Genomic DNA, 57,671 nt, shown 5'->3' with positions numbered 1-57,671 from the left:
TTGCTAGAAACACCGGACGGAGTTGCTGTAAACACTAAGTCTAATTCTTTGGCCATGTTCTTAGGGTTTATATCTTGCAGTGTATATACAGTATTAGAAAGGTGAGGATAAACTTCTGCTAGTTCCATCCCATCCTGAGAGGATGAATAAACTGCATAAACATGAAAATGCGGGTGATTCGCTAACAAACGAATCAGTTCTACTCCTCCATACCCTGTTGCTCCAACAATTCCTACCTTGTATTCTTTCATTTTAAAACTCCTTTTTCCACGTATCTATTTGAATTATTTATCATTATAATACCGTATAAAAATAAAATCAAATGAATATTTAAAAAAACCAACACTTTATTCTATATTTTTAAACATTTTTATTTATTCATAAGTTTTTATTTTTATAACTATCTTTCTATTTTTGTTTAGAAATTGTTCACAGATAGTTTTGGAAAACACTGGTTGTTTTTGTGTATAATAAGAGTATCGATAAAAATCATCCGTATGACATTTCTTCATACGGCTAGTGGACGTACAGGATATACAGACTGTTCTAACTTAATAGATTAATAAGTAACAGTCGCAAAAATTTTGAGTAAAAGGTGATAACATGATGAACATCACAACGGATTCTTTTTCAAATGAGCTGCAGCAATTTTTTATGGACTTTGATCATAAAATTTCGTTTAAAAAAGGTGACTTTCTCTTTCAAGAAGGTTCACCTTCAACTCATTTATTTTTTATTACTTCTGGAGCTGTACAAGTAAGTAAAGTGACGCCGGAAGGACGCGAACTGACGCTTCAGCTGGCAAGTTCAGGAGACTTAATCGGGGAAGTTATGCTGTTTTGCGGATCTACTCCCCATATGCTTCAAGCAAAAGCCATTGAACCTTGTACAGCGATCAGCATTCAAAAACGGGTGTTAGAAAACGAACTAGCACAATACCCTGCTCTTTCCATGGAGTACATGAAGTGGATGGGACTTCAAATTAAGCGAATGCAGACAAAGTTTAGAGACTTAATTCTAAATGGAAAAAAAGGAGCTCTCTATTCTACTCTGATTCGCATGTCCAATAGTTTTGGGATAATGAAGCCAAATGGTATTTTATTAAACGTAACGTTGACAAATCAAGAGATCGCTAATCTATGCGGGACATCCCGAGAAGTGGTCAATCGTATGCTCGCTGAGTTGCGAAAAAATGAAGTAATCTCAATGACAGATGGAAAAATTATCATTCATAAGCTCTCTTTTTTAAAGAAAGAAATAGACTGTGAAGACTGCCCTGTGGAATTGTGCAGAATTGAATAAGAAAAAAAGCCATCGTTGATGGCTTTTTTTCTTATTGAACACCTAATGCAATTTTAGCGTAGCGCGTCATGCGATCTTTATCCCATGGCGGGTTAAATGTGATATTCACTTCTACATTTTCTACTTCTTCAAGAGAAATTAATTGTTTTTTCACTTGTTCGCCAATCACACCCGCTAGCGGGCACCCAATAGAAGTTAACGTCATCGTCACGATAACCGTGTTGTTTTCTTCCATTTCCACCCCGTAAACTAAGCCTAAATTTACGATATCAACGCCAAGCTCTGGATCAATTACTTCTTCTAGTGATTCCATGATTTTATCTTCTAACTGTTTATCCATATTCATTCTCCTTTCTTTTACTTCCGTAATTATCTTCACGTATTAAATATACCCTTAAACAATTTATCGTAAGCAATCAATAACTATGTCTTACACCGTAACAAGACAACTTTTGCATGTCAATCGTTCTGCTTTGCTCATAAGGAAAAGTTGTGTAAAATATGGGAATACAAGCATGAATATTAGTAGAATTCAATATAATCGTATAACTACTTCAATTTAAAAGGAGCCCTATATGAGAAACGATCAACACTTAATCGCCTTAGATCTGGATGGAACATTGTTAACGAATGAAAAAACCATTTCACCTAAAACAAAACGGGTATTAGAAAAAGCCAAACAAGACGGACATATTGTAATGATTGCAACTGGAAGACCTTATCGTTCCAGTGCTATGTATTACAGCGAATTAGATTTATCCACGCCTATCGTAAACTTTAACGGAGCGCTTGTCCATCATCCCCTTCAGCCTGATTTTGGCACGCATCACGAACCTTTAAATCGCCGAACTGTTCATGACATTGTGACAGCTATGCAAGACTATCGCATCAACAATATCATGGCAGAAGTACAAGATGATGTGTATCTTCATTTTGAAGATCGAAAATTAATGGATGTACTCAGCCTAGGGGATCCTAAATTACAAACGGGTGATTTGCGTCATACGCTGCAGCACGATCCAACGTCTATTTTAATTCACGCAGATGAAGAACATGTACAAGATATACGCTCTCACCTTTCAGATGTTCATGCAGAAGTACTAGAACATAGACGCTGGGGAGCACCTTGGCATGTCGTTGAAATTGTAAAAAAAGGACTTAATAAAGCTGTAGGTCTTGAGCGCGTAGCTAATCATTATCAAATTCCTCGCGAACGAATTATTGCGTTTGGAGATGAAGACAATGATTTTGAAATGATTAAATTTGCAGGACACGGTATCGCCATGGAAAATGGTATTAGCGAATTAAAGCAGCTAGCGCGTGAAGTAACAAAATCTAATGAAAATGATGGTATTGCTTATTATTTGGAAAAAACGTTAAATTTATAACTTAGCTTTTTTTGAAAAGCAAGGTAAATTTTTATCGCTATCATTTTTTTTATTTAGCACACACTATAACCGACACTTCTTAAGGTGTCGGTTTTATTTATATTACGAGGAGGAATTTATGATGGGCAGAGGCAATCGATCAAAACGTTTTGTGAAACAAGGTGCAGACGCAGTTCAAAAACATGATGAACGAATTCCTTATCATATGACTATGGCGGAGGCAGAAGCATTTCAAGCTCACCAGCGCCAAACTCCTCATGGAGGACAGTAACTTATGAAAAATTCACTTTTTGGTCAAGTAAAAGATGCGATTCGAAACGCAGTATCCGGCCATTCAGAAGATCAGCTTCATCGTCAAAAGCATGGCAACGGTGAACTTGATATTTCAGAAGGCGTATTAAATAGTATTGCTTCTAACGCTTCTCCTGAGGAGCAAGAGCAGCTGAAGCAATTCCAAAACTCATTGCATCAAGCGTATGATACAGATGGAGAATCACATTCAAAAGAGAAAAGCGCAGACATTACGTCCGATACGCTGTCTCATATCGTTCAGAATGCTTCTTCCGAAGAGAAGGCACAGCTTGAACAGCTTCAAAGCACTTTAGAAGGCGGTCAGTCTCACGCTCACGGTGAAGCTCACACGTCCAGTGAAAGCGTGGCAGCTGATATATTGTCTCATGCACAGCAAAATGCTTCTCCTGAAGAAAAGAGCCAGCTTGAACAGCTTCAAAGCACTTTAGAAGGCGGTCAGTCTCACGCTCACGGTGAAGCTCACACGTCTAGTGAAAACGTGGCAGCTGATATGCTGTCTCATGCACAGCAAAGCGCTTCTCCTGAAGAACAAGCTCAGCTTCAACAGCTTCAGAATACATTGGGAGCTGCTGGTCAAAATCATCAAACGTCTCAGGCTCATACGTCTGCAGCTTCTGATGAAAACATTGCAGCTGATATGCTGTCTCATGCGCAGCAAAATGCTTCTCCTGAAGAACAAGCTCAGCTTCAAGAACTTTCTAATGACTTAAAAGGCACACATTAATAAAAAAGAGTCTAGGTAATGAATACCTGGACTCTTTTTAATCTTTGCGAAACAAACCAAAGATTCCCGTTGTTTGAACGATATTAGTAAATGCCTTAGGATCCACCTCTTTAATTACTCGTTCCAAGTCAAATAATTCATACCTAGTTAAAACAATCATTAGCATTTCTTTATCTTCGTTTGTGAAGCCTCCTTTAGCCGGTACCGCCGTAATCCCTCGCACGAGTTTGGCATGAATCGCCTTTCTTAGCTCCACTCCTTTTTTCGTTACGATCATTGCTGTGAGTTTGACATGACGCGTATGAATAACATCAATGACGCGAGTGGTCGTATAAAGCGTCACAAGCGTATAAAGTGACTTCTCAGCACCATATAAAAGACCTGCTAGCACAATAATAATTGCATTTAATATGAACATATAAGTGCCAATTGGTCGGTCTTTTACTCGGGACAAAATCAGGGCAATGATATCGAGCCCACCAGTTGAAGCTCCAAATTTTAACGTAATTCCTACCCCTACCGCTAAAATAACGCCTCCAAAAACTGCATTAAGGATGATGTCCTTAGAAAGTGCTTGAATAGGAATAATTCCAAGAAACAAAGTTGTTGCAGCAACGCTGATAAAACTGTAAACAGTAAATGACTTCCCCACTTTTTTCCACCCTAAAATAGTTACAGGAATATTTAACAACAACAGCAGCACTCCAGTGGAAATAGTAAAAGGAGTGTAATCTGTCACGATACTCGAAACAAGCTGTGCTACTCCCGTAAAGCCGCTCGAATATACATTAGCAGGTATCAAAAACAAGTTGAGCGCAAGCGCATTCAATAATGCTCCTACTAAGACGACTATCGCTTTTTTTGTTTCAAGCCACATATTCAAATGACCGACCTCCGCTTTTTAAAACTTCTTACTTCCTTATACCCATTTATAAAATGAATAAAGTCAGCATCTTTAAAATAGTTAGTACATATAGTATGTACGATTTGGCAGAATTAAAAAAACTTATTCAAAAATTGTATTTTCCTCCAAGTGCTTATACACTAATACTATGTCGTATATAACGCTTTTCAATGTTTATACATCAAACTCATTTCATATTTTATAAATGCAATTAGGAAGGTGACATTTATGTCAATTAAACTTTTAACCGATAGTGCAAGCGATTTGCCTTTATCCTTTTTTCAAGAAAATAACGTTGGCTTTTTACCGCTTCGCGTAAGCTTGGATAATCAAGAATTTTTAGATCTACAAACGATTGAACCAGCTTCTGTCTACGAAGCCATCCGTAAAGGCAAGATGCCGAAAACGTCTCAAGCGGCTCCAACTACTATGTATGAAGTCTTTGAGAACATAGCTAAATCAGGTGATTCGTGCATTTATTTAGCTTTTTCTTCGGAATTGTCCGGTACATATCAAACAGCAATGATGATTCGAGAAGAACTCCTAGAAAAGTATCCCGATTTCCAATTAGAAATAATCGATACGAAATGTGCATCTCTTGGCCAGGGAGTAGTTACTTATTATGCAGCACAATTATTACACCAAAACCTCTCGCTAGTAGAAATGACAGAAAAAATAAAGCAATACGCTCTGCATATGGAGCATATTTTTACGGTTGATGACTTGGATTTTCTTGCTCAAGGAGGCCGCGTGAGCAAAGCTTCTGCTTTTGTAGGAGGTCTGCTTAATATTAAGCCGCTGCTTCATGTGGAAGATGGAAAATTGATTCCAATCGAAAAAATCCGCGGCCGTAAAAAAGTATTTAAACGCATGCTTGACGTGATGGAAGAGCGAGGAAAAAATCTCTCTTCTCAAACCATTGGAATTAGCCATGGAGATGATTTAGAAACAGCTCTTCAGCTGAAAGAGATGATCCAAGAACGTTTTGGCACCAAACATTTTATTATTAATATTATTGGTGCAGCCATAGGTTCTCATTCTGGCCCAGGGACGATTGCAGTCTTCTTTTTGAACGAAACCATCGAATAATTTAAAGAGGTCAGGGCATTCTAAAGGTACGATCAAAAAGGGGTGTATCACAATGCCAAAAACGAGCGATAACGATAAAAAAGCAAAAGATAATAACGCAAAGCTTCACGAAAAGAATCTGCAAGCTAAGCACAACCGTGAGCTTGGAAAACATTCATTTTCTAAAAAAACTGATCACTTATAAAAAGAAGCCGCTGAATTTTCAGCGGCTTCTCCTTTTAGTTTTCTTCTTTTTTAAAATATGTCCATCCTTCTTCTTGATAAACTTTTCCTTCTTTCATCAGTTTACCAAGCGCACGTTTGAACGCAGCTTTACTCATATTAAAGCGCTCACGAATATCTTCTGGATAGCTTTTATCCCAAAATGGCATAACGCCACCGCGGCTTTCCATGTAATCGTATAGTACTTGTGCATCTTCATCCATGCTTTCTTGTTTGCGCGGAAGAAGCGATACGTTTAGCGTTCCATCTTCTTTTACATTAATGACGCGGCCAGTTACATGCGTACCAAGCTTCGGTTCTTTACGTCTTTCGCTTTCGTGAATAAATCCAACATATCCTTCATCTGTCATAATAAATGAACCTACGCGCAGGACGCGATAGATATATCCGCTCACTTCACGATTAAAAAGTTCAGGTGGAGCATCTAAAGCCATTGCTTTCATCACATCGTCTGTAGCAATTTTCCCGTACATCTTACCGCGCTTTGAAATCTTCATCGTACAGTAAACTTTGTTTCCAACTTCTGGCCACAGCTCTTCTAGCGCAGGTAAGTCTGTTGAACCAATTAACATATCTTTATTCATGCCGATATTTACAAACACGCCTAAACCCGGATTAACATCTACGACTTCAACCCACTCATAGACACCTTCTTCAACAAGGGGTAAGTGCATCGTTGCCGTTAAGCGATCATGCTGATCAAGGTATAGAAAAACTTCTACTTCTTCCCCTTCAGCAAGCTCTCTTGTTGTTTCATTTTTATGTAGCAAAATTTCTTCTTCGCCTTCTGCTAACATATAACCAATCGGCGTTTCCCGGTTTACTGTTAAATACGCTTTCATCCCAGCTTCTACATTCATCGTTCTATCCATCCTTTATATAAATTAGTAGTGATTGTTCCTTCACCACATACCTTCTCACTTTGCATCAAACAGCATTCTAAAGTTCAAATTAACTTAAATGCATACGTTTTGTTAAAAAGCTGCTTCTATAGCTTACAACAAAAAGCATAACTTGTATTGTATCAATTACCGGCTCTCTATTCAATATCAGTTGTATACAGTTTGTGTTTTATTTATAATAAAAGAACAAACTCTTTACATATGGAGGTTATTATGGCTAAAGATAGTTCATTTGACGTTGTGTCACAAGTTGATTTATCAGAGGTAACAAACGGCATTACCATGGCAACAAAAGAAATTAAAACCCGCTACGATTTTAAAGGCAGTAAAAGCGAAATCTCGCTTGAAAACGAAGAGCTTGTTCTTATTTCTGATGATGAATTTAAGCTTGAACAGTTAAAAGACGTGCTGATTTCTAAGCTCATCAAACGCGGCGTACCTACACGCAATATCTCCTACGGTAAAATTGAAAATGCTTCTGGAGGAACGGTTAGACAGCGCGCTAAGTTAATTCAAGGTATCGACAAAGACAACGCTAAAAAGCTAAATACAATTATTAAAAATACCGGTTTAAAAGTAAAAAGCCAAATTCAAGATGATCAGCTTCGCGTAAGCGGTAAAAATCGTGATGACCTGCAGCAAATTATTTCAGCTATTCGCAGCGCTGATTTACCTATTGACGTACAATTTATTAATTACCGCTAAAAATGGATGCCCCTGGCATTCATTTTTTCTTTCAAAGCCTTTTTTATCCGTTTAGGCTTATCCCTATGCATAGATACACTCTCTTAACAAATACTAGTATACGCTTACATACTCATATTAATTAAGGAGTGTATACTAATGAATCAAAATCAAAAACAAAACTTCCCTCCTCAGCATCAGCAAACTCAGCCAGGTATTGAGAAAGATATGCATCCAATCCCTACCTCTATCGCTCCAGACTATAAGGCAAGCGGAAAATTACAGAACAAAGTAGCCGTTATCACAGGAGGAGACAGCGGAATTGGGCGTTCTGTCGCTTACCATTATGCGAAAGAAGGTGCAAACGTTGTTGTAACCTATCTTAATGAACACGATGATGCAAATGAAACTAAAAAACAAGTTGAACGAATGGGAGCTTCTTGTTTGTTGCTTGCTGGTGACATAGGAGATGAACATTTTTGTCAAGAAGTCATCTCAAAGGCCATTCAGACTTTCGGAAAAATAGACATCTTAGTCAATAATGCAGCTGAACAGCACCCTCAAAAAAGTATTACGGATATCACGACTGAACAGCTTACCCGTACGTTTCAAACGAATATTTTTTCAATTTTCCATTTGACCAAAGCTGCATTGCCTCATTTAAAACAAGGAAGCGCTATTATTAATACAACGTCTGTGACAGCCTATCATGGGCATGACCAGCTGATTGACTACTCTTCAACCAAGGGTGCTATCGTGGCTTTCACACGTTCTTTGTCAGCTTCGCTCGCAACAAAAGGCATTCGTGTAAACGGCGTAGCTCCAGGACCCATCTGGACACCTCTTATTCCGTCTACGTTCGACGAACAGCAAGTTGCAACATTTGGGTCTAACACACCTATGAAACGAGCAGGACAGCCTTCTGAGCTCGGAGCGGCCTATGTATATTTGGCAAGCTCTGATTCTTCTTATATGTCCGGGCAAGTCCTTCACATTAATGGAGGATCCATTGTAAACGGATAACATTTCTCTTCGGTCATTCATTTATTTTTCTATGGAAACACTATCAGAATTCAGCTATTTTTGTTTAAATAGAGATATGAACACCGCTAAAGGAGAGTATTTGAATGACCGATACATTAAGCACTCTTAAACATATATATGAAACCATTTTAAATAAAGTCGATGCCGGTATCCATGCGGTCGATGAAACAGGAAAAACCATTATTTACAATGAAAAGATGACAAAGATGGAGCTGATGGATGAACAAGACGTTTTACATAAAAACTTGTTAGATGTGTTTATGTTCAAAGAAAATCAGCAAAGCACGCTTGTACAGGCGCTGCAAAAAGGAAAAGAAACGGTTAACGTCAAACAAACGTATTTCAACAATCAAGGACAAGAAATCACGACGATTAATAATACCTTCCCTATTTTAAAAAACGGTGTCATTCAAGGAGCGGTTGAAATTGCTCAAGACGTGACGAAACTAGAGCGTCTAATCCGGCAAAACATTAGGCAAAAAGGAAACACACGCTTTACGTTTGATAGCATCATCGGAAGCAGTCAAGCCGTTCACGATGTTATTGAAGACGCTAAGCGCGCCACTAGAACTCCTTCTTATGTCTTAATTATTGGAGAAACAGGCACGGGGAAAGAACTGTTTGCCCAAAGCATACATAATGGCAGCAGCCGCTCTTCCGCTCCTTTTATTTCACAAAACTGCGCTGCGCTACCGGATAATTTAATTGAAAGCCTTTTGTTCGGTACGAAACGCGGAGCTTTTACAGGTGCAATGGATAATCCTGGTCTTTTCGAACAAGCGCAAGGAGGCACATTACTGCTAGATGAAATCAACTCGTTGAATCCAAATCTGCAGGCTAAGCTTCTTCGAGTACTGCAAGAAAAAACCGTACGAAGAATTGGGGATACAGTAGACAAACCGGTGAACGTTCGAGTCATCGCGAACATGAATGAAGACCCAATCGATGCGATTGCAGAAAATCGATTACGTAAAGACTTATATTATCGACTTGGCGTCGTGACGCTTTTTATTCCTCCTCTTCGTGAACGAAAAGAAGATATTATTGAATTAACAAAGTTTTTCATCAAAAAATACAATGATTTGTTTCAGATGAATGTAAAAACCGTAGATCACCAAGTCATGTCTTCTTTTCTCTCTTATGACTGGCCAGGAAACGTACGGGAATTAGAACACATTATTGAAGGTGCAATGAACTTGGTGATGGATGAAGATGTTATTCACTATTCTCACCTTCCTTTTCAATACAGAACAAAGTTCCAGCTAAAGCAGCATGAACATTTTGAAGATAAAACAAGCGGTGAAGCACCCTCTTATCCAAGCGCTTTTCACCCTCCTCTTCCTTTAAAGGAACAGCTGTTAGCGTTCGAAGCAGAATGTATTAAACAAACGCTTGAACAACACAGCCACAACATCTCAAAAAGTGCTAAGATACTAGGGCTGACTAGACAAAGCTTGCAGTATCGTATGAAACGATTAGACATCCGCTCTAAATAAAAAAGAAGTGCACAGTGCACTTCTTTTTTATTTTGCTTTATAAACCGGTGAATCCGATTGTTTTTGATTAATATTTTTCTTGATTCCTACGTGATAATACACGTAGAGTACAATAATTAAAGGGACCCCGCAGTAAAGACCAATTCGTTGATCCGGAATAAAAATTAAGCTGATTAATACAAGTCCATACAAACAAAAACCTAGAATAGGAACGAACGGATAAAGGGGCGTTTTAAATTTCAATTCCTTTACATCTCCTCCTTCCGCTAAAAAACGACGGCGGAACATAAATTGAGAGGCACAAATGGACATCCAAACAATAATGGTCACCATTCCTGAAATCGAAATAAACCAAAGATATACGGTTTCAGCAGCCACGACGCTTGTAATCAGCGAGCATCCCGAAATAATCATCGTCACAATTAACGCGTTAATTGGAACACCTTTTGAAGATAATTTCTTTAAAGGTTTTGGCCCCATATTGCTGTTTGACAATGACCAAAGCATACGGGAAGCAGCGTAGACCCCAGAGTTCGCCACGGATAACACAGCTGTTAAAATGACAAAGTTCATGATATCCGCTGCATAGGGAATTCCAATTTGATCTAATACGGCAACAAACGGACTTTCAATAACTCCCGCTGTTTTGTATGGCAGAATAGAGACTAAAACAAACATAGCTAACACAAAGAAAAACAGCGTTCTCCAAATGACGTTTCGAATAGATCTCGGCAACGTTTTCTCAGGACTTTCACTTTCTCCTGCTGCAATGCCGACAAGCTCCGTTCCTTGAAACGAAAAGTTAACCGTTACTAAAGTCAATAAAACTGCCAGTATTCCATTTGGAAAAAGACCTGCGCCTTGGGTAAAATGTGAAAGAAACGGTGCGGGTTCTCCTCCTTTAAAATCAATAAAACCAAAAACAGCAGCTCCTCCAATTAAAATAAATAGAATAATAGCCGTAACTTTAATACTCGAAAACCAAAACTCAGTTTCAGCATAGCTTCGAGCAGAAAGAGCGTTAATTAAAAACGTAATGACGCCAAAAATCAAGCACCATGACCATATAGGTACATCAGGAAACCACCTCTGCATTAAAATTCCTGCTGACGTAAATTCAAGCCCTGTCGTATTTGCCCAGCTGAACCAGTACAGCCATCCAATCATAAAGCCTGTAGAAGGTCCTAAAAACCTTGTAGCGTATTCTTGAAAGGAACCTGAAACCGGCATTGCTACCGCTAGCTCTCCTAAACAAAGCATAACTAAGTACATGAGGAAGCCGCCTATTATATAAGCAAGAATGGCTCCTCCCGGCCCTGCCTGGCTAATAGTAAAACCCGAACCTAAAAATAGGCCTGTTCCAATCACGCCTCCTAACGCAATCATAAATAAATGTCTGCTTTTCATTGTTCTCTGTAATTGGTTTTGTTCTGTATGTCTATTCATCGGTACCTCCGTTCTTCATTTTCTTATATGTGGTTTGTACAAGCATGCTTACTTTTTAGCATCTGAACAGTTGTTTCTTGAATCAGCTTAGGAAGGACGCCGAACGAATAAGGCTTATACACTCGCTCTGTCCACTTATGTCCGTCTTTCCCATATACTCCTATATTGATGGACGGAATATTTAACTCTCGAATTTCACGGAAAGGAATCGCCCCTGCAATCCCCCACCCCGGAAAGTTACGTGTAAAAGCATCGATTTCCTCATCTGTCTCATGAAGAGATAAAAAGCTGCCATCCGCTAGGTAGGGAAAAAAATTTTTAAACTGAAACGTCTCTCCCGTCTGTTTTCCAACCTTCTCCACAGCCGCTTGTAAAGGATAAAGAAGCTGCTGATCTCTGCTTTCGTCTTTCTTCAAGTGATTATGAGGCAAATAAGGCGGTGCAAAAAAGACAATTACGCGCGGACTTTGATGCGGATCTAACTTTTGAAGTTCTTCAATTACTTTAAAGCACCTTGTTCTAAGTTCTAAATGCGCATACTGTTCGAAAGCTCGTTCAATACAAGCCTGAGCATTTATCCCTTTTTGATCCAATTCTTCCAGATAATCTTCCAAACTCACAACATCCACTTGCCAAGACAAGTTTCGCTTTGGTAAATTCGTTCTTCGCGCAAAAAGTTCGTAATAATCAGAAAGTTTTTTCTCTACTTTTTCACATGCTTCGATTGATAATCCAATTAATTGACTCATCACTTCTTTTGCCGTTCGTTCATAGATGAAATAGTTAAAATACAAATGACTGCTTACGGCGGTTTGCACATTATAAGCCTCTTTATTATCTCGTTGATACAGACAGGAAGGTGGCAGTACCAGCTCTCCTTCAATATTTTCAGCTAGATTAATATTGTTATGGATGCTTCCCGTAATCTCAGATGCAATCAAATTAGGATCTATACCAGCAAGCGTATCTCCTACGTGTACCTCCCTTCCGTAAATATAAAAACATGGAAGCAGTTTCCCAGCAGCTCCTGTATAAATATAGCGCGTGGAATCTCCATCGTAAAGAGGTGTAATAAAGTCGGTATTAATCGCTGCTACATATGAAAGATTTTTCTCTTTTTTCAAACGGTTCAGTTCAGAAACAGCAGAAATAATTCCAGCATGCTGACTTTCCTCATCTGGGTTGACCATAAAAAGGACGTTTCCTTCTAATTGATCTCGATGCTTAGTAAAATGCAGCACATTGGCTAAATGTACAGCAATTCCACTTTGCATATCAACGGCTCCTCTTCCAAACATCCATTCACCTGAACGAGCATCTCGCTGTACATCTTCATTAATGTTATGCATAGAGAAATAGTGCTGAAGTTCTTCTGGATCTAACGCTATGTCTTTTAATGGACCAAAATCTTCAATGCCAACCGTATCTAAGTGAGCGTGATAAATCATTGTTTGAGCATTTTTTTTGCTGCCTTGAATAAAAGCAAATACATTTTTTCTACCTAGCGTATCGCCATTAATTTTCTGTTCCCAAACGTGAAGGGGATTTTCTTTGAAATAAGGAAAACTTTGAAGCGTGTTTTTAATGAAATCAGCAATCTCTACTTCGCCGCTTGTCCCATTGATACTTTTGATTTTCACTAACGCTTTTGTTAAACATTCAACTTGCTCTTCTATGCTTAGCTGTGAGAGTTGGGTATACACTTCTATTCCTCCTGCCTATCAAATAAAAACGTTATTTAGCTGCATATGAACAAAAATAGTACGATATATACATATCGTACTATTTTTATTTATTTTAAACCGATTACTCAGCAAATACTTTTTCAATTCGTTCAATTGCCCAGTCCAACTCTTCTTTTGAAATCGTTAGGGGCGGAGCAAAACGAATAACCGTACTATGCGTTTCTTTACAAAGCAAACCTTGGTCTTTTAATTTTTCACAATAAGGACGAGCCTCTTCGTGTAATTCTACCCCGATGAACAGGCCTCGGCCGCGCACTTCTTTAATAACTGGATTGCTTAAGCTTTGGAGCTTCTGCTTGAAATAAGAACCTAATTCTAATGAACGCGCTGGAAGTTCTTCATCTTCAATTACTTCCAAAGCAGCTAATGATACGGCACAAGCAAGCGGGTTTCCTCCAAATGTTGAACCATGAGAGCCAGGGTTAAAGACACTTAAAATGTCTTCGTTAGCGACTACGCAAGAAATAGGGAAAACTCCTCCTCCAAGCGCTTTACCTAAAATCAGCATATCTGGTTCTACGTCTTCCCAATCACAAGCAAACATCTTGCCTGTACGCGCTAAGCCGACTTGGATTTCGTCAGCAATAAATAGCACATTGTTTTCTTTACATAAGTCAGCTGCAGCTTTTAAGAAGCCTTCTGGAGGTAAAACGATACCTGCTTCGCCTTGAATTGGCTCAATTAAAAATGCGGCCGTATTCGGTGTAATAGCAGCTTTTAACGCTTCTAAATCACCGTAAGGAATCGTTTGAAGTCCTGGAAGCATCGGTCCAAAACCACGTTGATATTCTGCTTCAGATGATAATGAAACAGCTGTCATTGTACGACCGTGGAAGTTGCCCACACATGCGATGATTTGTGCTTGATTTTCAGCAACACCTTTCACATCGTAAGCCCAGCGGCGTGCAGCTTTAATGGCTGTTTCAACCGCTTCTGCTCCCGTATTCATTGGAAGAGCCATATTTTTATTTGTTAATTTACAAATCTTTTCATACCATGGACCAAGCTGATCATTATGAAACGCTCGTGACGTTAACGTTACTTTATCAGCTTGACGTTTTAATGCTTCAATAATTTTCGGATGACGATGTCCTTGGTTAACAGCGGAATACGCGCTTAGCATATCCATATATTTATTATTTTCTGGATCGTGTACCCATACGCCTTCTGCTTTTTCAATTACAATCGGCAGCGGATGATAGTTATGTGCCCCAAACTTTTCTGTTTGCTCAATAATTTTCACCGTTTTTTGTGTTTCAGTTGTCATATTTATTCCTCCTTATTTTCCAATTAAAATGTTTCAGATGTTGTTTTTGCTTGCATGTGAAGAACTAGATAATCCGGTCCCCCTGCTTTTGAATCCGTTCCTGACATATTAAATCCGCCAAAAGGCTGGTATCCTACAATCGCTCCTGTACATCCTCTGTTAAAATACAGGTTTCCAACATGGAACTCTTCACGGGCGCGTTCAATATGCTCGCGGTTATTTGATAATAAAGCGCCTGTTAATGCATATTCTGTATTGTTTGCAATCTCCATCATATGATCAAAATCTCGCGCTTTAGAGAATGCTACTACCGGACCAAAAATTTCTTCTTGCATGAGACGAGCTTTTTCATCTACATCCGCAAAAATAGTTGGCTGAATAAAGTATCCAGTTGAATTGTCTGCTTCTCCTCCCGCAACGAGACGCCCTTCTTCTTTTCCAATTTCAATATACGATAATACTTTATTGTACGAAGCCTCGTGAATAACAGGTCCCATATAAGTCGAAACTTCTTCCGGGTTGCCAACAGTTAATGTTTTTGTTAGCGCAACTGCTTTTTCAAGCACTTCATCATATACATCTTGATGCACAACAGCACGAGAACCTGCGGAGCACTTTTGCCCTGCAAAACCAAATGCAGAATATACGATTGAAGAAGCTGCTAAATCAAGATCAGCATCTTTGTCTACAACCACCGTGTCTTTTCCGCCCATTTCAGCTATAACACGTTTTAGCCATTTTTGCCCCGGCTGTACTTTTGCTGCTCTTTCGTAAATGCGGCAACCCACTGCACGCGAGCCGGTAAATGAAACAAAGCGTGTTTTTGGATGTTCCACTAAGTAGTCACCAATTTCAGGTGTAGCACCAGGAATAAAGTTTAATACGCCTTTTGGTAATCCTGCTTCTTCCATTACTTCTACAAATTTCGCTGCTACTACAGGAGTGGCATCAGCTGGTTTTAATAAAATCGTATTTCCGGTTACAATAGCTGCTACTGCGGTTCCAGCCATAATAGCTAACGGGAAGTTAAATGGTGAAATAATAATACCTACGCCAAGCGGAATATAATTGTACTGATTATACTCACCGTCTCGGCTCTGTACTGGGGAACCGTCTTTTAATGTCAGGACTTGACGTGCATAGTACTCTAAAAAATCAATTGCTTCTGCTGTATCAGCATCTGCTTCGTTCCAAGGCTTTCCTGCTTCTTTTACAAGATAACTAGAAAATTCATGCTTTCTTCGACGAATGATGGCCGCTGCGCGGAAAAGAATATCTGCTCGGTGTTCTACTTTCCACTTTTTCCACGTTTCAAAAGCTTTTAGAGCTGACTGTATTGCTTGCTCTGCTAGATCTTTATTTACTGTAGATACATATCCAATTACTTCTTTTATGTTTGCTGGGTTAACAGACGTAATTTTCTCTTCGGTCTCCACTTTTTCACCGTTGATTACAAGTGGATACGTCTTGCCAAGCTGTGTATTCACATATGTTAATGCTTCTTGAAATACCTGTTTATTGTTTTCGTCCTTAAAATTTGTAAATGGTTCATGAGAATAAGAAACTACCATGATATATGCCTCCTAGTATGCAAATCTTTGTTTAATTTATAGTTATGCAAATAGCGTGCCAACTTTTAATAAAACTTTACAGCCTCTTTATCATCAAGGCTTTCACTACTAATATCATTCTTTCTTTTTGATAAAAGAAAAAATAATTGGCATATGTATATTTTTTTGGCGCTTAAAATGCCAATTTTTTTTGCGTAAAGAGGATGTTGAGACATACCTAAATCAATTCAATCTAAAAACGAAAAAATCCGAACGAGTTTGATTCTCCATCAAGAATCAAACTCGTTCGGATCTTCCTTCAACTACACTACTTTTGTCTCAGCCTCTTTCTATTTGTGTATTACGTTATCTTTTCGTCATTTGAATGGTTTTGCAGGACTGTCTTTTAATCATTTTGTGAGGAACGCGCACTTGTTCTGCAACAGCATATGGCGTTTCAATCTGCTTAATCAAGCAGCTTACAGCCTGATAACCAAGTTCAAAAATATTAATATCAATTGATGTAAGAGCTGGTCTAGCCATTTCAGCGATTAAGACATTATTAAAACTGACAATAGAGATGTCTTCAGGAACCGAAATTCCCATTTCATCCAATGTATTTAAAACGCCTAATGCCATTAAGTCATCTGCTACTACTAGAGCCGTTGGACGTTCTTTTAGAGATAAAAGTTCGCAAACAGCTTCTTTTCCTCCCTTCTGTAGAAATTCTTCATGAATCACATACTCATCCCGGTAAGGAATGTTTGCTTTTTGAATCGCTTTATCATAGCCTGTTAAACGGTCAATGGTAACGACTAATTCAAGACTTCCACCAATAAAAGCAATACGCTCATGACCAGATTCAATTAAATATTCCGTCGCTTCTTTTCCAGCTTTAAAATTGTCGTTATCAACAAACGTGATGCTTTCACTATGCTTAAACGGCTTTCCAATAACTACAAACGGAACGCTCTGTTCTTGCAAATAAGAAAGTACTTGATCATCAACTTTGGAGTACAGCAAAATTAATCCATCCACTCGTCTTCCCTGTACCATTTGAACAACTTCTGCAAAAATCTCTTCTTCCGTTTCTCCAGTGGACATATAAATCGCTCTTTTGTTTTCGTGAGCTCCGGTGCTGATTCCTCTTAGCACTTCTGGGAAGAATGGATTTTGAAACACCTTGTCTGCTGAGCTCGGCATCACTAGGCCGACTGCCTCTGTCGTTTGATTTGCTAGACTTCGCGCAATAATATTTGGGTGATAACCAAGTTCTTTCATAGCCGATCGCACGCGCTGTTTTGTTTTTTCACTAATTCTTGAGCTGTCTGCAATGACGCGAGATACCGTCGAAGGGGCTACATTTGCTAAATTTGCCACATCTTTTATTGTTACACCCATAATTCCACCTCTTAATTATGTTTTCTTCATTACTACTTATCCAATATAGTTTGACAACTACGACGCGCTGTCCTTTTTATGAGATTGAGAAATTTTCTTTTCTTTTCTTCTTTTTGACGATGCTTTGTACAAAAAGATGCCGAATCCCGTATAAACAGCGGCAACCGCTGCGATATATCCAATATTAACCCCTGAATTTTTCACTACTTTATATACATTTGTCGTCTCAGGCTCCAATGAAATGTTGTATACATCGTCAACTGGTCGTATAATTCCTTCCGTTATTAACCCTCTTAATTCATTTTCTTTTCCAACTTTTTTAAGCGGTACATTAATGGCCGACGTTTCCTTTGTATTATTAATCACAACAAACGTCGTTTCGTCCTTATACCTTCTCTTGTATACGGCCACACCTTTTTGCTCAGACACAAGGGTAAAGCTTCCTTTTCGAAGAGAAGGCGATTTTGCTCTAAGTTCAGCCAGTTTTTTTAAATGATCTATAATATCGGGATTAGCTAAAAAATTCATCATGCCATAATTTTCTGCTCCCTTTCCCCCATTCAGCGCAATTTCTGTTCCATAAAAAACGATCGGTACACTCGGCGAAGTATAAAGGTAGGAAAGCCCTTGCTTTGTTCGGGCTCCAGGATGGTTTTCACTCTTTAATGCTTTTGCTGTAAAACGTGTGCTATGAACATCATCTAAAAAATTGGCTAAAGGCAAATTACTTCCTTTTTCCCACTTGTCATACAACATTTTCTGCGGACGATTAGTACCGCTAAACGTAGCAGCAGTGGCTTCGGCTAGCGTTCTATCTACAAGCAAATCCATTCCTAATGAATCAGCCTGCTCACTTTTTTTTAATGAATGCCCGTTTATTTCTCCTATTAATAGAAAGGAAGGATCCATGCTTTTTAACGTCTGAGAAAAAGATGAAATAAATGCAGAAGGAGCTTGATCGATATCTTTAACGTAATATCCGTCAATATCTGTTTGTTTGCTCCACCAGGCAGCATTTTTAATAAGGTATTTCTGCACGGCGCTTTCTTTTAAGTTAAGGTGAGGCAATGCTTTAATTACTTCGTTATCCGTACCGGATTCATTACTTATCCATGTTTGTTTTCCTTTATCTGCTATCCAGGTATGATTGTTACTGATTGTCAAAGGAAATTCGACCATAATTTTTATATTGCGCTCATGTGCTTTCTTCACAAGATTTTGTAAGTCTTTTAACGTTCCAAAATGATCGTCTATTTTATAATGGTCGGTCACCGCATATCCATGATAGCCTGTCTCATCATTTTCCATAAAAGGAGTCAATAAAACAGCGGTAAATCCCATCTCTTGAATATAGTCTAACTTTTGTGCTACTCCCTGTAAATCGCCTCCATAATAGGCATCTGAGCGTTCATAGTTAACATTTCGATCATTCTGTTCACTTCCGTTATAAAAACGGTTAATCATCAATGAGTATATCACCTCATCACGTATATCTTTATGATCTTGCGCTGAGGCGCTGCTTCCAAAAAGCAATAATAGTATAAGTAGCATACTTGTCCTTTTCCATTTCATCTATTCCCCTCCTATAGACGAACTGTTTCAAACTCACTTTTGTTTCCATTATAACGTTAACGCTTACATTATTGTTAAATAAGTTGATAAAAACAAAAAAAGTGATTAAAAGTTTTTACTTTTAATCACTTTTTTCTATCTATATACTGCTATATCGTCTCATTTACGTTCGATATATGAGGTTTATCCGATACTTTACCCACTTTATTTAATCGATCAATCAATCCAACACCAAATTCAGGATGAAGATTGCCGTCTCCTGTCGCTACAAAACTTTCACGAAATTCGTATGCGGATGAACCGTGTTCAGCAAAATCTAAACCAGCAATTTCTTCTTCGCTTGATACTCGAATGGAAGAAAAACGCGTGAGAACAAATAAGAATAACCCAACCGTTCCAATTGTCCAGCCCATCACAGCTATAATTCCAAGAGCTTGAATACCTAATAGCTGTACGCCGCCACCATAAAATAAACCGTTAGCTGTATCAAACAGCCCCACTGCTAACGTCCCCCAAATACCGCAAATTCCATGAACAGTAATAGCGCCAACTGGATCGTCTAACTTCATTTTGCTATCGATAAAATGCACAGCTTCTACTAGAATAATTCCTGCAATCAGCCCAATGACGATCGCGCCCGGGATCGATACGTTTGCTGTTCCAGCTGTAATCCCTACAAGTCCAGCTAAGGCACCGTTTAATGTTAAGCTAGCATCAATACGTTTGTAGCGAAACTTTGTGTATAAAGCAGAAGACAGGACTCCGCATGACCCAGACATTAATGTTGTTGCAATGATTCCCGGGACAAGAGCAGGATCGGCTGCTAATGTACTTCCTCCATTAAATCCAAACCAGCCAAACCAGAGGATAAATACACCTAATGCGCCAAGCGGAATGTTATGCCCTTGAATAGCATTGACTTTTCCATCGCTTCCATACTTTCCAAGACGTGCTCCTAGAAAAGTAACTGCTACAGCCGCACCAAGAGCCCCGGTCAAATGAACAACTGTCGATCCTGCAAAATCTACGAAGCCTAGTTTGGACAACCACCCTCCTCCCCATACCCAGTGACCTACAACTGGATAAATCACAGCTACCATAGCAATCGTGAGCATCATATAGCTGGATAGTTTCATACGTTCCGCTACCGCTCCTGAAATAATCGTAGCGCACGTTGCTGCGAAAACAATTTGGAAGACGAAAAAGCTCATTTGATCGCTTTCTCCATTTAAAAAGAAACCGCTTGAACCGATAAATCCTCCTTTTGAATTTCCAAACATAAGGGCAAAACCAATCACAAAATACAATACGGAAGATACAGCTACCGTTAGCATATTTTTCATTAAGATATTAAGCGAATTTTTCGAACGAGTGAAGCCTGTTTCAACCATCGCAAACCCTGCGTGCATTAAAAACACAAGCACTGCCCCAAACATTACCCACATCATGTCAATTGATGCACTGACTGATTCGACAGTTGGATCAGCTGCATTAACGCGTGTTGCCGCCAACAAACTAATAAACAAAACCGCACTAATTTTCTTTTTCAACGCTTAACTCCCCCTCTATTAAAATAACACTCTCTTTTTATAAAATAGCCTCTACACCTGCTTCTCCTGTTCTAATTCGTACAGCATCCTCTACCGGATAGACAAAAACCTTTCCGTCGCCTATTTGGTTCGTAGAACAAATTGATTGAATGATCTTAATGACTTCATGAACTTGTTCTGCTTCTAAAATCATTTCTACCTTGACTTTAGGTACTAGTTTGATTTCAAAACTTTGTCCCCTGAACAGTCCCTGCTCTCCTTTTTGCTGACCGCAGCCTGCCACTTCTGAGACTGTTAATCCGTTTATTCCTACTTCCTCTAATTTTACGCGCAGTGCTTGAAATTTTTCTGGACGAATGATAGCTTCCACTTTTTTCATTGTAACCCCTCTTTCATGTTAGTTTTATTAACATTTAATGTTATGTATATTATCATATAGGTAATTTTCTGAATATTCAAGTTAATATGTGATAAAAATGAGACTTTTTTCTTATTTACATAATAGTTAACGCTTTCATATCTTTTCAAAAAAAAGTAACGCAAAGGAAAAGTAGCTCCTTTGCGTTACCCCGTAGAAATAGATGTCATAATTTGCTTTTTCACTTGACTTGTGACAAAATGCTTTTCTGTAAATACTTCATAATGTTCTTTTCGAATTTTATCAAGAATTGCTCGGTATAAATGCGCCGCTCCTGTAAGAGGTAAACGAGAAGCCACGGGATATTTATGAATCGACTGAAGCCCTTTTATATAATACATTTCTGCTTCTTTGGCCAGGTGCTCCCACATTTCTATAAATTCAGAAGTGACCCACCGGTTCTCTAATAGCGTGCGCGTATATCCGTAAGAATTCATAAGGTCTTTCGGTAAATAAATGCGCCCTCGCTCTAAGTCTTCCCCCACGTCTCTTAAAATGTTGGTCAGCTGCATCGCAATGCCTAACGCAACTGCTTCTTCTTCTAATTCTTTATGAGTAGTTGGAGCTAAAATCGGTAAAAGCATTAACCCTACCGTACTCGCTACATGATAGGAGTATGTTTTCACTTCATCAAGCGTATCGTATTCTTTTTTTACTAAATCCATTCGCTGACCGGTAATCATATCGTCAAATGCTTGAACATTCATTTCATATTGTTCAAATACATTGCGCAGAGCTACCCACATGGCGCTTTCGTTTAATAGTTCTCCATTTTTAAACCGAGCAAATTCTCCTTCGAATTGCTGCAGCTCTATTTCAGGATTACTTCCTTCATCTACAATATCATCGACTTGACGGCAAAATGCATATACCGCCCATACTGCCTTTCTTTGTTTTGACGGCAGCATGGAAAAAGCTTTGTAAAACGTTTTTGAGTTTTCTTTAATAATTTCTTCACACTGAGTGTACGCTTTGTCTAACGAAATGTTCATCATATAGGACCCCTTTCTCTATTAAAGGATAAACCATCATTTCCTTATGGCTTCACAAGATCTTAAGAGAGCTTTGCAACCGTTTGAATAGACGATTGTTCAATAAGATGATCAGCCAACATTTTTGCTCCTTGCATAACAATTGGCACGCCTCCGCCTGGATGTATAGATGCTCCCACCGCAAAAACATTTTTATATTCGTACGGCTGGTACTGAGGTCTGAATACGCCTGACTGAAACAGCTCAGGAGCAATACCAAAGCTTCCGCCTTCGTAAAGTCCAAATGCTTGAGCATCATTTGGCGTGCGTACTTTTACCCATTCTATTTCTTTACGCAGCTCCCCAAACCCTTTTTCTTCCAAAGTTCGAATGATTCCATCAACAAAATCTTGCTGATTGCTCCAATCAATGTGGCCACCTGATGGAACCGGTACAAGTGCATATAGCACACTTTTTCCTTCGGGAGCTAGGGATGGATCAATAACAGAGGGATTAAATGTATAAATAGCGGGATCTTCAGGAATCGTTTTATGCTTAAACACTGCTTCCATATGTTTAGCCAAATCATTGCCCATAAAGTATTGATGCACATTGTGATGATCATATTTTCTCTTCAAACCAAGATAAAGCAGCAGACAGCTGGACGAAGGCACATACTTCTTTTCTTTTTTTTGAGCAATTTTCGCCATATTAGGAAAGTCGCCATTTAAAATCACTTGATCAAATGGGTGAAGTTTTTCGTCAACAATAACCCCTTCTGTCTTGTCTCCTGATATAGAAAGCTCTTGAACCACCTTATTCAAATGAATGCTTACACCTTGCTCTATCAGCGCCTTTTCAAGAAGTGGCACAAGACTTGCGTATCCCCCTTTTACGTAATAGATGCCATGAGCATGCTCACTGTAAGGAACAAGGGAATAAATAGCTGGTGCCGAATAAGGATTCCCTCCAATATAGAGAGATTGCAGCGAGTAGGCATCTACTAGACGTTCATCATGGAAATACGTTGAAACAAATTTTCTCATTGATTTATTTGCATTCATTTTTTTTAATGCCTTAATGTTTTGCCATGTCCAAAAATCTCGTTTATTTACAAATGTTTTTTCCAAAAATGCATTACTTCCTAGTTCAAATCGCTTTTTTAATTCAGTCATAAAACGCCGGTAGTTTTGCTCTTCGCCTGGAAACAAACGGCTAATCTCCTCTAACTGATCTTTTTCAGTCGCTTTTTTTGTATAGGTCGTACCGTCTGGAAAATGAATATCATAAAGTGGATCACAGCGTATTAGTTCATATTGAGAAGCAGAAATGCCCGCTTCATCTAAAATACGTTCAAGCATTAAAGGCAGCAAGACAATCGTGGGACCTTCATCAATTTTATAACCGTCTTTTTCTACAAACGCCAGCCGGCCGCCCAGCTTGTTTTCTTTTTCGAAAATATCAACAGAAAAACCTCGTTTGCTTAATAACAAAGCGGTAATTAAACCGCCTATTCCGCCTCCAACAATTGCTGTTCTCATAATGCACTCTCCATTTCCTTCATGGTTTTAAACGGCTCATTCAGTAATTGTCCGTCTCTTTTTAAGATGAGCTTTGTCGTAATGCGGGATGATTCCAGAATAGTTGGTAGACCGCTCCCTGGATGAGTTCCTCCTCCAACTAGCCAGCAATTTTCTAATTCTTCAAATTTATTATGCGGACGCAGTACCATCATTTGAGTGAGCTGATGTCCAAGGTTAAATGTCGCTCCTTTATAGACCAGCACGTCTTCTTCCCACTGCTTTGGTGAAATGATTTTTTCAACTTCAATATGACTCTCTAAATCTTTGAAACCCGTTTTCTTTTCTACAATTTTTAATACTGCATCTCGAAAAGCTTTTTGTTTTTCATCCCAGTTTACACCGCTGAAATTATTTGGAACCGGCGCTAAAATATAAAGAGCAGACTTTCCTTCTGGTGCTAAAGTTGGGTCTGTTACACTTGGGTTTTGAATGTAGATGGAAGGGTCTTCTGAAAGAGCTAACGTTTTTGTGATCTCTTCTACATTTTTTTTATAATCTTCAGCGAACACAATCGTGTGATGAGGCAGATCTTTGTACTGTTTGTCTATGCCTAGATAAATCATAAAAGTGGAACAAGAGTATTTTTTCTTTTCAAGTTTTTTAACTGCATATTTTTTAAGCGTACCTTCATCTATTAAATTCGTCATGGCATGAGCAAAATCTCCATTGATAATGACGTCGTCTGCCCCTATTCGCTCTCCATTTTCTAGAATAATTCCTTTTACTCTCTTATTTTCAATCCATAGTTTTTGAACACCTTGGTTTAAGTGGATGTGCCCTTGATGTTCTTCCACTACTTTTGCCATTGCTTGAGATAGCTGATTTACTCCTCCTATCGGATGGAAGATACCGTAGGCATGTTCCATAAACGATAAAATAGAAAAGGCTCCTGGACATTCCCAAGGGGACATTCCCAAGTACTTCGATTGAAAAGTAAAAGCTAATTTCAATTTCTCATCAGTGAAATACTTGCCAAGTACATCATAGAGCGTTTTACCTAAGGATAAATGCGGCAGTGCTCGAATTGCTTCAGGCTTTAAATAGTGATGAAAACGATCCATCTGCCCTTGCAATAAAGGCAGCAAAGCCGCCATCTTTGCTTCGGTGTCTTTCATAAAGCGCTCATAGCCTTCCCCGTTTCCTGGGTATAAACGTTCGATTTCTTCTTTCATCTTTTTATGGTTATCCGTCATCTGAATCTGTGCATCATCAAAGATAAGCTCATACATGAGATTTAGACGTTTTAAGTCCATATAGTCATGCGCATTGCGATTAGCAGCTTGAAATAATTCTTCAAAAATCTGTGGCATGCTCAAAAATGTAGGACCCATATCAAACGTATAACCTGACATTTTAATCGCTGAATTTCGCCCGCCCACGTATCCTTGCTTTTCATATACATCTACTTTATAGCCATGACTTGCTAACAGCATTGCTGCCGCTAGTCCTCCTGGACCTGCTCCAATCACGATTACGTTTTTTTGCATACATACACTCCTAATCTTATACAATAGTTATACAAACATTATACAAAGCTTTATTATTAAACACAACGATAAACTGCTTGTCTTTATTCGAATCATAAAATTACCAATAACTAAACCATGAAAATATGACGTTTGTACCATTTTTCCAGGGTTTCAGTACACTTTCCCTTTATTCGGTGCTTTCAAGCTTTTATTTTATATCTATGTAAAGTTATACAAAAATAGACTGCGGTCTTCTTCTCTACTTAAACGTATAAAAAAGAGAAATGGATGACTGATTTTATAAAAAAACCCTCTGTACTGAGAGGGTCCTGTCATTCAACAATTTGAATATTATTGTGAGTAAACCAGACGTGAATTTGAGCTAGATGAGCTAGCAGCTGAGGCCCTGTCATTAATTGACCAAACCACGGCGCTTTAAATCCTTCTCCGCCTGTATCAATAATATGCTTTAACTGCTGCTTATCAAAAAATTCATAAAGAGGTGACTGTTTATCTTGTAAAAGAGATTGAAGCCATACAGTTACAGCTTTTGTATAAGCTGGGTTATGCGTTTTAGGGTAAGGGCTTTTCTTGCGATAAAGAACGTCATGAGGCAAAATTCCTTCAAGCGCTTTGCGTAAAATCCCCTTCTCTTTATTGCCCGTCATTTTCATCTCCCATGGAATATTCCATGCATATTCCACAAGGCGATGATCTGCAAAAGGTACGCGTACTTCTAAGCTCGCTCCCATGCTCATACGATCTTTACGATCTAATAAAGTTGTCATAAACCAAACCTGATTTAAATAAAACAGCTTTCTCCGCTGCGCATCTTCTAACGATTCACCTTCTAATTCAGGCACTTCCTTTAACGTTTCTTCATATCTTGCACGTACATAATCTTCTAACTGTAATTTCTTTCTCCATGAACTTTGCAGCAAATCAATTCGAGCATCTAATGAGCGCATCCACGGGAAAGTATCCGAAGACAAATCGTGTTTTCGGTGAAACCACGGATATCCTCCAAAAATTTCATCTGCACATTCTCCTGATAAGCTCACGACAAAATCTTGTTTGATTTCACGGCAAAACCAAAGCAACGATGAATCTACATCAGCCATTCCAGGAAGATCTCTCACCTCTACAGCCTCTGTTAAATGCTGCACAAGGTCCTCCGTTGAAATAATGCAGCGATGATGATTTGTTTGAAACGTATCGGACATGAGCTTGATATAAGTTCCATCAGAATTTGGCTGAAACTCATTTGCTTTAAAAAATTTATCATTGTCTTCATAGTCGATAGAATACGTATGAAGGGAGCCCTTGCCGCTTTCTTTGAACGCATTTGCAGCAATTGCTGTAATGGCGCTTGAGTCCACTCCACCTGATAAAAATGTACAAACCGGGACATCCGACACTAGCTGTCTTACAATCGCGTCTTGCACTAAAAATTTAACTTTTTCTGTTGTTTCAGCTAAATTATCTGTATGCTGCTCACTTTTTACGTTCCAGTATCGCCAAATCTTCAACCCGTTACGCGTAAGCGTGAGCGCGTGAGCCGGACGCAATTCATTTATTTCTTTAAATACGCCGTGGCCGGGAGAACGAGAAGGTCCTAAGCCAAACACTTCTGCTAATCCATCTAATCCTACTTCTGCTTTTACCTCAGGATGAGCTAATATCGCCTTTAATTCTGATGCAAATTGAATTCCACCTTCATAAGATCGATAGAATAAGGGCTTCACTCCCATTCTGTCGCGTGCTATAAATAACTTTTCATTGGCTTCATCCCAGATCGAAAAAGCAAAGATACCGTTAAAATGATCTACGCATGATTCTTTCCATTCTATATAAGATGTTAGAAGTACTTCCGTATCTGAATGTCCCTGAAATTGATAACCTCTTTTTAGTAATTCTTTCCGAATATCTTCCGTGTTGTAAAGCTCTCCATTATAGCAAAGCGTGTAGAGCTGTTCATTTTTTTCTCGCGTCATCGGCTGTCTTCCGCCTTGAGGATCTACTACAACTAAGCGTTTGTGCCCAAAAGCAACATGCTGCTGTGTCCATACGTTGGTGTCATCAGGACCTCTTTTCGATAAAGTGTCAGCCATTTTTGTTATTGTTGCTGTTTCATTTAAAAGCGATCGCTTTAAATCGACCCAACCCGTTATACCACACATCGTTTATCATCCTTTCTTTCACGCTCTTGTTTATGAATGAAATAATGCCATTGTATGCACGCAGTAGTTACAGTTGAATTGTCCTTATATTTTATTTTTACTTTTCAGTTATAAAGAGAGCTTTTTTAGGCAATAAAAAAATATGGATAAATTTCACACGGAGGTTTGATTATGAATCATTATTCTAAACAACAAGCTATGAACAATCAGCCGCGTTCCTTCGTGATTGGTACGGTTGAATGTGTTGATTCACAGTGGATTTTCTTTGAAGATGAAAGTGACGAAGCTTCCATGCTTCATGAAGTAATGGATGAGACATTAGAACTTCTTATTGATACACGCTGGGAAAAAGCCATTATGGTTGATGACCGTCAAATAAAGCTTCACGATGGAACGTATTTATTGCGAAATGGAGATAAGCTAAGACTGACTAAAAAGCTACCTTATGCATACGAACAGCTTCTTCAATCACTACCGAAAGAGACCTTTTTATCATTCACTCAGCACTTAAATTCATTAAAATTCTCTCTTTATGATTGTATTTACTGTCACAACACATTATGTTTTTTACCGACAGACGGTGATACAAAAGGTGCTAATTTTATCATTTATGACAATGAGGAAAAAATTTGTGCCGTTCAGCATTTATTCGAACGAGGCACGCAATACCTAGACCGATTTGAATATACCGTTAACGATGGAGAACGTTCAATGAATCTTTTTTTAGATTAAAGTAAAAGAAAAGAGTTTGAGACATAACTTCATCAACCTAATCTAAAAAGAAAAAATTGGATATATGAGTTCGTATTGATTGCTTTTAAACCGCTATTGATTTCCATGCAAGGCTTCGCTTTCCGCGGGCGGCCGATGAGCCTCCTCGTCGCTTACGCTCCTGCGGGGTCTCACCTGTGCCACTTTTCCCGCAGGAGTCTTCGCCTTGCCCTCCAATCAACAGCTAGAAGCACCTACACGCATTAAATTTACTTTCACCATGACAACGAAAAAAAAACCGAAGTATTAATCAGAATTCTGATTAATACTTCGATTTTTTTTGAACTAAAATACTCTTGCCCTATCCTCTTTTCTTATCCTAGTACGACATATCCGTAATAGAATACTAAGATAAGCGCAATTACAAGAACTGCCCAAGCAACGCCTGTACGTTTTCTTTTTTCAGTACGAACAAGGACCATTTCCATTCCCACAAGCACTAACACTCCGGCAATTCCTTTAATGAGCGCTGCGCCTTGAAAATGGTACCAAGCTGCTAACATATGCAGACCTGATACTAATACTAATAAGTATAGAAGTCTCGCCACCATATGTAAGATTTTTTGACCTTTAGCTTTACCTGCTCGATGTAAAATCAACGAAACCACAAACGAGATAATCAATAATGTCCAAAGCGTTACATGAATATGTAGTGGAGCCATTCATCTCACGTCCTTTCTGAAAATATCATATCATGAAAACCTTTCCTTCACCAATAATATAAGGAAGGAAAAGGATTTTTAGAGGCTGCGTCCATATGTAGCATACCGAATGAGTTTTTCAAACGGTCCATCTGAAAATAGGCTCATCCATATCCAGCTTCCCAGCAGTTGAATAAAAATGATAATCCCCGCAATAGCCAATCCTTCTACAATTGAAATATGCCCATAGTATCCTAATCCATATGAGTAAAAAAGAAATGTACATACAATAGACTGGACAATATAATTAGTTAAAATCATTCTTCCCAAAAAAGCAAATGGCTGCATGACTTTTTGAATAGATACACTTCGCATAGCTAATGTAACCAACGTTACAATAAAAATTGCTCCTGCCGTTCCTCCAATTGTATCGTGAATATAAGATGTAGCTACATTGTGATCTAAAGCATAAGGCAATACAGATGATGCTCCATATACGATGAATGAAATAAGACAAATCCACTTTGTCTCAACTATATATTCTTCTATTTCTTTAAACCATTCGCTTTTTGCTATAAAGCCGCCTAATAAAAACAGTGGAAATAGCGATAAAAACAGAAAAGGAACCGTATTTAAATTATACGCGTAGTACCAATCCAGCAAGCGCTGATGAAATATTGACGCAAAATTTCCGTGTCCATATACTTGAAGCGCTTGGTCAATAATAGGCTGGTGAATTCCTGCCGCTGTCTCTCCTTCATTAGCAAAAGCCGCTACCGTTAAAATAACAATCATAATCACAGCGTAAATACTAAATATTCCGGTTCCCCATGCTAATAACACTTCTTTCTTTGCTTCTTGAAAAAACAGCATAATCAAAGCAAAGAAGCTGTATATCACAATCATATCACCATGCCAAATAAATACAGCATGAATAGCTCCCACGAGAAGCAAAGCTGTCATTCTTCGTACATAAAAAGGAGTAAAGCTTACTTGCCTTTCGTATGTACGCTGGAACATTTTCATAAAACCAAATCCAAACAAAATAGCAAGCAGCGCGTACCCTGTCTGTCCTATTACTATATCAACTAATCCATTAGCAACATAACTCATTCTTGAACCATTCATCAAATTATTGTCGTAATACGAAGCAGGCGAATAAAAATTCGGCATGTTTATGAGCAAAATACCGATAAGCGCAATTCCTTTTAATACATCCGCCGCTTCAATACGCTGTTCTTTATCAGCTGCATTCATTTTAAAACGTTTCATTCTTTCACACCTTACATGATTTCATTATTGCCTTCACATTATATCGAACGCAAAAGTTTTTCTTCAATGTTTACTATTTCCATTCCTCTTTTTAATGTTTTACCTCTCCTCTGCATATAGATAAGGAAAAAGCATTAATCACCTTTTTATCTAGGCTTCATATGCTGTTACTAGACTAAATTAAAAGGGTGTTTGCCTATGCCTGCCATTGTTGGTGTTGTTAATCTTAACAGTGTTGGTTCAGCCAGCGTCTTTCATATTGGAGATGTTTATACAATAGCCCCTATTTCCACTGCTAAAACATATGCTGGCGCAGGTTCGTTTAATACAGGTGACGGATTATATGTTGTGAATCAGCAGAGCTCAACCAATACGTCAGACAATGACGTAAATGACCAAAATGTTGCTGGAAATCTATAATAGAAATGAAGCTCATACAGGAGGATGCTTATGAACTTTTACGTGAATCAAAGTATCTGTATTCAAAGTATGAAAATCAGTGCCGTAAGTAACTCTTCGGTACTTCAAATTGGAAGCGTAGGTGTTATTAAACCGAACTCAAATCTCTTTAATACAGGAGGATTTACAGGCGCTGCACCTACCGAAACAAAAAAAGGCATTCTTGGATCTGTTTCTCCCTCTACCTTTACTCCCGGAACAGGCGCAGGAGCAGCCCCAGCACCTTTTTCACAGTCGCTAACTCCACCAGCTCGAGACAACGACTGACATGTTACAGCCTTCATCGCCATATGTATATATATAACTATTTTCTTTATCGGGAGATAAGGGAATCGAGGTGATTGAAGGTGGATAACATGAACTATATTCAGCAGGTTCATCAGTATGTTCAGCAAATGTCTTCGTATATTCAGCAGCAAGAAGGACGCATTGCTCAGCTTGAAAAAAACGTACAAGAACTTCAGCAAAAAATAAAAGAGTTAGGTGAACAGCCACCTATTAAAATTGATAAAATTGAATATAAATTTGAACAGTTAAAAATTGATTCTTTAGATGGAACATTAAATATTGGATTGAATCCTCTTACACCCGATAATTTAGAAGATATCATTATTAATGAGAAACCAGAAGTAACATTTCCGCAAGGAGCTCAGCCACAAGGGCAGCCGCCTCAAGGTGAGCAGCCGGGACAACCCGGAGGTCCTGGACCGCAAAATCCCAGCTTAAAACCATTGAATCGCCAGCTAGAAAAGCAGTGGGCCTCTGATATTCATGAAACGATTTTAAATGAGCTTAATCAATATGGATTTTCTATGGTTCAACATGTGCTTGATGAGCGCTCGATGATGATTGATGAATCGTACTACGAGTTTATTTTAGAAGATATTAAAAAGCAGCTGCAGCAGCGGATTACTTTTTATATACAGCAAGTTCAGCCGGAGGAAATGGAACGGAATTTTGAACAAATTAAACCGCAAATTATCGGTAAACTTTATGAAGATATGAAAAAAGGAATTGACGCATTTTTAACGTATTTACCTGAATCCTTAAAGAAAGGTGGACCCCCTTCATGAACTTTAACGTTGTAAACCGTGAATTGCTTGTTGGAGACGTTAGTATTACAGGCGTATCTTCTTCTTCTCTTTTTTTAATTGGTGATGCAAATTACATCTCTCTCTCTTCAACATTTGATACACCAGCGGAATCTTTGATTATCGGTCCTTATGTTCCACTATCGTTATCATAAAGGAGCTTATGTATGCTTTCACGCACATCTTCTGTTAATTATATAGAAATTAATTCCTTGTCGGCGAGCTCTTTTTGCCAAATTGGAGATTCAACAGAAATTCACCTACTTAATAAAGCGTTAGCTGATCGGAGACAGTATCCGTTTTTCTACGGCAGAGAAGGAAATTTTGATGATTATGCTATCTTTAGTGAGCCTATTCCCCATGGTGACTACGAACCTATTCCCGTTCAAACGTGGAATGAAATACCTTTAATCCGCGTTAACAGAATTGATATAAAAGGGTGCTCATTCTCGTCAGTTATTCATGTTGGCTCGACCTGCAATGTGTATGCAGAAGCCCGCATTAAGCATATTCGTGAACTGATCAACGATGAACCTTCAAAGGAAGCTGAAACAGGAGCTTCAAAGAAAGCTGCTTCAGAAGCTAGCGGCAGTGAGTGAACCTTTTAAGAAACTGCTCATATACTAAACTAATATCACGAAAAAAAGGGTGTGAACCTCATGCCAGCAATAATCGGACCCGTTAGTATCACGAGCGTCGGGGGCGGTGTCGTAACGTTTGGAGATACGTTTTATGTTTCTCCAAAAAGCGCTGCTAAAACAGCCTCAGGCTCAGGCTCTTTAAATACAGGTAACTTTGTTAATACAAATAACGGCATTTCAGGAACAAATACGTTAGATCCAGATTTATTCGATCAAAATATAGCGGCAAATGCTTAAAAAAACCCCTTATCTTTGCTACTAAAGCAGATAAGGGGTTTTTCATTCACTTAGATTTTCGGCTGTTTGATTTTTTGGTTTTAGGTAATTTAGAAGAAGGCTGTTTACGAATCCATTTAATAAAAGAGCTAATTTTAGAATCAGCTTGTAATAAAGAAATCGTATTAAGACGAATGGCTAATTCATCATTTGTGTATAACGCATGAATTTGTTTATGACACGGAATACATAAGTTTGCCGTCGGTTCAAACACTCCGCCCATTTCCTTTGGCGTTAAATGATGTACGGTCGTCAAGACATCCTGCCTTCCGCATAATTCGCATGTTCCTATTCGCCTGTCTTTTTTCTTCATATAGATTTCCTTCCCTATAAAGTTTCTACTCTTACACTAGTTCCTTTGCCAGAAGGCTCGGACGGCTCAACAATCAAACGTTTTGGCAGCCGAGCTCGAAGTTCTTGTACGTGACTGATGACTCCAATTGATAAATTATTGGACTGAAGTTTTTCAAGCGCCGTAACCACGGTATCAAGAAGCTCTCCATCAAGCGTTCCAAATCCTTCATCTAAAAAGAAAAACTGCAGTGGATATTCTCCTCTTAGCTGTATTTGTGCAGATAATGAAAGGGCCAGAGCGAGGGAAGTTAAAAATGTTTCCCCTCCCGATAAAGTTGAAACCGGACGTTTTACGCCTCCATTTGCATCATCTCTCATGATAAAGCCGCCTTGTGAATCAACTTCAATCGCATAGCGCTGACGTGTTAATATACCCAGACGCTCTGAAGCATCTCGGCTAACGGACATCAGCTGTTCTTCAGCAATATATTCGACGAAAGCATTTCCTTTAAATACTGTTTGAAGCTTTTGATACTGTTCAAATAACGCTTGTTTTTCTTCACGGTCCTGTTCAAGCACTAAAAATCGCTCATGCCGTTCTTTGACGCTTTTTAACGTTTGCTCAGCTGCTCCCTTGAGCTGAACGGCTTCTTTTACAGCGGCTTTTATATCATGAAGCAGCTGCTGAGTTTCTTCAAATTGCTGCTCTTCTATGGACTGCTGATTCAGCTGGATATTTAACTGTTCAATTGATGACTTCATCTGTTTTATGTTGTCCCAATAAGCCTGAACAGTTTCATCCAACAATTTCATCTCATCATGTGATAACAAAGCTTGCTGAACTTCTTTTTCTTCGCTGAATAAAGAACTCCCTATCGCTTCTTCCCATTTTCCAGCTGCTTTTTTATACTGGATATGAGCTGTTTCTAGAGATTCGCTCGCTGCTTTTTCATCCATTTGCAGCGTTTGATACGCTTTTTGAACAGTCTGCCAATGTTGATACGCCTGCTGTTCATTCGTCTCTAACTCCGCAAGTAAGTGAACTGTTTTTTGCAGCGCTTGTTCAATATCTTCTTGATCTGTAAGCGTACGCAAGCGTTCAATTTGCGAGTGAACAAGAGATTGTTTATGAGACAGCATTGCTTTTAATTCTGTAAATTCTTTTTCGCCCGCATATTTTTCTTCTTTTAGACGTTCGATTTTCTTTTGCTGATTTTCAAAAAATACGCTGCTTTTTTCAATTCGAGCCTTTATTGTCTGCTCTTCTTTTTCTCGCTCGTTTAGCTGTTCATTAATTTTTTCCATCTCTTCAAATACAAAGGAAGGATAATCTTGTTGAAAAGCTTCTTTTCCTGCTTGTAACGCTTGTTTTTGCTGAGTTACTTTTCTTTCCAATTCAGCTTGTTCTTTTTGATAATGAGCAAGCTCTAATTCAATCTTTTCAAGACTTTGCTGGACCTTCTGTACCTGCCCGAGAATTGCCTGCTGTTTTTCACTTATCTGCAAATAATCCTGCTCAAGAGATTTAATTTCAACTTCTATTTTCTTAGCATACCGACCAAAGGCATCTGTACTCATTTCTCCTAAAGCAGGGACTTGGCCAGCTTCATTCATAAACCCAGCTAAATCAGGTATTTTTTCAACAAGAGGTTTAGCTAGCTGTTCAAGCTGCATTTTAAGCGACGAATAGCTAAATCGCTGTTCACGCAACTGATTGACTTGATCTTCGAACTGATCCGCTGATTCTACTGTACTATTTTCTTCTTTTTGGTTTAACACGGGGTTAGGATGATGCTCAGAGCCACAAACTGGGCAAGGCTCTCCTTTAGTCAGCTGCTCAGCTAATTGATGAGCCAGACGATGTGACCATTCTTTTTCCTTGCGTCTTTTTAGATCACTCATTAAATGATCCGCCTGTTTAAAAAGCTGCTGAAACTCTTTTTCCCGCTCACATACAGTGTGATACAAGCCTTGAATATCTGAAAATAACTCTTTGCTTCGTTCTATTGTTTGCTGATATCTCTCTTGGTGTGTTTGTTTTTGTGTATGCAAATGCTGAAGCTGTTCCGCTTTTTCTTTATACGTTTTTTGGCCTTCATCTAGATTTTTTTTATCATTATTCCATACTTGATAACGGTAGAATGCTTGCTGAACAGCCTGCCGATAATCAGGTTGAATCTCCACTTTTGTTAATGCTTCTTTTAACTCTTTTTGAAGATTCAGACCTTGCTGATACCGCTTATCCGCTTCTATTAATTCATCATTTTTCGTTTGAAGTGCCTGCTGCTTTTGCTGAAGAGAAACTTCCGCTTCTTTTACTTCTTGCTGCCCATCTTTAATTTGTTTTTGAAGATCAGAAGCTTGTTGGAGCTGTTCTTTTTGAACAACCAATTTGGGCTGCTGTTCATTTTTTTGTAAGCGAGCCTGCTCATATAAGCTATTGGATCGCTTATATTCCTCACTTTGCTGAACAATTTGCACTTTTAATTTTTCTACTTTATCTTTATAAAGCTTCTGCTGTTTTTCAGCTTGTTCAAATGTTTCTAAATAAGGAAAAAGACGCTCTGCCTGCTGCGCTTTCGTCAGCAAATCTTGCTTTTGTTTAATCTCCTCTTCCTGCTTAGAAGCATGCACTAGTTTTTCTTCTAACAGTGTTTTTTCCTGCTGCGCTTTCCAAAGAGACGCCTGCTGATCGTATCGTTCCTGCAAATCAGCCGCTTCTTTTTCTCGTTTTTCCAAAAGTACAATGCTATCACTTACAAGCTGCTCGGCTTCTGTTACTTTCTCTGTTGAAGCTTCACCTAATCCCGTTTGTTCTGCCGTGATTTTATCTAGGTCTGTTTTTAGCTGCTGAACTTGATAGCGTATTTTCTTACTAAGCTGATCTCCGTACTGCTCGAGATTAAAAAGACGCTGAAGCATTTGACGGCGCTCCGTCCCTTTTAACGATAAAAACTCTGCAAATTTTCCTTGTGGTAATACAACAGCTCTTGTAAAATCATCAATTGTTAAACCAAGAAGTTCCTGTACCTGCTGGTTTACATCATTTGTTTTATCCGCTAATACGTACGTTTCATCTTCAATTTCAATCAATCGACTGGAAGCTGATTTCACACGCAGCTCATCTGTCCGTTTAAAGCTTCGTTCAACAGTATAGCGTTTTTTATGACTAGCGTTTTCCAGCTCGAACGTAAACGATACTTTCAGTTCATTTTCCCCGTGATTTAAAATTCCTTGTGTATTATTGGCTGCACGCTCTACTTTTCCGTATAAAGCTAGTGTAATGGCATCCAAAATGGAGGATTTCCCGCTTCCAGTAGGACCAAATATTCCAAACACACCGCCTGAACACAGCGCTTCAAAGTCGACAGTTTGTTTTTCTCTAAAACTGTGAAGCCCCGAAACGGTCAAGTTAATAGGTTTCATTTTTCATCCTCCTTTCCCGATACTTCTTCATCGTTAATCAAGGTTAAAAACAGTTTGACTAACTCATCATCAGGTGCCCCTCCGCCGGTTTGCCTGCTGTAGAACTTTGTAAACAGTTCTTCGATTGGCACTTCGCGCTGTGAACGTGTTTCATTTGCTAGTTCTTCTGCTTTGAATACCGGACGAATATGAATAAAGCCTGGATGAAGCTTGCGAAGTCGATGGATTTCTTCTAGTGAAAGTGCATCTTCTACGTGAACTTCTAAATCAACCCATGCCTGCGCATCTTTCTGTTCATCAAGCCACGTATATACTTCTGCCAATCCGTTTTTCGCTTTCCAACGCGTCAAAGGCTTTCCGCTAGATAATGGAATTTCCGTCATTTCAACCTCTTTTCCTGGCTGAGCATCTAAAATGGTAACCGACTTTGCGTATCCTGACTCCGAAAAGCTGTAAGCAAGAGGTGAACCGGAATACCTTGCCAGAGTGTGGGCGCGATTGATCATTTGCGGGCGATGCAAATGTCCTAGAGCTACATATTGAGCATTAGCAGGTAAACTAGTCGCCGCCACCGTATAAGCTCCTCCTACTTCAATTGGACGTTCTGAGTCCGTTGAACTTCCGCCAGCTACGTAAATATGACTCATGGCAATATTAACGGTATCTGCTGTGAACTGCTCACTCATTTTATCGAAAATACCTTTTACTCTGGCATCGTATGAATTTCGAAGAGCCAGCTCATCATTTTCTTCTGCTAACAGTTCCTTTAACCTTGATTCAGATGGGTAAGGAAGAGCCGCAACCTTTAATATTTCATCTGATGTAGGAATGTGAATGCTTTCTACATCGGTAGTAGGCAAACCAAGAAGTGTAATATTTTGATGAACGGCTAATGGAGAAGCCGCCGACAGCCGATCTGGGTTATCATGATTACCTGCAATAACAATAATTGGACGTTTTCCATTGTTGCTCAATCTAGACATACTTTCGTAAAAGAGCTGCTCTGCCGCTGCTGGAGGGTTCACCGTATCAAAGGCATCTCCCGCCATGAGAATAGCATCTATCTTTTCTTCTTCCACAATGTCTGCCAGTTCATCTAAAAACTGTGCTTGCTCAGCTAGACGACTTCGACCTTCTAACGTTCGCCCCAAATGCCAATCCGCTGTATGTAATAAACGCATGTTACTCTCTCCTTATTGGTGAAAAAGAAGAAGACCATCGCCTTCTTCTTTTCTTATATTTCAACAGCATGTCCACCATCTAAAAAGTAAAGATAGCGATGCTGAACAGGTTGTTTCACAATCCGCTCAATGGCCTTTGCGTAAAGCTCTAACTGAATGCGGTATCTTTCAATTAGAAATGGTTTTGCTCGTTCAAAATCCCCTTGAAAACGATCCGAAATATTATCTGTTTTAAAATCAAGTAAAACGAGGCCTTCTTCCGTTTCATATAAACAATCAATAATACCTTGTACTAAAATCGTTTCGTCTTCCTGCTCCCAATGATCATAGATTTCTTTAGCGGAGACACCTAAACTAAAAGGCATCTCTCTATAAACCGTGCGAGCCGTTCGAATATCTTGTGCAATGTCACTGTCTAAAAAGTCTGCTACATCATTTGCATCAACGGCATCCGCTTGCTGTTGCGTCAACAATTCTTTGGTAACCATTGATTGAATAAAGTCTTGAACCATTTCGAGGGTATAAGCTTTATTTAATGGAAGCTGCTGCATAACGGCATGTGTAGCTGTTCCTCTTTCAGCTCCTGTGAGAGATTTCTCTTGAAGAAACAGCGGACGGTTTTCAAGAGGTGCTTTAGCTCCCCGAACAAGATCACTGCTTGCACCTGCATCCGTCAGCTGCTGCTGCCTTTTTAGTTCAGAAACAGATTGCTTTGAACGATGAACGGAAGCTACACGATAATCATAAGACCAATTTAAGCGTCTATACACTTCCTCTTTATAATCGCTGGATTCTGTAACTGGCTCATGCTTTTGAAGAGCGTTCAAAAGCTCTTCATGATGCTGCTGCTCTTCAAGAGGCTGTTCGGCTAAATCACCTGCTAATAACGTTGAAAGCTTCCAGCTTGAAGCATGCTGATAAATCATCTCGGCCGGCTGGACCTCTCCTTCAACCATATGACTAACATTTTTGTGACGAATTAAAGAAGGTCCAATCCAGTCTAAATAACATTTTGCATCTCTTCTCACGTGAGCTGGAAGCGTCCAATCTTCGTGTCCCATAACGGAGCTCCATTGTCTGAGCTTTTCTGATGCGTCTTTTACTGTTCCAACTAAAATAAGTTTTTCTTTCGCACGCGTCAAAGCTACGTATAATACCCGCATTTCCTCTGCCATGCTTTCTTTTTTCATTTTTTTCTTCATGGTCTGCTGAAGAAGAGTCGGGTACGTAATACGCAGTTTCGGATCAATATATTTAGATCCAAAACCTAGTTCTTTATCGAGTAAATAAGCTTTATTCAAGTCCATTAAGTTAAACTGACGAGCAAGACCAGCTACGAAAACAACAGGAAATTCAAGACCTTTACTGCTGTGGATCGTCATCAAACGCACCACATCTTCTTGTTCTCCCAGCGCTCGAGCAGCTCCTAAATCGTTCCCTCGATCCTGCATCCGTTCAATAAAGCGTAAAAAGCGGAACAGACCTCTAAATGAAGTCGCCTCATACTGGCGAGCGCGATCGTAAAGAGCACGTAAATTGGCTTGACGCTGTTTCCCGCCAGGAAGTCCGCCAACAAATTCAAAGAAACCCGTGTCGCGGTAAATTTGCCATACTAGTTCTGACAAAGAGCTTTGTCTAGCTTGTGTTCTCCATGCTTTTAACTGCTCATAGAAATATTTCACTTTATCGCGAAGTTCTTCATCATCTGAAACCGCTAAGTACGTTTTTAACGCATCATAATACGTTCCTTTCTTTTGCTCTGCTCTCAGTGTAGCCAACTCTTCATCTGAAAGCCCTACTACCGGTGAGCGAAGAACAGAAGCTAACGGAATGTCTTGATGCGGGTTATCTACTACTTTTAATAAAGACATCATAATCATCACTTCAGTAGCATCAAAATAGCCTGTTGATAAATCGGCATAAATCGGCACGCCTTCTTGTTTAAATTCATCCATAATCTGCGCAGCCCAAGGCATGGAACGAAGCAAAATAACAAAGTCACGATACGTTACGTTTCTCATGATATCGAGCTTGCGATCATATATTTGAAAACGGTTTTGAACGAGTTCTTTGATTTTGCGCGCCATTGCTCTTGCCTCTAACTGAGCCGTTTCAAGCTCTGCTTCTGAAAACGCGACGAGAGAAGAATCCGATTCTTCTTCCGCTCCTTCTTCTGCATTTTCTTTTGCAATCAGCAGAAGCTCCGTTTCCATTCCTTCCACTTTTGGATACGATGCTCCTAATTTTAAAGAAGCATCATCGTCATATGCAATTTCTCCTACTTCTTCATCCATCAGCTGGTTAAAAATAAAGTTTGTGGCGTCAAGCACTTGAGAACGACTTCGGAAGTTTTTATTTAAGTCAATACGTTTTCCAAATTGTCGTCCATCTTGCGTAAATCGCTTGTACTTCGTCAAAAACAAAAATGGCTCCGCTAAACGAAAGCGGTAAATGGATTGTTTTACATCTCCAACCATAAATAAATTCCCTTGTTCTTCACTATCTCTCGTCACTAATTTAATCAGTGTTTCTTGAACCATATTTGTATCTTGATATTCGTCAACAAGCACCTCTTCAAACTGAGTGCGATATTTTTGAGCAATGGACGAAGGCTTAAGCACCCCGTCTTCTTTTACACTCAAGATTTGCAGGCAATAATGCTCTAAATCAGAAAAGTCCACTAACCCTTTCTCTTTTTTGATGTGTTCATATCGTTCACCGAAGCGCTGAACTAAAAAGATTAGCGTTTCAATAACGGGCTTCATTTTTTCAAAATCAGCCATGTAGCCGTGCAAAGGCCTAGAAAACAAATCAGCATGAAGCTTTTCAAGGCTTGTTTTCGCTTTTTTGCGAAGCTCTCCAAAATCATCTAAAAGCTGCGAGTCGTACGCATCTCCTTTACATGGCTTTAAACGAGTAAAATTCAAATTCTGCATTTCCTCATGCAAATCAGCAAAAGAATGCTTAGAAGCGCTGAGCAGCCGATGAATTTGAGCCAGGTCTTCCTCTGCATTAACGGCGCGAGGAGCAGGCCCTCCCGGCAGCTTTGTTAGCTCTAAGCCCTGTTTTAAAATCGACTCAATGCCCACGAGCTGCGTTGTTACTTCTTGTAAAAGAAAAGACAGAAACGAAAGTGAATCAATAGAAGAGTCCTCTGTGACATCATATTGACTCACAATCATCTTAAGCCAGCCGTTTGGGTCGGGATTAGATCGTGCAAAGTCATATAGCTTTCTTACCATAAGCTGAATATCTAAGTCATTTCTGTCGCTTGTATAACGATCAATTAAATCAAAGAATCGCTCGTTCTGTTCAATACTGTACTGCTCTTCAAACAATTCTTCTAATACTTCTTCACGCAGAAGATCCGCTTCCGTATCATCTGCAATCCGAAAACCAGGGTCTACATCGATCAAATAATAATACGTTCGAATGACTTCTAAACAAAAAGAATGGAGCGTAGAAATCGACGCACGGTTTAATAAATTAAGCTGTCTGCGCAAGTGTAAAGAAGATGGATTCTTTTTTAACTCTTTTTCCAATGCTTCTCCAATTCGATTTCTCATTTCGGCTGCAGAAGCATTTGTAAACGTAGCAACTAGTAATCTATCAACATCAATTGGTTCCTCGCCCATCGTAATCTTTTTAATAATACGTTCGACTAAAACCGCTGTTTTTCCTGAGCCAGCCGCCGCGGCTACTAATATATCTTGACCGGATGAAACAATGGCGTTCCACTGATCATCCGTCCACTGGGAGTCGGCCGGTTTTACGTGTATATCTTCACTCATCTCGTTTGGCCTCCTCTCGAATTTTATCTAAAATAACATTTTGACTCTCTGTACTAAGCTGACGATATTCGTTGTTTTCCATTGATTCATCGAACTGACAGATTGAGCGGTATTCACAAAACGCACATGGTGTTTTATCTTTTAGCTTATAAGGCGAAATATCAATTTTTCCATTTGTAATCTCAGTACCTGCCTCTACAAACTTACCTCGCACATACTGACGGAGATGTGTAAAATCTTCTTCGCTCGCAACCGAAGAATTGGAATAAAAGCCCCCTGTCTTTTTAATACCCGCCGATATAACCTGTGAGTGCCCTGATTCTAACGTTTCGTCCATTAATCGGACTGCTTCCTCGTCCCCTAAAAGCAGTCCTTTCATTTTAAACTTCTTGAAGATTTCGGCTTCAATTTGATCGGGTTGTAATGCTTTAGTACTGTTGATCATTGGATTATGAACGTGGAAATAAAGAACGCCAGCAGGCAATGCTCCTCTATTATCATGAAGAAGCTGTTCAGCATACGTCACGACTATGTCTAAATAAGCTAAAATTTGAAGAGATAAACCATAGTACACTTCCACTAAGTTTAATGCTTTATCGCTTGATTTATAGTCGACAATACGCAGTAAAAGTCCTTTGGAGCTTTCCGCTTTATCCACTCTGTCAATTCGGCCAACAAGTTCCATCGTATGGCCATTTGGCAGTGTAAACTGCATAGAAGGCAGCTCCGCGCTAGGACCAAACCCTAATTCCAATCCAACAGGAACAAACCCGCTCACCTTAGCGTGCTCACTTAACACAAGCGACGCACGTTCAATAATTTGCTGCAGCTTATGTGTTAAATAGTGGTGGCGATTAGAGCTCAATAAAATTTCATTTTGTAAGCGCGGAGCAAGTTCGTGCACCGCAGCCGTAGAAAGCTGCTGACAGTCTTTTCTCGTTAAGTTCTTCCATTCTTTTTGACCGCCCCGTAGCTCGTCTGAAATCATCTTCAGCGCCGCGTGAAATAACTCGCCTATGTCAGGAGCTGCTAATTTGAAAACTTTTCGTTCTTTAAGCTTAAGCCCGTGAGAAGCAAAATGAGCGTACGGACAGGCTTCAAATTTCTCCATTCTCGATACGCTTGCTTGAATATGCTTTCCATACAGACGCTGACTCGTTTTCTTTGTTAACCTTTTTGCTTCGTTTTTATAAAATAAACTGCTTAGTACTTTCTCGCTATATGAGTTCCAATCTGAATTTTCTACATAAAAATTATATACATCCCACCAAGAGGAACTCATCGGATAATGGCGTTTCCACCCTTGCAGCTGGCTGGCTAAATGCGCGATGCTCGTTAAGGGATTTGTTATATAATCAACTTGCTTTTCTTCTTCTAAATCCGTAGGCTCCGTCATTAACAGCTTTTCCTGCAGGAGCGGAAATAGCTCTTTTAATCGATTAATAACGAGTGAAGGCAGCAGAGTCTTCCCTTCCTCATTGGCAAGAGGATACGAAACATAAAGTTTTTCAGAAGAGCTGGAAAGTGCTAAATAAATGAGAAATTGTTCGTCAAACAGCTTTTGCCTTCCAGTTGGCGCAAGTAATAAGCCTGATTCAAGCAGCTGCTCTCTCTCTTTCTCAGATAACAGACCACCGCTTTTTGGTTTAGCTGGAATCACACCGTCATTTACGCCTAGCACAAAGCTTGCTTTGATATCGGATAAACGCGAACGCTCAAAACTTGCCACAACCACTTGATCCAGTGCAGGCGGAACAAGTGCAAACTGCATGCTGTCAAGCCCTATCTCAAATAGATCCGCGAACAAAGAAATCGATACTTTCTCTTCTCCCATCATTTCAACAAACTGATCAAATAAGTGAAGAATTGCTTTCCATACCTGCTCGTGCTCTCTTGCTTCTTGAAGCTTACCTTCTTCTTCACATCTATTGCGCAGCGCTTCTATCTTTTGTGGAATATCTAAGTTCGTTAAAAAACGATAGAGTGCTTCTGCTTTTTCTTTTCCTATTTTCGCTTGTTTTAATTTTTTCTGAAGCGAATAAATAGGAGGAACAATCATATTTTTTAATTCATTTATTTTTTGCTCAAAAGCAAGCTCTTCGTCCGTTTTCCCAAGGTTCATGTCTTCAAGCGAACGATATTTTCTGTAGGTAAATGGCTCCTTACTCGTCCACTTAGATCCTTGAATACCGTAAGCAAGTACGTAATTTTCTAATTCATCCATCTCTTCGCGAAGCTGGTGCACATCAGATGACAAAGGAAATAAAAGGTCTGTTTTCACTGCCCGAAAGATGGTTTCGTATCGCCATGACCCGCTTACCACCTCTAAGACTGAGCGAATAAATTCAACGAGTGGATGGTGAAACATCGCTCGCTTTTGGTCAATAAAGTACGGAATTTCATAATCTCGAAAAATGGTTTGAAGCAAGTCATGATAGTCTTCTGCATTTCTAACAATCAAGGCAATATCACGATAGCGATAGCCGTGATCGCGCACAAGCGACAGCACTTCTCTTGCAATCCCTTCTACCTCTGCTCTTCGGCTAACAGCAGGCAGCAGCTGAATGTGCTCGGGCTCTGACTGAAATTCCGGCGTTGGCCGTTCATCATAATATCGTTCTAAATAGGCAAGCTCTGGACTGTTTTGATGCCTTTTTTGTTCATTAAATACGTTTGGCTCTTTAATCTCTATCCCGTTTTCAGCCGCCAGGCCCATTATTTCTTGATACGTTTCGCTCGTTAATCGAAACAAGTGCAGGTCATTTGGAATAAAATCTTGATATGAATAATCAGAAGTAACCGCTATTTTCACTTCTCTACAAACTTTCATCAGCTCTACTAATACCGTTAATTCTTGAGGAGTATAGTGATGAAATCCATCTACATAAATCGTTGCTTGAGCAAGGTACGCAGAAGAGACTACTTTTTCGCTCAACAGCTTCAAATAATCTTCTCCATCTACATATTTTGTCATCAGCTGTTTTTCTAATTCTCCGTAAATGAGATGTAAATCATGTAATTTATCAGCAAGGACTTTCTCATCTTCTGCTTGAAGTTTTTGCTTCATCTCTTCGAGAGACGGTGCATCTACCGTGTACTGTTTAAATTCTTTAACCATTTTTTCTAGTTCTTCAATAAACCCTGCTTGTTCTGAAGAATTCGCAAACAATCGAAGCTCTTTTTTTTGATGCTCGATAATTTTTTTAAGCATCATATGAATACCTGTTTGATCCACATGATAGCGGCTAATACCTCCGACTTCTTGCAGGATACGCCACGCAAGACGTGTAAAACTATAAACTTGAGCACGCATCATTCCTTCTAACCCAGGTGTTTGAACAAGCGCATACTCCGACTGAAACGTCATCTGTTCAGGTACAATATAAATAAGTGGATGCCCAAGCGGAGCATTTAACAGCTCTTGGCGCATGCTATTTAAAAGATATTCCGTTTTCCCGCTTCCTGAACGTCCTAATAAAAACTGTAGCCCCACGTTTTCACCCCTTCATTTTTCTTCTCTATATTTTTAGTTGTTTAAGTGCAAAATGGATAAACGCCACGCAAACACGTGACGCAGTCGTCAAAATTTTATAGTGATAATCAGCTAAATCTCTCTATCTCTCTCCTTATTATTTTACTGAACTTGCAGACAAAATTCCACTTTGCACATATGTGAAATGCTGGATGCAACAAAAAAACTTTTCAGTAGCCAAATGACCACTGAAAAGTTTTAGAAAAGCGAGTTATTTTCTACGTTTACATCATGATTCCACCATCTACATGCAGTGTTGTGCCGTTAATATAGTTGGACTCATCAGAGGCTAAATAAAGATAAGCATAACCAATGTCAGAAGGCTGACCTAACCTTTGTAAAGGAATAGTAGATTTCATTTGATCAATGATTTTGTCCGGCATCGCCTTCACCATATCCGTCTCAATAAACCCGGGAGCTACAGCGTTTACATTAATTCCTTTTCGCCCAAGCTCTTTAGCCCATGTTTTTGTCATTCCCACTACGCCGGCTTTTGTCGCCGCATAGTTTGTTTGACCAACATTTCCATATACGCCGGATACCGAAGATGTGCTGATAATTTTCCCTTTACCTTGAGCAATCATATGCGGTACAACGGCTTGCGTACAGTGAAAAACGCCTGTAAGGTTTACGTTAATGACCGCTTGAAAATTTTCAACTGATAATTTAGTTAGCATTCCATCTCTGGTAATACCTGCATTATTAATTAAAATATCTATTTTAGAGAAGCGTTTCACGACTTCTTCTACCATTGCATCTACACTGTCTCGATCCGCTACGTTTACTTGAAAGAATGCTACATCTCCGCCTTCTTCTTTTAGCTGAGCTGCTCGTTCTTCTCCTACTTTTGCATCGTAGTCAACCATAGCGACCTTTGCACCCTCTTGTGCGAAAATTCGAGAAGCTTCGAACCCTAACCCATTTGCTGCACCCGTAATAATTGCCACTTTATCTTTTAATCTCATGTCACCCGCGCTATAAGACGCTTACTAACAACGATTAATCAGCAAGTCGCTTGAATCTTAGTAGCGCATTCCCCTCCTCAAAACGACGCCAAGCACGTCTTAATGATCATTCGGTGCTTTTCTAGTAATGATCCCTCTACTTACATCTTAGTAGTCAAGCTCAAAAATCATTCATATAATTTTTAAGAAAACGTTTTGAAATACATGAGGTGATAATACATGTTGAGAAAAAACATGTATATCTCTAGAAAACAAAGGGTTCATTACTTAGGTGCAACTAGGAATAGACGTCTAATTTATTCCCAGTTTTTTCTTTTATTTTAGCATATTTTTCACAATTGATAAACAAAAAACTTGTTCATTACTAGACAGATACTCTGTATGTGCATTGTTCTACCAACCGAATAAACAGACAAATAACTTCTTTAAGAAAAAGGCAAAAAACCTTTCAAAAATGCTGCTGTATTCCTATAAGAAAAGGTTTTTCCATAGTTTACAATACCCTCTTCTGCTGTATGTATAACAAAAGACTGCCTATTAAAAAGCAGTCTTTCATCACTATTTGTTATATATAAACAAACTATTTGTCATACTGTTTCACTTTAGATTTTTCATTTAATCTTCGTTCAATTTGCTTTCCAACAAGCCATAGGACAAAAATGATCACTAAAACAAGTACTGCTTTTAAAGGCTGTTTCACAAATGAAACAAAATCGGCCCCAATAAAGCTCATCATAAATATCATGACCATTTTACCCGCTAATACAGCAAGCATAAACTGAGCCATACTGACACGTGATAGTCCAGCTACTACATTAATCGCTGAAGACGGCGTAAAAGGGAAACAAAGCATAATAAACAGCGGTCCAAAACCGTGTCTTTCCACCCAAATCATAATCTTTCGAATTTGCGCATGGCGGCTGATAAAATGTAAAAACCTCGCCTGTCCGTATTTTCTAAAAATCAAAAAGACAAGCAGTGATCCAACGCAGCTCCCGATCCATGAAATTAAAAAGCCTAACCATAAGCCAAAGGCAGCAGCATTAGCCATTACAAACGCAAAAAGCGGCAAGATAGGGATAAACGCTTCTAAAATAGGCAACAGCAGTCCGGGAATGATCCCAAATGATTGATATTGTTTTAATAACTCGAGGACGCCGTCTAATGTCAAATAATGCTTTAATGTTTCAAAATCCATCGAATGTTCTCCTTATTTAAACAACTGTGCTACTTTTCACTTATTGTACTACTTTCCTTTACCAAACAAAAGTTTTACAGCGTTTTATCTTTCCTGCCCTGTTGCGCTTGCCATATAGCCAGCCCTTACTTACACGAACAGAACCTCTAGAACAACATGTGCTTTTACTTAGACTGCTGCAAATAACGTTTAAACCAGCTGGTTAAATATTTTAGTCTCGCCGTTCGTAAATTAGGCTTACCGCTTCTAGAAAGTTCATGGTTAGACTGAGGAAAACGAATAAATTCTACTTCTTTATCTTTTCTTTTTAGTGCCACATAAAGCTGTTCGGCTTGTTCAATTGGACATCTATAATCCTGTTCGCTATGCAAGATTAACAGCGGTGTTTTCACGTTCTCCGCTAAACGAAGCGGCGAGTGGTTCCAAAGTTTTTCCGGATTCTCATAAATATCAGCTTTCAATTCCCATTCGGTAAAATAATAGCCAATATCACTAACGCCGTAAAAACTCGTCCAATTTGAAATAGACCGTTGCGTCACCGCTGCTTTAAACCGATTTGTACTTCCTACAATCCAGTTTGTCATAAATCCTCCGTAGCTTCCTCCTGTTACGCCAAGTTTATCTTCATTAATATAAGAGTAGCGGTTAATTGCTTCGTCGGTTACTGCCATCAAATCCATATAATCCATGCCTCCGTAATCTCCTCGAACGGCATCTGTAAAGGCTTGACCATATCCTCTTCCGCCTCTTGGATTAGAAAAGAGGATATTGAACCCTTTTGATGCAAGCACTTGAAATTCAAACATAAATGTATGACCATACATAAGATGCGGACCTCCGTGAATTTCTAAAATGGTTGGAGATACATCGTTGGCAGCAGCAGCTTTTACGACCCAACTGTGGATATGTATACCGTCCGTGGCAGTCGCGCAAAAAGATTCTGCTTCCGTTAACTGCACATGCTTTAAAAATGAATCATTAACGTTTGTCAGCTTCACTAGTTCCTCTGTTTTTAAATTTAAAGAATAAAGATCTCCCGGATGTGTAAATGTACTGATTGCTACGATAGCTTCCTCATCGTTGGGAAGAACAGATACCCCGTATACGTGAGCATTATCCATAAGCACAGAGTCTAACTTTCCATTTACATTTCCTTTATATATGCCTACAGAACCCTTTTCACTTACGACAAAATAAAATTCTTCCTTACTGCTCCACATAATTCCCGCTGCGGTTCTTCCAAAGTGAAAATCTCCTGCTACCATATCTCCTATTTCTAAGTCTATACCTGCAGTGATACAAGCTGTTTTTTGATTGGAGACCTGATAAATATATATGTCATTCATTGAAGCCGATCCATATGTACGTTCATTTCCAATGTAAGCTATGTATGACCCATCTGGTGACCACGAAACTTGATGAAAATATCCTGTTTCTGCTGTAATAGATGTTAACTTTTTACTATCACGATGCAAAATAAACACGTCCATGGTTAACGATAAATCCGGATTCTCTCCTCGGCTGCTGCAAAATACAATTGAATTTGCATCAGGGGCCCAGCATCCTACAGAGTGATGATAAGGTCCATCCGTTAAAAACGTCACTTCTTTATTTTTAAGTTTAACGACCGCAACTTGCGTATATTCACCTTTTAAATAGCCGCTAGCATCGGATTTATACAACAAACGTTCCACTTCGTATGGCTGAGGATGCTCATGATTTTGTTCAACTCTTACAGCTTTTTCTTCTACTTTTGTAGAAAACATAATTTCGTCACTATAAGGAGACCATACGGGATCACTAACGCCTTTTTCACAATCTGTGAGTGCTTCTGCTTCCCCGCCTGTCGCTGCTAATAGATAGAGCTGAACGGTTTGACTGCGATCTGATAAAAAAGCAATCCACCTGCCGTCAGGAGACCATGCAGGAGAGTGATTATTTCCTTTATAATACGTCAATTGCTTTGTTTTTTTTGTTTCAAGATCTAACATAAACAGCTGCGTCTCATAACCGTTTTCTATTTTTTTCGTTTCTCGAACCGTATAAACTACACTTTTTCCATCTGGAGAAATCTGAGGGTTATACACAGACTTCAATTCATACAAATCCTCTACCGTTACCGTACGCTTTTTTACATGATTCAATTTCTTCGCCCCCAAGGATTCATTTTTAAACCAAATAGCCAATCGATAAAAACGAAAGTAGCGTTTCCCTCTTACTTTATCATTTCTAAAAATAAAAATCTAAAAATTTAGAAAATTAGTTGTTTTTTCTTCTTTTAATCTATATAATAATAAAAAGGGTGCAGAGGTGATGAGGTATGAACAATGAAAAATCGTACACGGAAATGATGAAGTCCCTCGCTCGCAAGAAAAAAGTAATTGATACTGTGAGTATGTTGGATGTTTATATCGAAATGGTAATTGATGAATCGCTTTTTAAGCGTCAAAAAGAACTGTTAGAAACAAACATTAACACGGCATTAGATCAACGTGATGAAACTGCTTTTTATGAGCTATCAGCACAGTACCAATCCTTACTTCAAACATCTACTTAATATTTCAAGAAGTTCATTCATGTTAATGATTTATATGTACGTTTAACAGGCAGAACCTTTCTTCTCAGGAAGAACAGCTGTCTGTTAAATCGTGTTTACTACATAAAAAAAGATTCTTACAGATGTAAGAATCTTTTTTGTTAGGATTTTTTCTATGAGTGGAAGTAAACAACCGTTCCACTCATAGATTTTTTGTTATTTATGCGCCTGAAACTGCTCTTCTTCTGTTGAACCTTTTAAAGCTGTTGTAGAGGAAGTCCCACCGGAAACTACTTGCGCCACTTCATCAAAATAACCCGTTCCTACTTCACGCTGATGTCTTGTAGCAGTATATCCATTTATTTCACTAGCAAACTCTCTTTCTTGTAACTCTGAATAAGCTGCCATTCCTCTTGTTTTATATCCTCGTGCCAGTTCAAACATGCTGTGATTTAAAGCGTGGAAGCCAGCAAGCGTAACGAATTGGAATTTGTAGCCCATTTTTGCGATTTCTCTTTGAAACTTTTCAATCGTTTTCTTATCTAATTTTTTCTTCCAGTTGAAAGATGGTGAACAGTTATAAGCAAGCATTTTACCTGGGAATTTTTCATGAATAGCATCTGCAAATTTTTGTGCCTGTTCCAAGTTTGGTTCAGACGTCTCACACCATACTAGATCAGCATATGGCGCATATGCTAAGCCACGAGCGATAGCTTGATCGATTCCGGCTCTCGTGCGATAAAACCCTTCAGCGGTGCGTTCACCTGTAATAAACTGGCGATCTACAGGATCAACATCACTTGTAATTAAATCAGCGGCATCAGCATCGGTACGAGCAATCAGAAGTGTTGGAACACCCATTACATCAGCAGCTAAACGAGCAGCAATCAAGTTTTTCACAGCTGTCTGAGTTGGAAGCAATACCTTGCCGCCAAGATGACCACACTTTTTCTCAGATGACAATTGATCTTCGAAGTGTACCGCAGATGCTCCTGACTCAATCATTCCTTTCATTAATTCAAATACGTTCAACTGTCCTCCGAACCCTGCTTCTGCATCTGCTACAATTGGAGCAAAGTAATCAATATCTCCTTCTCCTTCTAAATGCTGAATTTGATCGGCACGCTGCAGCGCTTGATTGATTCGTTTCACAACATGCGGCACGCTGTTTGCTGGATATAGACTTTGATCAGGATACATATTTCCTGAAAGGTTTGCATCTGCAGCTACTTGCCATCCACTGAGATAAATGGCTTTTAACCCTGCTTTTACCTGTTGTACTGCTTGATTTCCTGTTAAAGCTCCTAATGCATGAACGTATGGCTCTGTTTTTAATAAGTTCCAGAACTTTTCGGCCCCTCTTCTAGCAAGCGTGTGTTCAATATCAATGGATCCTCTCAGTCCAATGACTTTTTCTGCAGAATATGGACGTTCAATTCCTTTCCAACGCTCATCGCTTTTCCAGTTCTCTTCAAGGTTTTTTACACGAATCTCTTTCATTCTTTATACCCCCTAATGAATTTAAAATTCTATATTCATAAAAATATAAAACGCAGCAGTGAGAATATGTCTGTTTCATGATGAAGTAAATTAGCAGTTTGCCATAGTGTTAGTAAGAACGTAGATGAAATAAGTAAATAGTTGAAGGACATGTAGTAAGACTTTGCTGAGGTGAATATACGCTGATAAGTTTGACTGCTATCTTTTCAATCACAAATAACTATTACTCCCTATTGTTATAAAACAGTTTTTATTTTACATACGTTATTATATAACAGTACTTTCGAAAATGAAACCTCCTTTTAGAATTTTTTTCCTACTCGCAAGGAGGCTTTTCTATTAATACCTACGTATAAAAGGCTTCATATATCCTTTACTTTTTCTTATATCACTTATTCATTTCTTTCATACTTCTCAACAAATGAAATTCTTTCCAATATTGTTGGATGACCATATCGAAAAATTTTCACTAAATACGGCGGATTCACCTGGGACAGTCCTGATTTTGTTAAATCCTGAAATGTTTTAATAGCAGCTTGTTTATCTCCTGTTAAGTCCATGGCGTACGTGTCAGATTGAAGTTCATGATGACGCGACTGCATATTTGTTAAAGGACTTACAGCAAATGTGAGCACAGAAAAAATAAGTAGAATAAGCGGTAATGAATTTAAATCACTAAGAGAAGTGATTTTTAATGCTTTCCCCCATCTCTTAATCACAAAGCTAGCAAAATGTTTCGTTAGCCATAAACCTACAATCGATAAAACTAAGGCTGAAGCAATCCCTACATAAATATGTTTCTTCACATAGTGACCCATTTCGTGCGCCATGATAAACAAAATTTCACGTTCCGTCAATTTATTAAGAGTAGTATCCCATAACACAATTCTTGAATTAGAACCTATTCCCGTTACATATGCATTGAGAGAGTTCGTTTTTTCAGACATGTTTACTTCATATACATGCTTAGCAGGTATATGAGCTTCATCTGCTAAATGCAAAATTTTCGTCTCCAGCTCTTTATTCTTTAATGGATAAAAATCGTTATATAACGGATCGATAACCACTGGTTGAATAAACGTCAAAAATAGCGTAAATGGAATAGATACTAGCCACGCATACAGCCACCATCTTTTTGAAAACTTACGAATGAATGCATATAACACAGCAATCACTAAAAACATCGTGGCATAGTTCACCCAAAAATCTGTAAAAAGATCTTTCATCCATCCTTGGAAAGGTTGCGTCGTAATATGGTAAGCCGTTGAAAGCTTATAGCTAATCCAGTCCATAGGAAAAGAGTAGATCAGCAGCAGAACAGATAACCAAAATACATAAATAGCAGTTTGGAGAAGACTGAAACGACTGACGTCTTTAGACCACTTATTCACTTTCTTAGACACACCTAACACTAAAATTAAAATAAACCCTAACCACTCATATGGAATTCGGATAAAAAAGAGCGCATCTCTAATCTTTGAATATTTTTCGGTTAACATAAGTTCTCTTGCATTCATAAACGTAGCCGGATCCACGCTGGTACCTTTTAATGATTGTGGAATAGAGGTGTCACTTATATAAAATAAATACACCCATATACAAGCTGCATACACAAGAAAAACTCCGATGGACCACAAAACAATTTTTTTCACGCATTCCCCTCCTTTTGTACAAACAGTATTCTGTTATTACTATTGTAGGTTTTTTTTCGAAATTTAGAACAAGCGTTTAGAGATGTGCTATAGGAAATGCAAATTGTGAAGAGAAAATCATAGAAAAACGAAAAACAGAGTTTATTCTTTTGTCTAAACTCTGTTTACAAACAAAAAAAGCAGTTTGCATATGCAAACTGCTTTTGAGATGACCCGTACGGGATTCGAACCCGTGTTACCGCCGTGAAAGGGCGGTGTCTTAACCGCTTGACCAACGGGCCAGTATGGCTCCACAGGTAGGACTCGAACCTACGACCGATCGGTTAACAGCCGATAGCTCTACCACTGAGCTACTGTGGAATATGGTGGGCCTAAGTGGACTCGAACCACCGACCTCACGCTTATCAGGCGTGCGCTCTAACCAGCTGAGCTATAGGCCCATTATTTGGAGCGGGTGATGAGAATCGAACTCACGACATCAGCTTGGAAGGCTGAGGTTTTACCACTAAACTACACCCGCGTTACTTAAGATGGGGCGACTGATGGGAATCGAACCCACGAATGCCGGAACCACAATCCGGTGCGTTAACCACTTCGCCACAATCGCCGTCTTAAAATGGTGGCTCGGGACGGAATCGAACCGCCGACACAAGGATTTTCAGTCCTTTGCTCTACCAACTGAGCTACCGAGCCCCAAACAAAATGGCGGTCCCGACGGGAATCGAACCCGCGATCTCCTGCGTGACAGGCAGGCATGTTAACCGCTACACCACGGGACCACTTTGGTTGCGGGGACAGGATTTGAACCTGCGACCTTCGGGTTATGAGCCCGACGAGCTACCGAACTGCTCCACCCCGCGATGATATGAATATGATATAAATAAATGGCGGAGGAAGAGGGATTCGAACCCCCGCGGGCTTTAACACCCCTGTCGGTTTTCAAGACCGATCCCTTCAGCCGGACTTGGGTATTCCTCCGTATATTTATAACAAATGTAACTTATATGGTAGCGGCGGAGGGAGTCGAACCCACGACCTCACGGGTATGAACCGTACGCTCTAGCCAGCTGAGCTACACCGCCATATTATTCGTTACAATTATTTAATTTCATTGGTGGAGCCTAGCGGGATCGAACCGCTGACCTCCTGCGTGCAAGGCAGGCGCTCTCCCAGCTGAGCTAAGGCCCCATAAATGGTCGGGAAGACAGGATTCGAACCTGCGACCCCTTGGTCCCAAACCAAGTGCTCTACCAAGCTGAGCTACTTCCCGTTTATGGCGCGCCCGAGAGGAGTCGAACCCCTAACCTTTTGATCCGTAGTCAAACGCTCTATCCAATTGAGCTACGGGCGCTTTATATGGAGCGGAAGACGAGGTTCGAACTCGCGACCCCCACCTTGGCAAGGTGGTGTTCTACCACTGAACTACTTCCGCTTATTAAAATGAGCCATGAAGGACTCGAACCTTCGACCCTCTGATTAAAAGTCAGATGCTCTACCAACTGAGCTAATGGCTCTCTATGGCTGGGCTAGCTGGATTCGAACCAACGCATGACGGAATCAAAATCCGTTGCCTTACCGCTTGGCGATAGCCCAATAAAATGGTGGAGGGGGGCAGATTCGAACTGCCGAACCCGAAGGAGCGGATTTACAGTCCGCCGCGTTTAGCCACTTCGCTACCCCTCCGATATAAATGGTGCCGGCAAGAGGACTTGAACCCCCAACCTACTGATTACAAGTCAGTTGCTCTACCAGTTGAGCTACACCGGCACGGTGGTGGAGGATGACGGGATCGAACCGCCGACCCCCTGCTTGTAAGGCAGGTGCTCTCCCAGCTGAGCTAATCCTCCAAATATCATACACAACATTAAATGTGTATATAAGTTTTTTACAAATGAGCCAAATAAAAAACCCCTAGACTCTTTTACAAGAGCATAAAAAGGGGTCTTATTCATTGCCTGGCAACGTCCTACTCTCACAGGGACAAAGTCCCAACTACCATTGGCGCTAAAGAGCTTAACTTCCGTGTTCGGTATGGGAACGGGTGTGACCTCTTCGCTATCGCCACCAGACAAGAGATTGCTCTCTCAAAACTAGATAACAATTTGCTGAGTAAAGCTTACGCTTTTAAAAGTTTGGTTAAGTCCTCGATCGATTAGTATCAGTCAGCTACACATGTCGCCACGCTTCCACCTCTGACCTATCAACCTGATCATCTTTCAGGGATCTTACTAGCTTGCGCTATGGGAAATCTCATCTTGAGGGGGGCTTCATGCTTAGATGCTTTCAGCACTTATCCCGTCCACACATAGCTACCCAGCGATGCCTTTGGCAAGACAACTGGTACACCAGCGGTGTGTCCATCCCGGTCCTCTCGTACTAAGGACAGCTCCTCTCAAATTTCCTACGCCCACGACGGATAGGGACCGAACTGTCTCACGACGTTCTGAACCCAGCTCGCGTACCGCTTTAATGGGCGAACAGCCCAACCCTTGGGACCGACTACAGCCCCAGGATGCGATGAGCCGACATCGAGGTGCCAAACCTCCCCGTCGATGTGGACTCTTGGGGGAGATAAGCCTGTTATCCCCGGGGTAGCTTTTATCCGTTGAGCGATGGCCCTTCCATGCGGAACCACCGGATCACTAAGCCCGACTTTCGTCCCTGCTCGACTTGTAGGTCTCGCAGTCAAGCTCCCTTGTGCCTTTACACTCTACGAATGATTTCCAACCATTCTGAGGGAACCTTTGGGCGCCTCCGTTACATTTTAGGAGGCGACCGCCCCAGTCAAACTGCCCACCTGACACTGTCTCCCGGCCCGATCAGGGCCGCGGGTTAGAATTTCAATACAGCCAGGGTAGTATCCCACCGACGCCTCCACCGAAGCTAGCGCTCCGGCTTCTCAGGCTCCTACCTATCCTGTACAAGCTGTACCAAAATTCAATATCAGGCTACAGTAAAGCTCCACGGGGTCTTTCCGTCCTGTCGCGGGTAACCTGCATCTTCACAGGTACTATAATTTCACCGAGTCTCTCGTTGAGACAGTGCCCAGATCGTTACGCCTTTCGTGCGGGTCGGAACTTACCCGACAAGGAATTTCGCTACCTTAGGACCGTTATAGTTACGGCCGCCGTTTACTGGGGCTTCGATTCAGAGCTTCTCCCAAAGGATAACCCCTCCTCTTAACCTTCCAGCACCGGGCAGGCGTCAGCCCCTATACTTCGCCTTGCGGCTTCGCAGAGACCTGTGTTTTTGCTAAACAGTCGCCTGGGCCTATTCACTGCGGCTCTCTCGGGCTATACACCCTACCAGAGCACCCCTTCTCCCGAAGTTACGGGGTCATTTTGCCGAGTTCCTTAACGAGAGTTCTCTCGATCACCTTAGGATTCTCTCCTCGCCTACCTGTGTCGGTTTGCGGTACGGGCACCTCCCGCCTCGCTAGAGGCTTTTCTTGGCAGTGTGGAATCAGGAACTTCGGTACTATAGTTCCCTCGTCATCACAGCTCAGCCTTTATGATGAGCGGATTTGCCTACTCATCAGCCTAACTGCTTGAACGCGCATATCCAGCAGCGCGCTTACCCTATCCTACTGCGTCCCCCCATTACTCAAACGGCGGGGAGGTGGTACAGGAATATCAACCTGTTGGCCATCGCCTACGCTTTTCAGCCTCGGCTTAGGTCCCGACTAACCCTGAGCGGACGAGCCTTCCTCAGGAAACCTTAGGCATTCGGTGGACAAGATTCTCACTTGTCTTTCGCTACTCATACCGGCATTCTCACTTCTAAGCGCTCCACCAGTCCTTACGGTCTGACTTCGCTGCACTTAGAACGCTCTCCTACCACTGACATCAAAGATGTCAATCCACAGCTTCGGTGATACGTTTAGCCCCGGTACATTTTCGGCGCAGAGTCACTCGACCAGTGAGCTATTACGCACTCTTTAAATGGTGGCTGCTTCTAAGCCAACATCCTGGTTGTCTAAGCAACTCCACATCCTTTTCCACTTAACGTATACTTGGGGACCTTAGCTGGTGGTCTGGGCTGTTTCCCTTTTGACTACGGATCTTATCACTCGCAGTCTGACTCCCATGGATAAGTCTTTGGCATTCGGAGTTTGACTGAATTCGGTAACCCGTTGGGGGCCCCTAGTCCAATCAGTGCTCTACCTCCAAGACTCTTACAACATGAGGCTAGCCCTAAAGCTATTTCGGAGAGAACCAGCTATCTCCAGGTTCGATTGGAATTTCTCCGCTACCCACACCTCATCCCCGCACTTTTCAACGTGCGTGGGTTCGGGCCTCCATTCAGTGTTACCTGAACTTCACCCTGGACATGGGTAGATCACCTGGTTTCGGGTCTACAACCACATACTAAACGCCCTATTCAGACTCGCTTTCGCTACGGCTCCGCCTTATCAGCTTAACCTTGCATGGGATCGTAACTCGCCGGTTCATTCTACAAAAGGCACGCCATCACCCGTTAACGGGCTCTGACTACTTGTAGGCACACGGTTTCAGGATCTCTTTCACTCCCCTTCCGGGGTGCTTTTCACCTTTCCCTCACGGTACTGGTTCACTATCGGTCACTAGGTAGTATTTAGCCTTGGGAGATGGTCCTCCCAGCTTCCGACGGAATTTCACGTGTTCCGCCGTACTCAGGATCCACTCAAGAGGGAACGAAGTTTCAACTACAGGGTTGTTACCTTCTTCGACGGACCTTTCCAGGTCGCTTCATTTACTTCGTTCCTTTGTAACTCCGTATAGAGTGTCCTACAACCCCAAGAGGCAAGCCTCTTGGTTTGGGCTAATTCCGTTTCGCTCGCCGCTACTCAGGAAATCGCATTTGCTTTCTCTTCCTCCGGGTACTTAGATGTTTCAGTTCCCCGGGTCTGCCTTCAATATCCTATGTATTCAGATAAAGATACTGTTCCATTACGAACAGTGGGTTTCCCCATTCGGAAATCTCCGGATCAAAGCTCACTTACAGCTCCCCGAAGCATATCGGTGTTAGTCCCGTCCTTCATCGGCTCCTAGTGCCAAGGCATTCACCGTGCGCCCTTTCTAACTTAACCATTAGCGAATAAATGGTACAACATAAAGTTGTGTTATTTATTGGTTTGATTAAAGAAAAGTTTCACTTTTCCTCAGCAATTACTGTTATCTAGTTTTCAAAGAACAAAACAACTGACTTCAATCACATCATGATGAACATCACTGTGATATCTACGTG

At 40.0% G+C, this 57,671-nt stretch carries 46 protein-coding genes, 19 tRNA genes and 2 rRNA genes (1 of these 67 cut by a window edge); 17 read left to right on the top strand and 50 right to left on the bottom strand.

The genetic code is table 11. The features are described 5' to 3' along the window. Positions 1-251, bottom strand: partial view of an N-acetyl-gamma-glutamyl-phosphate reductase gene (argC, locus tag CEQ83_RS03415; RefSeq protein ID WP_098113544.1) — the start only. Its footprint begins 793 nt before the window's first position; only the first 251 of its 1,044 coding nucleotides appear in the window; the start codon lies at positions 249-251; its stop codon lies beyond the left edge, outside the window. A gap of 352 nt (positions 252-603) precedes the next feature. On the opposite strand from argC, the gene CEQ83_RS03410 reads away from it, so the two are divergent. Continuing rightward, positions 604-1,302 carry a Crp/Fnr family transcriptional regulator gene (locus CEQ83_RS03410; protein ID WP_028412390.1) on the top strand — a complete coding sequence of 233 codons (699 nt, stop codon included), beginning with the start codon at positions 604-606 and terminating at the stop codon, positions 1,300-1,302. Between the two features lie 31 nt (positions 1,303-1,333). Here CEQ83_RS03410 and CEQ83_RS03405 read toward each other — a convergent pair whose 3' ends face one another. Continuing rightward, a complete protein-coding gene (locus CEQ83_RS03405) occupies positions 1,334-1,642 on the bottom strand; it encodes a metal-sulfur cluster assembly factor (protein ID WP_013055384.1) in 309 nt (102 codons plus the stop codon). 235 nt (positions 1,643-1,877) lie between these two features. Between CEQ83_RS03405 and CEQ83_RS03400 the strand changes: the two genes are divergently transcribed. From CEQ83_RS03400 to CEQ83_RS03395, 3 genes are all read left to right on the top strand, one after another. Then, the gene (locus tag CEQ83_RS03400; RefSeq protein ID WP_028412391.1) at positions 1,878-2,690 is read left to right on the top strand and encodes a Cof-type HAD-IIB family hydrolase; all 813 of its coding nucleotides are present in this window, start codon (positions 1,878-1,880) and stop codon (positions 2,688-2,690) included. Between the two features lie 121 nt (positions 2,691-2,811). Next, the gene (locus tag CEQ83_RS26910) at positions 2,812-2,961 is read left to right on the top strand and encodes a hypothetical protein (RefSeq protein WP_162200718.1); all 150 of its coding nucleotides are present in this window, start codon (positions 2,812-2,814) and stop codon (positions 2,959-2,961) included. A 3-nt stretch (positions 2,962-2,964) separates the two neighbouring features. Continuing rightward, positions 2,965-3,726, top strand: coding sequence for a DUF3813 family protein (locus CEQ83_RS03395; RefSeq protein ID WP_028412392.1), 762 nt, complete (start codon positions 2,965-2,967; stop codon positions 3,724-3,726). A gap of 37 nt (positions 3,727-3,763) precedes the next feature. On the opposite strand, the gene CEQ83_RS03390 is transcribed toward CEQ83_RS03395, so the two are convergent. Next, entirely contained in the window at positions 3,764-4,603 is an 840-nt protein-coding gene (locus tag CEQ83_RS03390; protein WP_025749916.1) for a YitT family protein, read from the bottom strand. A gap of 255 nt (positions 4,604-4,858) precedes the next feature. Here CEQ83_RS03390 and CEQ83_RS03385 point away from each other — a divergent pair, with 255 nt between their 5' ends. Further along, positions 4,859-5,719, top strand: a complete 861-nt coding sequence (locus CEQ83_RS03385) for a DegV family protein (RefSeq protein WP_028412393.1) — start codon at positions 4,859-4,861, stop codon at positions 5,717-5,719. A 52-nt stretch (positions 5,720-5,771) separates the two neighbouring features. Continuing rightward, positions 5,772-5,903, top strand: coding sequence for a DUF3941 domain-containing protein (locus CEQ83_RS03380; RefSeq protein ID WP_013055378.1), 132 nt, complete (start codon positions 5,772-5,774; stop codon positions 5,901-5,903). Positions 5,904-5,937: 34 nt separating this feature from the next. Here CEQ83_RS03380 and CEQ83_RS03375 read toward each other — a convergent pair whose 3' ends face one another. Continuing rightward, the gene (locus CEQ83_RS03375) at positions 5,938-6,801 is read right to left on the bottom strand and encodes a CvfB family protein (protein WP_028412394.1); all 864 of its coding nucleotides are present in this window, start codon (positions 6,799-6,801) and stop codon (positions 5,938-5,940) included. Between the two features lie 255 nt (positions 6,802-7,056). Between CEQ83_RS03375 and CEQ83_RS03370 the strand changes: the two genes are divergently transcribed. From CEQ83_RS03370 to CEQ83_RS03360, 3 genes are all read left to right on the top strand, one after another. Continuing rightward, complete coding sequence (locus CEQ83_RS03370) at positions 7,057-7,548, top strand: YajQ family cyclic di-GMP-binding protein (protein WP_014461618.1); 492 nt, start codon at positions 7,057-7,059, stop codon at positions 7,546-7,548. 138 nt (positions 7,549-7,686) lie between these two features. After that, positions 7,687-8,550, top strand: a complete 864-nt coding sequence (locus CEQ83_RS03365; RefSeq protein WP_014461619.1) for an SDR family oxidoreductase — start codon at positions 7,687-7,689, stop codon at positions 8,548-8,550. A 104-nt stretch (positions 8,551-8,654) separates the two neighbouring features. Then, positions 8,655-10,067 carry a sigma-54 interaction domain-containing protein gene (locus CEQ83_RS03360; RefSeq protein WP_098113545.1) on the top strand — a complete coding sequence of 471 codons (1,413 nt, stop codon included), beginning with the start codon at positions 8,655-8,657 and terminating at the stop codon, positions 10,065-10,067. A 27-nt stretch (positions 10,068-10,094) separates the two neighbouring features. Here CEQ83_RS03360 and CEQ83_RS03355 read toward each other — a convergent pair whose 3' ends face one another. The 12 genes from CEQ83_RS03355 to asnB form a co-directional block, all read right to left on the bottom strand. After that, entirely contained in the window at positions 10,095-11,513 is a 1,419-nt protein-coding gene (locus CEQ83_RS03355) for an amino acid permease (RefSeq protein ID WP_098113546.1), read from the bottom strand. Positions 11,514-11,536: 23 nt separating this feature from the next. Next, positions 11,537-13,216, bottom strand: coding sequence for a M20/M25/M40 family metallo-hydrolase (locus tag CEQ83_RS03350; RefSeq protein WP_098113547.1), 1,680 nt, complete (start codon positions 13,214-13,216; stop codon positions 11,537-11,539). A 103-nt stretch (positions 13,217-13,319) separates the two neighbouring features. Then, positions 13,320-14,525: an ornithine--oxo-acid transaminase gene (locus CEQ83_RS03345; RefSeq protein WP_098113548.1), complete on the bottom strand. Its 1,206-nt coding sequence runs from the start codon at positions 14,523-14,525 to the stop codon at positions 13,320-13,322. Positions 14,526-14,548: 23 nt separating this feature from the next. Further along, complete coding sequence (gene pruA / locus CEQ83_RS03340; RefSeq protein ID WP_098113549.1) at positions 14,549-16,096, bottom strand: L-glutamate gamma-semialdehyde dehydrogenase; 1,548 nt, start codon at positions 16,094-16,096, stop codon at positions 14,549-14,551. Between the two features lie 345 nt (positions 16,097-16,441). After that, entirely contained in the window at positions 16,442-17,476 is a 1,035-nt protein-coding gene (locus CEQ83_RS03335) for a LacI family DNA-binding transcriptional regulator (protein WP_028412401.1), read from the bottom strand. Between the two features lie 57 nt (positions 17,477-17,533). Next, positions 17,534-19,048, bottom strand: coding sequence for an alpha-amylase family glycosyl hydrolase (locus tag CEQ83_RS03330; RefSeq protein ID WP_098113550.1), 1,515 nt, complete (start codon positions 19,046-19,048; stop codon positions 17,534-17,536). A 149-nt stretch (positions 19,049-19,197) separates the two neighbouring features. Further along, positions 19,198-20,598 (bottom strand): ammonium transporter, encoded by a 1,401-nt coding sequence (locus tag CEQ83_RS03325; RefSeq protein ID WP_034327384.1) that lies wholly within the window; start codon positions 20,596-20,598, stop codon positions 19,198-19,200. Between the two features lie 37 nt (positions 20,599-20,635). After that, positions 20,636-20,977: a P-II family nitrogen regulator gene (locus CEQ83_RS03320; protein WP_098113552.1), complete on the bottom strand. Its 342-nt coding sequence runs from the start codon at positions 20,975-20,977 to the stop codon at positions 20,636-20,638. Between the two features lie 185 nt (positions 20,978-21,162). After that, complete coding sequence (locus CEQ83_RS03315; RefSeq protein ID WP_034267741.1) at positions 21,163-22,011, bottom strand: phytoene/squalene synthase family protein; 849 nt, start codon at positions 22,009-22,011, stop codon at positions 21,163-21,165. A gap of 59 nt (positions 22,012-22,070) precedes the next feature. Beyond that, positions 22,071-23,528 carry a phytoene desaturase family protein gene (locus tag CEQ83_RS03310; RefSeq protein ID WP_028412406.1) on the bottom strand — a complete coding sequence of 486 codons (1,458 nt, stop codon included), beginning with the start codon at positions 23,526-23,528 and terminating at the stop codon, positions 22,071-22,073. Continuing rightward, positions 23,525-25,057: a phytoene desaturase family protein gene (locus tag CEQ83_RS03305; protein WP_034267744.1), complete on the bottom strand. Its 1,533-nt coding sequence runs from the start codon at positions 25,055-25,057 to the stop codon at positions 23,525-23,527. Before CEQ83_RS03305 ends, CEQ83_RS03310 begins: the two co-directional genes overlap by 4 nt. A 314-nt stretch (positions 25,058-25,371) precedes the next feature. Then, positions 25,372-27,219, bottom strand: a complete 1,848-nt coding sequence (gene asnB, locus CEQ83_RS03300; protein ID WP_098113554.1) for an asparagine synthase (glutamine-hydrolyzing) — start codon at positions 27,217-27,219, stop codon at positions 25,372-25,374. 171 nt (positions 27,220-27,390) lie between these two features. Here asnB and CEQ83_RS03295 point away from each other — a divergent pair, with 171 nt between their 5' ends. Then, positions 27,391-27,951 carry a DUF2777 domain-containing protein gene (locus tag CEQ83_RS03295; protein ID WP_028412409.1) on the top strand — a complete coding sequence of 187 codons (561 nt, stop codon included), beginning with the start codon at positions 27,391-27,393 and terminating at the stop codon, positions 27,949-27,951. Between the two features lie 85 nt (positions 27,952-28,036). Here the strand turns inward: CEQ83_RS03295 and CEQ83_RS27540 are convergent, their stop codons facing one another. The 3 genes from CEQ83_RS27540 to CEQ83_RS03285 form a co-directional block, all read right to left on the bottom strand. Beyond that, complete coding sequence (locus CEQ83_RS27540) at positions 28,037-28,171, bottom strand: hypothetical protein (protein WP_255256919.1); 135 nt, start codon at positions 28,169-28,171, stop codon at positions 28,037-28,039. 133 nt (positions 28,172-28,304) lie between these two features. Further along, positions 28,305-28,652 (bottom strand): DUF1516 family protein, encoded by a 348-nt coding sequence (locus CEQ83_RS03290; RefSeq protein ID WP_013055360.1) that lies wholly within the window; start codon positions 28,650-28,652, stop codon positions 28,305-28,307. A gap of 78 nt (positions 28,653-28,730) precedes the next feature. Further along, positions 28,731-29,903: a DUF418 domain-containing protein gene (locus CEQ83_RS03285; RefSeq protein ID WP_028412410.1), complete on the bottom strand. Its 1,173-nt coding sequence runs from the start codon at positions 29,901-29,903 to the stop codon at positions 28,731-28,733. Between the two features lie 198 nt (positions 29,904-30,101). Here CEQ83_RS03285 and CEQ83_RS03280 point away from each other — a divergent pair, with 198 nt between their 5' ends. From CEQ83_RS03280 to CEQ83_RS03255, 6 genes are all read left to right on the top strand, one after another. Then, positions 30,102-30,323 carry a spore germination protein gene (locus CEQ83_RS03280; protein WP_028412411.1) on the top strand — a complete coding sequence of 74 codons (222 nt, stop codon included), beginning with the start codon at positions 30,102-30,104 and terminating at the stop codon, positions 30,321-30,323. Positions 30,324-30,353: 30 nt separating this feature from the next. After that, positions 30,354-30,629 carry a spore germination protein GerPB gene (locus CEQ83_RS03275; protein WP_014461637.1) on the top strand — a complete coding sequence of 92 codons (276 nt, stop codon included), beginning with the start codon at positions 30,354-30,356 and terminating at the stop codon, positions 30,627-30,629. Positions 30,630-30,718: 89 nt separating this feature from the next. Next, the gene (gene gerPC / locus CEQ83_RS03270; protein ID WP_028412412.1) at positions 30,719-31,435 is read left to right on the top strand and encodes a spore germination protein GerPC; all 717 of its coding nucleotides are present in this window, start codon (positions 30,719-30,721) and stop codon (positions 31,433-31,435) included. Further along, entirely contained in the window at positions 31,432-31,608 is a 177-nt protein-coding gene (locus tag CEQ83_RS03265) for a hypothetical protein (protein WP_013055355.1), read from the top strand. The genes gerPC and CEQ83_RS03265 overlap by 4 nt, the downstream gene beginning before the upstream one ends. A 12-nt stretch (positions 31,609-31,620) precedes the next feature. Then, the gene (locus CEQ83_RS03260; RefSeq protein ID WP_028412413.1) at positions 31,621-32,052 is read left to right on the top strand and encodes a spore germination protein GerPE; all 432 of its coding nucleotides are present in this window, start codon (positions 31,621-31,623) and stop codon (positions 32,050-32,052) included. 60 nt (positions 32,053-32,112) lie between these two features. Next, positions 32,113-32,331: a spore germination protein gene (locus tag CEQ83_RS03255; RefSeq protein ID WP_013055353.1), complete on the top strand. Its 219-nt coding sequence runs from the start codon at positions 32,113-32,115 to the stop codon at positions 32,329-32,331. Positions 32,332-32,377: 46 nt separating this feature from the next. Here the strand turns inward: CEQ83_RS03255 and CEQ83_RS03250 are convergent, their stop codons facing one another. The 8 genes from CEQ83_RS03250 to CEQ83_RS03215 all read right to left on the bottom strand — a co-directional run bounded on the left by CEQ83_RS03250 (position 32,378) and on the right by CEQ83_RS03215 (position 48,901). Beyond that, positions 32,378-32,683, bottom strand: a complete 306-nt coding sequence (locus tag CEQ83_RS03250) for an HNH endonuclease (protein WP_028412414.1) — start codon at positions 32,681-32,683, stop codon at positions 32,378-32,380. A gap of 14 nt (positions 32,684-32,697) precedes the next feature. Continuing rightward, positions 32,698-36,090 carry an SbcC/MukB-like Walker B domain-containing protein gene (locus CEQ83_RS03245; RefSeq protein WP_028412415.1) on the bottom strand — a complete coding sequence of 1,131 codons (3,393 nt, stop codon included), beginning with the start codon at positions 36,088-36,090 and terminating at the stop codon, positions 32,698-32,700. Next, complete coding sequence (locus tag CEQ83_RS03240; protein WP_028412416.1) at positions 36,087-37,271, bottom strand: exonuclease SbcCD subunit D; 1,185 nt, start codon at positions 37,269-37,271, stop codon at positions 36,087-36,089. The genes CEQ83_RS03245 and CEQ83_RS03240 overlap by 4 nt, the downstream gene beginning before the upstream one ends. Positions 37,272-37,324: 53 nt before the next feature. Beyond that, positions 37,325-41,062 carry a helicase-exonuclease AddAB subunit AddA gene (addA, locus tag CEQ83_RS03235; RefSeq protein WP_098113555.1) on the bottom strand — a complete coding sequence of 1,246 codons (3,738 nt, stop codon included), beginning with the start codon at positions 41,060-41,062 and terminating at the stop codon, positions 37,325-37,327. Continuing rightward, positions 41,055-44,555 carry a helicase-exonuclease AddAB subunit AddB gene (gene addB / locus CEQ83_RS03230; protein ID WP_028412418.1) on the bottom strand — a complete coding sequence of 1,167 codons (3,501 nt, stop codon included), beginning with the start codon at positions 44,553-44,555 and terminating at the stop codon, positions 41,055-41,057. The genes addA and addB overlap by 8 nt, the downstream gene beginning before the upstream one ends. A 263-nt stretch (positions 44,556-44,818) precedes the next feature. Further along, a complete protein-coding gene (gene fabG, locus CEQ83_RS03225; RefSeq protein WP_014461644.1) occupies positions 44,819-45,559 on the bottom strand; it encodes a 3-oxoacyl-ACP reductase FabG in 741 nt (246 codons plus the stop codon). Positions 45,560-46,139: 580 nt separating this feature from the next. After that, the gene (locus tag CEQ83_RS03220) at positions 46,140-46,757 is read right to left on the bottom strand and encodes a TVP38/TMEM64 family protein (RefSeq protein ID WP_028412419.1); all 618 of its coding nucleotides are present in this window, start codon (positions 46,755-46,757) and stop codon (positions 46,140-46,142) included. A 164-nt stretch (positions 46,758-46,921) separates the two neighbouring features. Next, positions 46,922-48,901: a S9 family peptidase gene (locus tag CEQ83_RS03215; RefSeq protein WP_155017004.1), complete on the bottom strand. Its 1,980-nt coding sequence runs from the start codon at positions 48,899-48,901 to the stop codon at positions 46,922-46,924. 176 nt (positions 48,902-49,077) lie between these two features. Here CEQ83_RS03215 and CEQ83_RS03210 point away from each other — a divergent pair, with 176 nt between their 5' ends. Continuing rightward, positions 49,078-49,314 carry an IDEAL domain-containing protein gene (locus CEQ83_RS03210; RefSeq protein WP_028412421.1) on the top strand — a complete coding sequence of 79 codons (237 nt, stop codon included), beginning with the start codon at positions 49,078-49,080 and terminating at the stop codon, positions 49,312-49,314. Between the two features lie 195 nt (positions 49,315-49,509). Here the strand turns inward: CEQ83_RS03210 and aceA are convergent, their stop codons facing one another. From aceA to CEQ83_RS03095, 23 genes are all read right to left on the bottom strand, one after another. Then, entirely contained in the window at positions 49,510-50,793 is a 1,284-nt protein-coding gene (gene aceA, locus CEQ83_RS03205; RefSeq protein ID WP_028412422.1) for an isocitrate lyase, read from the bottom strand. Positions 50,794-51,185: 392 nt separating this feature from the next. After that, entirely contained in the window at positions 51,186-52,445 is a 1,260-nt protein-coding gene (locus CEQ83_RS03200) for a M48 family metallopeptidase (RefSeq protein WP_028412423.1), read from the bottom strand. A 209-nt stretch (positions 52,446-52,654) separates the two neighbouring features. After that, positions 52,655-52,726 (bottom strand) — tRNA-Glu (locus CEQ83_RS03195). 4 nt (positions 52,727-52,730) lie between these two features. After that, positions 52,731-52,805 (bottom strand) — tRNA-Asn (locus tag CEQ83_RS03190). 3 nt (positions 52,806-52,808) lie between these two features. Further along, a tRNA-Ile gene (locus CEQ83_RS03185) sits at positions 52,809-52,885 on the bottom strand. A 6-nt stretch (positions 52,886-52,891) separates the two neighbouring features. Continuing rightward, positions 52,892-52,965 (bottom strand) — tRNA-Gly (locus CEQ83_RS03180). Between the two features lie 11 nt (positions 52,966-52,976). After that, positions 52,977-53,052: transfer RNA gene (locus CEQ83_RS03175), tRNA-His, on the bottom strand. 10 nt (positions 53,053-53,062) lie between these two features. Next, a tRNA-Phe gene (locus CEQ83_RS03170) sits at positions 53,063-53,138 on the bottom strand. A gap of 10 nt (positions 53,139-53,148) precedes the next feature. Next, a tRNA-Asp gene (locus CEQ83_RS03165) sits at positions 53,149-53,224 on the bottom strand. 4 nt (positions 53,225-53,228) lie between these two features. Continuing rightward, positions 53,229-53,305: transfer RNA gene (locus tag CEQ83_RS03160), tRNA-Met, on the bottom strand. Positions 53,306-53,330: 25 nt separating this feature from the next. Continuing rightward, positions 53,331-53,423: transfer RNA gene (locus tag CEQ83_RS03155), tRNA-Ser, on the bottom strand. 27 nt (positions 53,424-53,450) lie between these two features. Further along, a tRNA-Met gene (locus CEQ83_RS03150) sits at positions 53,451-53,527 on the bottom strand. A gap of 30 nt (positions 53,528-53,557) precedes the next feature. Then, positions 53,558-53,633: transfer RNA gene (locus CEQ83_RS03145), tRNA-Ala, on the bottom strand. 5 nt (positions 53,634-53,638) lie between these two features. After that, positions 53,639-53,715, bottom strand: a tRNA-Pro gene (locus CEQ83_RS03140). A 4-nt stretch (positions 53,716-53,719) separates the two neighbouring features. Then, positions 53,720-53,796, bottom strand: a tRNA-Arg gene (locus CEQ83_RS03135). A 6-nt stretch (positions 53,797-53,802) separates the two neighbouring features. Beyond that, a tRNA-Gly gene (locus CEQ83_RS03130) sits at positions 53,803-53,877 on the bottom strand. A 9-nt stretch (positions 53,878-53,886) separates the two neighbouring features. Continuing rightward, positions 53,887-53,959, bottom strand: a tRNA-Lys gene (locus CEQ83_RS03125). 4 nt (positions 53,960-53,963) lie between these two features. Then, a tRNA-Gln gene (locus tag CEQ83_RS03120) sits at positions 53,964-54,038 on the bottom strand. 6 nt (positions 54,039-54,044) lie between these two features. Then, a tRNA-Tyr gene (locus CEQ83_RS03115) sits at positions 54,045-54,128 on the bottom strand. Between the two features lie 8 nt (positions 54,129-54,136). Next, positions 54,137-54,212 (bottom strand) — tRNA-Thr (locus CEQ83_RS03110). A 4-nt stretch (positions 54,213-54,216) separates the two neighbouring features. Beyond that, positions 54,217-54,292: transfer RNA gene (locus CEQ83_RS03105), tRNA-Val, on the bottom strand. A 106-nt stretch (positions 54,293-54,398) separates the two neighbouring features. Further along, positions 54,399-54,514 (bottom strand): 5S ribosomal RNA (gene rrf, locus CEQ83_RS03100). 63 nt (positions 54,515-54,577) lie between these two features. Continuing rightward, a 23S ribosomal RNA gene (locus tag CEQ83_RS03095) occupies positions 54,578-57,513 on the bottom strand. Positions 57,514-57,671: the final 158 nt, after the last annotated feature.

The organism is Priestia megaterium (assembly GCF_009497655.1).
GTDB classification, from domain to species: Bacteria; Bacillota; Bacilli; order Bacillales; family Bacillaceae_H; genus Priestia; species Priestia zanthoxyli.
The sequence above is the reverse complement of the archived record's forward strand: the minus strand, read 5'-3'. Positions and strand labels throughout refer to the sequence as shown.

Coding starts and splice junctions, on each gene's coding strand:
- CEQ83_RS03410 (WP_028412390.1), top strand. CDS start 604: ATGATGAACATCACAACGGATTCTTTTTCAAATGAGCTGCAGCAATTT.
- CEQ83_RS03405 (WP_013055384.1), bottom strand. CDS start 1,642: ATGGATAAACAGTTAGAAGATAAAATCATGGAATCACTAGAAGAAGTA.
- CEQ83_RS03400 (WP_028412391.1), top strand. CDS start 1,878: ATGAGAAACGATCAACACTTAATCGCCTTAGATCTGGATGGAACATTG.
- CEQ83_RS26910 (WP_162200718.1), top strand. CDS start 2,812: ATGGGCAGAGGCAATCGATCAAAACGTTTTGTGAAACAAGGTGCAGAC.
- CEQ83_RS03395 (WP_028412392.1), top strand. CDS start 2,965: ATGAAAAATTCACTTTTTGGTCAAGTAAAAGATGCGATTCGAAACGCA.
- CEQ83_RS03390 (WP_025749916.1), bottom strand. CDS start 4,603: ATGTGGCTTGAAACAAAAAAAGCGATAGTCGTCTTAGTAGGAGCATTA.
- CEQ83_RS03385 (WP_028412393.1), top strand. CDS start 4,859: ATGTCAATTAAACTTTTAACCGATAGTGCAAGCGATTTGCCTTTATCC.
- CEQ83_RS03380 (WP_013055378.1), top strand. CDS start 5,772: ATGCCAAAAACGAGCGATAACGATAAAAAAGCAAAAGATAATAACGCA.
- CEQ83_RS03375 (WP_028412394.1), bottom strand. CDS start 6,801: ATGAATGTAGAAGCTGGGATGAAAGCGTATTTAACAGTAAACCGGGAA.
- CEQ83_RS03370 (WP_014461618.1), top strand. CDS start 7,057: ATGGCTAAAGATAGTTCATTTGACGTTGTGTCACAAGTTGATTTATCA.
- CEQ83_RS03365 (WP_014461619.1), top strand. CDS start 7,687: ATGAATCAAAATCAAAAACAAAACTTCCCTCCTCAGCATCAGCAAACT.
- CEQ83_RS03360 (WP_098113545.1), top strand. CDS start 8,655: ATGACCGATACATTAAGCACTCTTAAACATATATATGAAACCATTTTA.
- CEQ83_RS03355 (WP_098113546.1), bottom strand. CDS start 11,513: ATGAATAGACATACAGAACAAAACCAATTACAGAGAACAATGAAAAGC.
- CEQ83_RS03345 (WP_098113548.1), bottom strand. CDS start 14,525: ATGACAACTGAAACACAAAAAACGGTGAAAATTATTGAGCAAACAGAA.
- pruA (WP_098113549.1), bottom strand. CDS start 16,096: ATGGTAGTTTCTTATTCTCATGAACCATTTACAAATTTTAAGGACGAA.
- CEQ83_RS03335 (WP_028412401.1), bottom strand. CDS start 17,476: ATGGGTGTAACAATAAAAGATGTGGCAAATTTAGCAAATGTAGCCCCT.
- CEQ83_RS03330 (WP_098113550.1), bottom strand. CDS start 19,048: ATGAAATGGAAAAGGACAAGTATGCTACTTATACTATTATTGCTTTTT.
- CEQ83_RS03320 (WP_098113552.1), bottom strand. CDS start 20,977: ATGAAAAAAGTGGAAGCTATCATTCGTCCAGAAAAATTTCAAGCACTG.
- CEQ83_RS03315 (WP_034267741.1), bottom strand. CDS start 22,011: ATGATGAACATTTCGTTAGACAAAGCGTACACTCAGTGTGAAGAAATT.
- CEQ83_RS03310 (WP_028412406.1), bottom strand. CDS start 23,528: ATGAGAACAGCAATTGTTGGAGGCGGAATAGGCGGTTTAATTACCGCT.
- CEQ83_RS03305 (WP_034267744.1), bottom strand. CDS start 25,057: ATGCAAAAAAACGTAATCGTGATTGGAGCAGGTCCAGGAGGACTAGCG.
- asnB (WP_098113554.1), bottom strand. CDS start 27,219: ATGTGTGGTATAACGGGTTGGGTCGATTTAAAGCGATCGCTTTTAAAT.
- CEQ83_RS03295 (WP_028412409.1), top strand. CDS start 27,391: ATGAATCATTATTCTAAACAACAAGCTATGAACAATCAGCCGCGTTCC.
- CEQ83_RS03290 (WP_013055360.1), bottom strand. CDS start 28,652: ATGGCTCCACTACATATTCATGTAACGCTTTGGACATTATTGATTATC.
- CEQ83_RS03285 (WP_028412410.1), bottom strand. CDS start 29,903: ATGAAACGTTTTAAAATGAATGCAGCTGATAAAGAACAGCGTATTGAA.
- CEQ83_RS03280 (WP_028412411.1), top strand. CDS start 30,102: ATGCCTGCCATTGTTGGTGTTGTTAATCTTAACAGTGTTGGTTCAGCC.
- CEQ83_RS03275 (WP_014461637.1), top strand. CDS start 30,354: ATGAACTTTTACGTGAATCAAAGTATCTGTATTCAAAGTATGAAAATC.
- gerPC (WP_028412412.1), top strand. CDS start 30,719: ATGAACTATATTCAGCAGGTTCATCAGTATGTTCAGCAAATGTCTTCG.
- CEQ83_RS03265 (WP_013055355.1), top strand. CDS start 31,432: ATGAACTTTAACGTTGTAAACCGTGAATTGCTTGTTGGAGACGTTAGT.
- CEQ83_RS03260 (WP_028412413.1), top strand. CDS start 31,621: ATGCTTTCACGCACATCTTCTGTTAATTATATAGAAATTAATTCCTTG.
- CEQ83_RS03255 (WP_013055353.1), top strand. CDS start 32,113: ATGCCAGCAATAATCGGACCCGTTAGTATCACGAGCGTCGGGGGCGGT.
- CEQ83_RS03250 (WP_028412414.1), bottom strand. CDS start 32,683: ATGAAGAAAAAAGACAGGCGAATAGGAACATGCGAATTATGCGGAAGG.
- CEQ83_RS03245 (WP_028412415.1), bottom strand. CDS start 36,090: ATGAAACCTATTAACTTGACCGTTTCGGGGCTTCACAGTTTTAGAGAA.
- CEQ83_RS03240 (WP_028412416.1), bottom strand. CDS start 37,271: ATGCGTTTATTACATACAGCGGATTGGCATTTGGGGCGAACGTTAGAA.
- addA (WP_098113555.1), bottom strand. CDS start 41,062: ATGAGTGAAGATATACACGTAAAACCGGCCGACTCCCAGTGGACGGAT.
- fabG (WP_014461644.1), bottom strand. CDS start 45,559: ATGAGATTAAAAGATAAAGTGGCAATTATTACGGGTGCAGCAAATGGG.
- CEQ83_RS03220 (WP_028412419.1), bottom strand. CDS start 46,757: ATGGATTTTGAAACATTAAAGCATTATTTGACATTAGACGGCGTCCTC.
- CEQ83_RS03210 (WP_028412421.1), top strand. CDS start 49,078: ATGAACAATGAAAAATCGTACACGGAAATGATGAAGTCCCTCGCTCGC.
- aceA (WP_028412422.1), bottom strand. CDS start 50,793: ATGAAAGAGATTCGTGTAAAAAACCTTGAAGAGAACTGGAAAAGCGAT.